The organism is Amphibacillus cookii, assembly GCF_016908375.1.
GTDB lineage: Bacteria > Bacillota > Bacilli > Bacillales > Amphibacillaceae > Amphibacillus_C > Amphibacillus_C cookii.
This window is the reverse complement of record NZ_JAFBDS010000007.1, coordinates 1-57,671: the sequence shown is the minus strand read 5'-3', so window position 1 is coordinate 57,671 and position 57,671 is coordinate 1. Positions and strand designations below refer to the sequence as shown.

The following is a 57,671-nucleotide window of genomic DNA, read 5'->3' as shown; positions in this document are numbered from 1 at the left end:
TATAGGCTAATGTTTTCTCACGGTTCGATTTAGCAAACCAAGACTGATGTCTAAACTCTAATGCAACCGGGATGTTGTCCATCCGTTGTTTACAATATTTCAAATAGAGGATATGTTCTTCTTTACAATCAAACCAAGGCGGAAATTGAAAAAGTACCATCGCCAGTTTATCTGCTTCTATGTAAGGGACGAGTGATGCCTTAAAGGCTTCAAACATTTCTGTTTTGTTTGGATAAGGCAGTTCTGTTCGTTGATGACCGGTCATCCCTTGGTATGCTTTCACAACAAAACGAAACGATTGCGGGGTTTCGTTTACCCATTTTTCAGCGTTCCGGATCGGCTGAACAGCATAAAAAGAAGCGTCAACCTCAACCGTTGGAAAATAACTACTATATTCAGCAAGTTTGTCTTTAGCCTTTAAATCAGCAGGATATAATGAATAATGATCGCCCCAGCCTGTTAGACCTATATAAATCATGAACAAACATCCTCCTACTTTTCCTATACAATCGTTTACCATAGTTTAACATATCTTTTTCCACTCGAACAGCAAACTAGTCTTTTTAACAAGTCAGGCTGCACGAATGCTTCGAACAGCTTGACTTGTTATTTAATCGCTTGATTCAATTGTTTCATTACCCGTATAAATATTCAAAATTTGGTTCAGATTTAATTGCTTTTCCTGACCATAAAGGTGGCTCGATCCAACTGGAATTGGTGCACTTTATATATCTCCAAGTTTAAACATGGACACAATAAAACAAGGATCTACAATATCCGAAATGGTTTTTAAAATCGTCTCTACTTTTGCTATTGATTGATTTAATACCTCCATTTCAGTGACAGTTACCTGTAAACTTGCTGTATCGTCTCGGTCAACTGATTAACTTGTGAAAAACCTTCCTTAACCACTTCACCTGTATGTTTTGCACTAGTTTCTATCGTTGTCGTTTTTGACTCAATATTGAAGTTTCGTTTTATCTAATATAATTGACACCCCGGATGTTGTCTAATATAATTGACATCGAATTGATCATCTAAGCTAGGAGAGAACCGTTTAATGAATCGTGTCGCCTATTATCGAAAAAAGCATGGACTAACACAAGCAAACTTGGCTAAAAGCATCGGTGTATCCAGACAAACCATTAATATGATTGAAAAAGATAAATACAATCCTTCTTTGATGTTATGTATCAACATCGCTAAAGCATTACATACCGATTTAAACACATTGTTTTGGGAGGCAGAACAAGATGAAGACAAAATTAATTAATAGAATATTAGGTTTCTCAAGTAATCGTGATGAATTTCAACATCAAGAGATTTATCAAATCCTTGGACATACAGGGATGATACTGTGGTGTATAAGTATGATCTATATGTTCGTCAGACTCTTTTTTATTAATTATCAACAGACGAGTCCATCGATTGACTACTTTTTTATTCTCATTATGAATTTAACTTATGCTGGGGTCATTACAATTAGGTTACGGGTTTCAAAAGTAGATATTGAAGAAATTTACAGCTATCAAGATTACATGATATTAAAGAAAAAAATGAAATGGCAAGCGGTATTTATGGGGATAACTTGGGGATTAGAGATGTTTGCCTTAATGGGGTTCTTTGATTTCCTATATACTGGGACGTATAATTATGGCTTCATCCATCTCACCATCTGGTTGTGTGGTGGCGCATTATTTGGCACCTCCATGTACTTTTCTGGTAAATCAAAGTTAACGATTGTTGAGTAAAACGAACCTTCAATGGGTATTTTGCAGATGGTTATTTGTAATAAAGTTAGACGTTCTCAAGAAAAAATAAATATAAGGAAGTGGAAAACGTGGCAAGACCAAAGTCAAAAGTAGAACTTCTCGAAGCAGCTGAACAGAATTATCAAGCGTTACTAACATTAATCAACACAATGACAGACGTACAACAAAACGGCATTTTCCCATTTGAAGACCGTGATCGTAATATTCGTGATGTCCTTGTTCATCTTCATGAATGGCACAACATGATGAAGCAATGGTATCAAGTTGGGATGGGTGGAGAAAAACCGATTATGCCGAGAAAAGGATACAGTTGGAAAACAATATCAGAACTAAATCATGCGATTTGGCTTGATTATCAAGATACAGATTTGCAAACAGCTAAGGCATTATTAGAGCGTTCACACCATGAAATGATCTGTTTAATTGATCGCCATAGTAATGAAGAGCTCTTTACTAAAAAATATTATCAGTGGACAAATACAACCTCTTTAGGCTCTTATCTTGTATCTGCGACATCAAGTCACTACGATTGGGCTTTAAAGAAATTAAAAAAGTATAAAAAACAATTAAGCTGAATGGGGAAATCATGCAGAACGAATCTATGACGAAGCATTTTAAAAAGATCTATGATCAAAGAGAGACGTTCAACCATCTCATAGCGAAAAATCATTGGCAAATCTGGGATCGTCCACAAATAAATAAATGGTCTATTGGCGAAACTTATTATCACCTGTATTTAATGATTAAACGTTTTAGACAACTCAATACCGTTTATTTACCATTAGCCAAGCCAATAGCATATATTTGGAAACATTCACTCTATCCAATACAGATAAACAATATCTACCAAGAATATAGTCAAAAACACAACAAAGCCATGCGAGCGCCTTCTATAATTATGCCGCCTAAACATGGTGAACAATTGATAAGCACGCGTGCTCTATTTAAAGAAATCACTCATGAAACAAAAAAATTAGAGTCGATGGTGACCAAACTAAATGAAAGAATAGCCGGACATATTCGCTACCCTGATCCAATTGCCCACTATCCTAACCTGATTCAAAGTATTGATTTAATCGGTATTCATGAGCAGCACCACTTTAATCTTTGCCAAAAATATTATAGAAACTGATATTTATTCGGAAAGTAACACATGTGAGTAAACATCCAAACACGTAAGGAGCTATTTACACAAATATGTTCGACCATTGGGCTACAATCCCTATGAAATCAGTTGATACACTACTCTTAACTTAATACCTCAACCACCTGATCGTCGACGACAATACTGATATAACTTTGTTTTGATTTATCAGGCCACGCCACAGTCATTTCGCCTTTATCAACTTCAAGATTTAATAAAATAGCTTCTTTCTTTTGGTATAGCCAATTTACCCAATAATGTTTCACGATTATATGACAACTTTTTTGATTGGCTAACTCGATTTGATTAGGAGCTATCCGCTCAATATGTAAACCGTGTTGATCTGAACGAAACAATTGTTGCACTTGGTCAATAACAAGACTTGGCATTTCAGCCAGTCGCGTGATCGATTTAATTTGAGGATTTTGCTTTGTAAATCTTATCATTAACTTTTCTTTTGTTTCCGTATTTATGTCTTGTTCAAAGGTAATCACATCATAATCACTAGCTTGATAAGTTGCTGTGATTACTTCAATTTGCTTAAGTTGATTCGTCCAACTCGCATGAAAGCCGTACTCAATGCATGCTTCTGTCAATTTTTTCAAGATACTTACTCGTTTTCCGATGTGTAGTACACGTATTATTCGTTCTGGCAACATACTCCGCCCCTTTTTTAATTAATCCAATTCTTTTCTCTGCCATAATCTAAAAGTGTTGAAAAAGGATCACTTCCTGATAAATCTAACACTTTACAAAAAGCGGCTTCTGTATGATAACCTTGCTTTTTATATGCGATCACTTTATTTCTAAATTCCGGGAATTTACTAAGTAATTTTGCTTCTATTATCATATGTGAATAAGCATTTTGTTCCATCACTGGCTTGTTTTGCCCGAAGATTTCAAAAGCTAATTTATGATAGTAGAAATTAACTTTTACTGTTGGTATATTTCGCACATTATAAAGTTTAACACGAAATCCTTCCATTTGACGATAAGCTTCTTTAACCTCATCAGTGAACACATTAAAGTCCTTGACCGTCATAATAATATCCAAATCAGAGTGATCATGATCGATAGCTAACGGGATGGTCCCACATAAAACTGGGGAGTAGTGGGAAAAGTCATTCATTATTCCTAATTGTTGTAATACCTGATACACGTACTTTTGTTTTGCATTTCCCTCTTTTAAATACGCAATCGTAAAATACATCAAGATTCCCCCTTGATTTAAATGGCTCAGATGCAGTACAACATATTATACCATGTCAGTTGATCGATGATGTAGAGGTTTGGATCGTTTAACATGGACAATCAGCAAATAACAAAGTAATAGAGCGAACATTGACATCACTGCGACACCAGATAATACAATGTAACGTAGTGAAAAAAAGGCTGTTGATAGACCAATAAGACCCGTCATCAACATAATAAATAGCGCTTCAGCCATTTGGTAAACACTACTTATTCGTCCCATCATATCGATAGGGACATGATGCTGATAGAATGTTAAAAAAGCTGTATTTGCAAATGAAGTAAAAAAGCCAATGATAAGAAAGCCAAATCCGGCAATCACAAATGTGCTTGACCATCCATAAACCCAATAGCCAATAGAAACAAGAACCGCACTCGCTCCCATCATAAAGGATTGATTATATTTGTTAACCATCCTGGTATTGAGTGATGCGCCAATCAACACCCCTATCCCAGCAAGTGTCACTAAGAAACCATATGACTGATCAGACAAAGCTAATACATCTGTAGCAAAAGCGGCTTCCAATGAATCAACTGCACTTGTCATGCCAATCATAGTGGCATTGAATAAAAAATAAATAAACATAATTAAACGAAATTGCCGACTAAAAATAAGAACCGATCGCCAGTCTTGCTTTAGTTGTTGAAACGACAATCGATTGGATGGGCTTAACGTGCCGTCTACCGCTTCAACATCTGGGATAAACAGTGTTAATATACCAGATACCAGCAAAGCAACGCTATTAAAATAAATCGCCAAAAGTGGGGTGCCCAATCCAAACAATATTCCCGCTAAGGCAGGCCCAATCAAAAAAGCGCCTGATGTAACCAGACTATGAAACGCATTAAATGACTTGCGTTGTTTTTCTTCAATTAACTTTGTCATATAAATAATTGAAGTGGGCCCAAACATGGCACTTGCTATATTAATAGCAAAGACGAGTATATAAATAACCGTTAACTGCTTTTGCAATGGTAACAGGATGATAAGGCCTGCACGAATTAAATCTAGCCACACCATTAACTGACGCTTATTTAAGCGGTCAATCACACTTCCGATCCAAAAGCTTGCAAACATGGCCGCTAATGGTTTGATTAAATATAAGCCCGTTAACGCTGCAGGAGTACCTGTTCTCTCTAAAATAATTAAATTTAGTGCAATAAAATATAACCATTCCCCTACATGTGACAAACCAATAACAAATAAAAAAATGAAGCGATAAGTTATACGCGCATTCAAATTTGACTTCATAAATCTCTCCCCCGATCACGATTCATAGTTGGCATACTGCTATTTTTATTTGGTATTTTTAACCATTCACATTATGGCTTTGCATTTGTTTAACATAGAAAAATCCCACCCCCAAGACCTAGTCTTGAGGGCGGGATTTATGATCGCGGTGCCACCTCAGTTTATTAATATATCACTATATTAACCTTATCGGGTACAGTATGATGTCCTTATACCCTAGCTCTGTAACGGGAGCTCCCGTTACACTATCACCTATACTGGATCCAGTGTAAAGCTCAGAGGTTTGGTTCAACAAAATCCAGCTTGCTCCTTTTCAGCTAACGGAGCTCTCTGCAAAGCTATCATTTATCTACTCTTCTCATCATTGCTTATTATTTTTCGATTGATTATAAAACTTTTGTTTTAGACGCGCAGGTTAGCTATGTTCCGCTTTCACTCTCCCAAGTACAAGGGAGACATCTTGGTAAACGCAGTGTCTCCCTAGCCGCGGGCGTGGCTTGAGCTAACTTTGCCCAGTCAAAAAACCACTTGGCAAAGTGGATCTCAAGCTCACGCTACACCCACAGGAGTCTACACATAGCTCACCTGCTAAATAGTAACATCTATCTTCATAATGGTTATCTTTCAAGATCTCATCAAACGCCATTTCAATCCGTGGACGTTAGATTTACACCATGTAGATCATGAAGACATCGGAATGGCGTCTCAAAATAAGAAACTTCTTAATTCTAGTCGTGTCACATCTTCTTCGCTTTATTTCGTGCGGTTGGGCTTTCGCATTCCGTATGAACCACCCGTCTAAGTGGAGATAAGCAAGGGAGGAGACTTCTGCGGGAATAGGATGAGCTGAAGATCCGCTTTAGAAGCGCTCTTAGCTTCTAAAGTTAGCTGAAGCCATCCCCGCGAAAAGCGAATCCCTTGCTTTTCGGAACGAAATAACGTTCTTAACGTATGAGAAGGTTGAATGACTATTTTCAGTGTGCGAAAGTTGAGTAATTTCGAATAGCTTAACACTTTCCATTGCTTCTGTAAAGTTTATTTTTTCACCTCTCATTTAGACAGACACATATTGTTCATCAAAGGCCAAACCTGCTAGCTTTTCTTCCATTCTGTTTGCTTCATTTAGACATGTCGTGTTCACTCTAGGAAGCTTGTTATATATTTTTCTAACACTGATGGGATAACTGTTAACCGACGCTTGCTTGCTTATCTTTATTTGAGCGGGATTAAACAAAATCGTATCGATTAATTGCCTTGCTTTATCTGAAGGAGAATGTTGTAACATAAAAATTAGATCTGCATCAGTCATACGCGCAAATTGATATTTATCAACTTTATCTATCGCTAGCCAATGTGCCTTTACTGCTTCAGCCAATAACCGATCAACCGCAACCATATAAGGTGATAAAAAAAGTTGATGATCAGCTAGAATAAGAGTCATTAATTCACATCCTGTTTCTCGATCTGTTTCAATACCTTCGGCTGTACATGTTAAGTTAGCTAAAATTGATCCAGGTAGCTTTGTTAATTGACCAGACATATATGTATCGCGAAAGAAACTATCTAAATGATCAAGCCCTAACACTTTCCCTTTTCCAGTTATCACTGTAGGCATGTCCAACAAATCAATAATCGTTTTCGATTCAATCTCTACACTCTCAAGAATATGGGTTATTTCCTGTTCTTGAATATAATTTCGGGTTAACTGATGGTGATCAAACCCCAATGGCACTTCGACAGCATGTGAAAAAGGTAAGTGACCAATATCGTGAAGAATGGCTGCTACTCGAAGATTAATAGCATCAGGGAAAAATAAACTAACCAATTTCCAGACGCCAATGGTATGCTCATACCGACTATGCACAACAGGAGATACTAATGCCCCTGCACCAAAATGAGCTAAATGCTTAAGCCGTCGTACAGGTTTACTTTTAAATAACGCTAGTTCCCATTCAAATGGTTTAATGTTCGGATATAACGGCTCTGAAATCAAATCCATTGTGCCTTTCACACGATCTCCTCCTCTTCAATCATCTATCATTCAATTTTGTCGATCACTATTATCCACTAAACACAGAGACTTTTCCACTTAAATTGTATCATCTTGAAAGGGAACGGAAAGACGCGTCCTATTTCACGGGCAGTTAATATGATCGTTCTACGCTTATGATGCTAATATCGCTGCCCGTTAAAGGACCCCTTTCACTATCAACCACCTACCAAACCATTAATGGTGATGTATGGCGTCTTCTTTTGTTCGATGGACGGTTCCAAACGGATGGTGTGGTGGTGCATAAATGGAATAAAGTTTTAATGGAACGTGACCTGTATTAATCACGTTATGCCAAGTACCCGCCGGTACCATAATTGCGTCATCTTTATTTGCATGTTGTTGAAAAGGCAAATGATCTCTTCGATTACCCATTCGTACTAGCGCTCGCCCTTGTTCAATTCTTAAAAATTGATCGGTATCACGATGAATCTCGAGTCCGATATCATCACCGACATCAATGCTCATTAATGTCACTTGCAAATGTTCTCCTGTCCATAATGCTTTACGAAAATTCCTGTTCTCCTTCGTTGCTCGATTAATATTTGTAACATAAGGATGCTTTCCATGATCTTCTTGATGCTGTTGTCTGTCAGGATAGCCACGGTGAGGTTGAGCAGGTAGATGATAATATGGGATATTTTGATAATAATACATAATCGTTTACTCCTTTATTTTATGATGTATTAATATATGCCTATTTTTTATCTAGGTGCCTTTAATCCCATCTTATATTACAAATACACACGCGAAGCGAACTGAAATGAATACAATAACTACACATAAAACTGTTTCAAAAAAGGATGCGTAAAGACATGGTGAATATTGTTTTTTTTGTTAAACCAGGTTTAGATAACTTTTTAAATCCGATTATCAATCATTTAGCTCAATCACATACCACAAAGAAAGTTTTAGTAAAAGAGAAGCAACAAATTGATGTGAACATGCAGTGGGCTGATATTTGTTGGTTTGAATGGTGTGATGATCTCATCGTTTATGGAAGTAAACTTGCCTTCGCTTATCACAAAAAAATAATTTGTCGTCTTCATAGCTATGAAGCTTTTACAAACTATATTAAACAAGTGAACTTAAACACAATTGATCGGATCATCTTTGTTGGTGAACCGATCAAAGCATATGTCAAACAGCGGTTACCTCAGTTGACTGAGCAACAAATACGCGTGATTGAAAATGGGGTTGACTTAGCCAAATACACATATAAAACGCCTCGAGACGGTTATCGGTTGACTTCACTAGGATATATCAATTATAAAAAAGGACCGATGTTGTTAATCCATGCATTTAAAGCTTTACATGAACAAGATTCGAATTATCGGTTGCATATCGCCGGGACTTTCCAAGATCAACGTTATCAACTCTATTTCAATCAAATCTTAAAAGCACTTGATCTAGAAAAATATGTGAAGTTTGATGGTTGGCAAACGGATCCGAATCACTACTTAGCCGATAAAGACTACATCATCTCGTCTAGTCTATTTGAGACACAACATATGTCGATTATGGAAGGCATGGCAAAAGGGATTAAACCGCTTGTCCACAACTTCTATGGTGCCCATTCTATTTATGAACCCTCAATGATTTGGAGTTCAATACCTGAGTTTGTCGATATGGTGATCAACCAACCCTACGACGCAAAGGGATATCGGCGCTTTATTGAAGAACACTATCATTTAACTGAAAAAACGGAAAAAATTAACAACGTCATTGAAGAATTATCACAATCCATTTCATCACCGGTCACGATAGATGCCAAGCAACAGCCAAAAGTAACGGTCGGCATTATTAACTACAATTATGCCAATTATCTTGACCGGTGCTTGCGTTCTGTTCTAGCTCAAACCTACTCAAATATTGAGATTATCATTATAGATGATCACTCCACCGATCATTCAATTGAACGCATTAAACAGTACACAAATAAATACGCTAACATATCAGTTATTGTTCATGATCACAATACAGGACTTCCTGATATCGCCATGCGTGATTTAATCGAAACAGCTTCAGGTGAATATCTGCTACCGCTCAGTTCTGATGATTATTTATTCGACCAACATGTGTTAATGAACTACGTGCACTTTTTTAATCAACATCATGATGTTGATTACGTTTATGGCAATTTAATGCTTGTTGATGACAATGAAAAGCCCATAACAACATGGCATTATCAAACTTACAATGATCAGGCCATCGTGCAAACTATTTTTGAACGGTTCGGATCGGGTGTCATACCAATGATTGGTTTGTTCAAACTGGCTTATTATCGTGACCATGATTATAACTGGATAGTCGATCCAGATAAACCGATCGCAGGCGATACATTGAATTGTCTCGTTAACGTTAAACGTGGCTGGCGCTACCATCACCTTGATCAACCTGTCCTTTGTCACCGCCGTCATGACCATAACCTGTCATTTAGTGATGAACGAATCGTATCGATGATCTATTTAATTGACTATATTGTGTCTAATTTCACTGTCGATACTTATTTACCTAACATTGACTGGACCGTTTTAAATCAAGCTGAACAACAAGCTAGCAAGCACTTTTATGTTGGAAAATTATATTGGAACACGCTCAAGCAATATCACACCACTCTTCCATTAAGACAAGAAGATTTCTTAGCTTTATCCGAGAAAATACAGGAGCATTTTAAAAAGAGTCTGCATTATGACTCCCTTTACCAAAAACAAGTTACATCCATTAAAGATCGCTTAAAACAAATGAAACCGAAGCTCGATTCAGAAAGTTGAATCGAGCTTCGGTACGTTTTATTACAGATAACCGTCCGCCTCAACATACAGAGGAGTGATCATGCGAGTTAGCCGCGCGGTAACGGACGCTAATGCGTGATTCACTCGGGCCAACAGGATGTTGGTCACACAAGCGTTTTCGCACGACGCGAAGACGTTAGCTTGTGTTCCATCAGTGGGGGGGTAAGATCTTAGACTAAGACCGCCACGTCCTGTAGCCCTCCGCCCGCTAATTGAAGCTTCGTTTTATTTAACACCTGTTAATAAATACAATTTATTTTTTTGACTAATAGAAAAAGTTGAAAGGGTTCCAATCTGTAAATGTTCTTGATAACGCGCGATAACCGCTTGCTCTGTTGGGAAGTAGCGAACATGACTTGTGCTATCAAAATTCGGAACAGATAAACAGACCTGGCTTCCTTTCTTTATGCGAGCTAACACAGCTAAATCATGTTCAAGATGCTCTAAGACTTCAAACAAAATAACAATTTGATAGTCTGAGTCCATCCATGTCGTCTGGTAGATATCATCAACAATAAAACATTCTTTATATGATGGATTACTCGCTTTAGCTTGCTTAATCGCCTCTTCACTATAATCAATTCCCATGTAATGATCAATATTGTATGTGAAGAGAAATTGAGCAAATTGCCCAACACCACAGCCTAACTCCAAAATTTTCGGTTTATCTTTCAATTCAAGCACTTCCATAGCCCGCTTCCAGATTGGAAAGTAAGGACTGTCTTGATAAGGAACCTTATACATTCGATTTTGCCCACCATCAAGATAAACTTGATTATAAAAGTCAGCGTCTTTCTCTTTCTTGTTAGCTACCATGTAAAAACACCTCCATTTCCTTAATCCATTGTTGAGCCCGTACTTGGTTCGTATGCCACTGTTGAACAAAGGCATAGCCTTTATCCGTTATTTCTTGTCGTTCTTTAGGATTTTCATGATAATAAAGGGCATTTTGATAGACATTCGTTTGATTACAAGCAACAAAATGTTCGCCATCAATGAACCCAAGTTCTTCAATATCCGGATTGCTTTCCGCCAATAACAGGGTTCGACATGCCGGCGCTTCAAAGAACTTAGATACTGGATATTGCATCACACTACCACAAGTAAAAAAGATCTCAGCACGATTTAAATGTTGGGCAAACTGTTCATTTAACAGCTGTGTTTTCTTAGTGAGATGCCCAGGATGTTTAAAAAAGACAAAACCGTCTTCGTTACCAAGCTGACTCAACACTTGTTCTCTAAAAGCGTAGCGTCCCTTTGCTGGGTAACGAAGCCCATCATAATGAACAAGTCCCATTAATAAATAAGCATATTCTTTTGATTGTTGCCAATCTTTGAATACAGTTGGATCAATTGAAAACGGCACCCAACGCCATCTCTTTTCAAATGAAGGAAATGCTTTTAAGAAAGGGTATTTTGAAACAGAAAAAATCAAATCTATTTGATTTTCATTAAAATATTGAACACGCTTTTGTTTTTTCCAATGCACATCAATTACAAAACACCCTTTTGGGATAGAGATCTCATCTAATTTTTCCACATGGGGCGCGAAGGTATAGTTCCACGCCGTATCATAATGCAAAATAAAATCAGGTGTCACACCTATTTGATTAATAATCTCTTTAATATCACCATCTTGATGCCAATAATAAACATCTGCAAACTGTTCTAAAGCTTTAATCATCTCATATTTCATCCGATGCTTTGGAAAATGCTTATCAAAGCGTTTAATCAGTATTAAGAGTTTAAGACGTGAACCCTTTAATTGCCCTGACATTCGTCTTCTCCCCCTATCATTTTCTTCTTTATCTTATGATCATAAAAGAAAAGTCGACAGAGCCAAATGTCGCTTATAGATAGAATTCTTCACTTACACCCTTTTCTCTGAATCACAGCCTTGATAACATCGTTACGTTTCTCACTGCGACGGACGCTTATCTGTGATAAATAAAAAAATATTTATTTTTAACAGGGAATAGACAATATTTGGAGAAATAAACTATATCCACTTTATAGGAGGAAAGATAATGTTAAGAAAATTGCATTCGTCTCACGTTATTATTATCATGTCGTCTCTATTCCTATTATTTTTATTCTTCCTACCACGACTTGCAACTACTGCTAGCGAGCAAACCTTGTCTATATCAGACGGTAAACAGACGTTTTATATATCACCTAGTGGGAGTGATCATGCTTCAGGAACAGAAGGCTCTCCTCTTGCAACACTTCAACATGCGGTAAATTTAGCTGAACCAGGTGATGTCTTCGTCATACGTGGGGGAACCTATTATGAACACACACGTATTGATATCAATCGAAGTGGAACTTCTGATAAGCCAATTACTATCGTTGCTTACCCTAATGAAATACCCATCTTTAATTTCTGGGCTCAAGAAGAGCTACCCGGTCGAGACGGGATTCGGTTAAATGGGGACCATTGGCATATTAGTGGGATACATGTAACAGGAGCAGGTGGAAATGGTTTTCGAATCCATGGAAGTTATAACATTATTGAACGGTGCCAAGCTTATGAAAATCGATTAACAGGGGTACATTTAGAGGACGGTTCTTATAACATCATTAAAAATAATGACAGTTATCGAAACTTTAACCTTCGAGGACGCGTCGGCAATATGTCTGATGGATTTGCGGCTAAGTATGAAGCACTTGGACCCGGTAATGTCTTCGTTGGCAATCGAGCATGGGAGAATTCAGATGATGGGTTTGATCTATGGATGGCAAGTAGTAGCATTACATTAGAAAATAACTGGTCTTTTGGCAATGGAAATCCTGCCATTTGGAACCACCCCAATTTTGAAGGAAACGGAAATGGCTTTAAGCTTGGTGGCAATCATATTGCTGGAGATCATATTGTCAAAAGGAATGTCGCCTTTGATAATCACAGCAAAGGCTTTGATCATAACAATAATACAGGTGCGTTAACACTTATCCATAACACCGGTTATAACAATGGGATTTCTCAAAACGGGCGTAATTTTGACTTTCCTAATCACCCAACTCATAGTGGGCAACATGTTTTTATTAATAATTTGAATGGTGTATCTCCAGTCAATGTCCGTATTGCTAGTGGATCGATTCAACAAGCAAACAGTTGGCAAATCGCAAACGTTTCAGAACATATGTTCTTTACGGTCGATACCTCATTAGCCAAATTACCACGACAAGCTGATGGTGCATTGCCGAATATTCGTCTATTTGAACCCCGACCTGACAGCTTTCTTGTTAATGGTGGGATAGATATAGGTGAACCTTTTACCGGTACAGCACCCGATATCGGAGCCGTTCCTTATTCAGAGTATTAATAAAGAAAGGGACATACTTTTGTGCAGTATGTCCCTGTTATACATTGTTAACCTTTATTTCTCAAAATAACGATCTAATTTTCTAAATTCCTTAGCTGCTCGATAGTCAGGATCATCATGTCGCATATTAATGTATACCATTCTACGATGACCTACAATATACCCCATCACACTTCCAACGACCGCAGAACCTCCAACTTGAAAACCAACCATTTCAATCAGCAGTACCGCAGCGGCAATAGGAACATTAGCAATGCTCGCAAGACTAGCGGCCATCCCAGAAATAATTAAGGCATTGCTCAGACCATTGCCGCCACCCACAAACACATTGCTTAAAATACTGCCACTAACGGCGCCGATAAATAGCGCTGGTATCACTAAACCAGCGCTTCCACGGAAACCTATTGTGAAAGAACTTGCTAACATCTTTGCCACAAGTATGGCGATTAAAAACCATGTTCCAAATGAAGCATCAATCAAATTTTGGATAAATGCCGTTCCGGTACCTGCCACCTCAGGAAAGAAAATTAGCATAATTCCTGTTAAAGCTCCGCCTAATACAGGAAGGTAATGACGCACGCCCTTACTTACTAACCAATCACCCCACTCTTCCGTTTTATGAAATATTTTCATAAACCATACAGAAGCATAGCCAGCTAACAAACCGGCTAAAGCGTAATATAAAATATTGGCCGGGTTCGTTTGGTAATCAGGCATTGCAAATAATGGATTCGCATCCCCCACCGTACTGTAAATAACAAATCCGACGGTAGAAGAAAGAATAGCTGGGAACATATCACTATAATGTAATGATGTCTTATATAACAGCTCTGCAGCAAATATTCCGCCACCTAAAGGTGAGCGAAAGATGGCACCAATGGCACCGGCTGCACCACAAACCGTTAATATTCTGCGATCCTCTTTATCTAACCACCGCTTAAAAAGTGGAATTTTTTCAATAAAATTACCCAGGCTTCCCCCCATCAATACCATGGGACCTTCCACCCCGCCACTACCTTGAAAACCGATCGTTGCAGAAGAAGCCAATAATTTCGTTAACCATGTTCGGCGCGTAATTTCCCCTTGATATAAATTAACACCGTCAATATACTTAGGCGTACCTGAACCTAAAACATTGGGGTCAAATCGATAAAGAATCGAAACGATGGTCCCACCAATCACCGGTGCTAACCAAAACGGTAACATCACGCCCCAATAAGAAACAAAATCAATCACTGCATTTAATGCTAAAGCAGAAATACCGCCACCAATACCAACTAATGTTGCAAAAAATAACCATTTTATCATATATCCATTAACATATTTTGTCATATTGAGCATTCCCATTCACTCCCTTCACACGAACCTTGTCACAAAGAATTGAAAATTTTTTTAAGAAATGAAATTATAACATAGAAGTTCGTCAGGTGATAGTAGCGATTTCAATTATTCGATAAAACGAACCTTCAATCAGTGAGCGAAGGCCTACAGGATGTAGGTCATGCAGACGTTGCCACAGGACGTGGCGGGCTTAGTCTGTAAACCTTCTTAAGGATGTGACGGGCTTAGTCTACGATCTTACCCAACCACTGATGGTTAGCTGAGTGAATCCAGACATTAGCGTCCGTAACCGCCCAGCTAATCAGCTCGACCACTGCTATGTATGTTTGAGGGAGGCGGTTTACGGACGATTATCTGTGATAAACGAGTCGATCAGCTTACAAATTTTAATCACTATTCAAAAGCGTTTAGAAAGGCTAACGCACAAAAAAGAACGATACAAAGTTGTTGTTAACTTTCTAAGTATCGTCCTTGAAGAAATGCAAATGGATTTAGCTAGCATTTACTCTATTATACTTGATAAAATGGCATCAATAATTTGTTCATTAGCGATCGCACCAGCATATAACCAAGCGGTATCAGCACCATATTGATAAACATTATTATTTTGCACAGCTGGTATGTTTTTCCACAGAGGGTCATCAAACAGTTCAGTACTTTCTTCATTATCGCTATTGATTAAGAAAAGGTGATCAGCATCAAGATCCGCTAACGCTTCTAAAGAGATATCAGACCAGTTAGCAGTAGCCGTGCTCGAAATCTCTTCCACAACACGAGGTGTAGTAATCGCTAAATCCTCATACAATACCGCACCACTTGAGACATTTTTACCTACGATATAAAACTGACCACCAACAAGCCAAATAGCCGCCACAGACTGATCTCCAATTGCTTGATTAATTTTATCAGCAGCTTCTGTGGCTTTTTCACTATAATCATTTAACACATCTTCCGCTTCTGACTCAAGATCGAACACTTCAGCAATTCGCCTTAAGCTTTCCCGCCAATCATCATTCGTTTGCTCACCTACAATATAAGTAGGGGCTATTCGATCATACTGTTCATATGTGCCATTATCAACAGACGCTTGGGACTCCATGATAATTAGATCCGGATTGAAGCTTGATACCGCTTCTAATGGGAGGTCATGTGGAATCGTATCTACACCCTCCAAATATTCCTGTAAATAATCTTGTACTGAAGTGCCGTCAGCAACCGACCATTGCGCAACAGGCGTTATACCAAGTGCAACCAAATGATCTTCTAAATAAGAAGCAATGACTCGTTCTGGCTGCTCCGGCACCTCTACTTGATTGCCAACAGCATCTGTTAGGATTCGTGTCGCTTCTTCTTGATCGTTCTGATTCGCCGTTTCTTTTTGATCATTAGCACAACCAACTAAAACAAATAGCATTAATATAAAAAAATTAAAAGATAGCTTTATTAAACGTTTATTCATCATTGCATCCTCCAATGTACTTAAGTCAAAATAAATGATAACAATTTTCATTCTCAATTACAAGTTTTTTTCATAAATTATCATACTTTTTAAAAATAAAAGCAGCCTCTCTTCCTTAAAATTTTATTGACCCATTTATTTTCGGCGACTATACTAAATGAGAATGAAAATCATTCAACATGACTTAAGGATGGAACACTATGAATGCTAATAAGAACAATATTCAAATAGCGAATCGGACTGCAGTAGGCTCTACCACTTTAATAGTCGGAATCATCTTACTTATATTAAGTATGACGTTCTCGATTATTCATGGTGCTGTCGATATTGAATTATCAACAATATGGGAGAGCCTCACTCAATTTAATCCTGACTTAACGACACACCAAATTATTTACGAGCTGCGTCTCCCACGTGTGCTGGCTGCAGCTTTAGTAGGTGCTTTTTTAGCTATTTCAGGGGTTATTATGCAAGGGATAACACAAAATCCACTTGCTTCCCCATCTATTATGGGGGTTTCAGCTGGGGCTGCTTTTATGATTGCCATTGCTTTTGCCTTTTTTTCAACCATCTCTCAAATGGGATTAATGATTTGGGCTTTCATTGGGGCAGGATTTGGAGCAGGGCTTGTCTTTTTAATTGGACAATTGTCAAAGACAGGCTTGTCCCCCGTTAAGCTTGCCTTAGCAGGAACAGCTATTTCTACTTTTCTACAGTCTCTATCAACAGCACTTGCCATTCATTTTGACGTTGCACGCGATATCAGTTTTTGGTTTGCTGGGGGTATAGCTGGAACAAGATGGATCAGCATTCAGATCATGATACCCGTCGCTTTAATTGGGATTAGTTTAGCACTGTTTATTTCACGTTCTCTCACGATGCTTAGTTTTGGTGAAGAATTGGCAATTGGGTTAGGTCAGCGCACAAAGCTAGTGAAAACGACAGCTATAATTGTCGTATTACTATTAACTGGATCGGCTGTGGCGGTTGCAGGCACAATTGGATTTATAGGTTTAGTCATTCCTCATATTACGCGCTTTTTAGTGGGGCTTGATTACCGTTGGATTATTCCTTGTTCCGCTATATTAGGTGCCTTGCTACTTGTGTTGGCTGATCTTGGGGCAAGAATGATCAATCCTCCTTTTGAAACACCAGTTGGGGCCATTACCGCATTAGTCGGCGTCCCTTTTTTTCTATTTTTGGCTCGGTCAGATAGGAGAGGACTATAATGAGAGGGAAAAAGCCTTATTTCGTTATGATCGTTGTCGTTCTACTTACGATTATTAGTTTTTTTATCAGTTTAAATACGGGTTATATTAAAATTGATTGGCTAGATATCTTTAAAGTATTGGTCGGGGCAGGTACTGAGCAAAATCAGCTTATATTAATTGATTTTCGCTTACCTCGAATCATTATTGCTTTATTAATAGGAGCTGGACTTGCGATTTCTGGTGCTATTTTACAAAGTATTACTCAAAACGAATTAGCTGATCCTAGCATATTAGGTATTCATTCAGGCGCTGGACTTGCCGTTGTTTTATTTATTTATTTCCTGAGAAATACCACGCTATCTTTACAACCTTATTCTATATTTATTATGCCCTTTGTAGCACTGGTCGGTGCACTTCTAGCCGCCTGTATCATTTACCTTTTAGCATGGAAAAATGGGCTAGCTCCTGCCCGCCTTTTATTAGTTGGGATTGGTATAAATGCTGCTTTTGGAGCGGCACTGATTATTTTCCAGTTACGTATGCACCCTAATGATTTTATGCAAGCGACCGTTTGGCTATCGGGGGATATCCAAGGAACCAGTTGGACATACGTTGTCTCGCTGTTACCGTGGATTGTTATTTTAATCCCCTATGTTATTTATAAAGCCCGCTTTTTAAATATTTTTTTACTAGGTGACCAAGTAGCCATTGGATTAGGAATCAACCTTGAGCAGGAAAGAACAAAGCTGTTATTTGTTTCTGTAGCTTTAGCAGGAGCTTGTGTCGCCGTTGGAGGTGGTATTGCTTTCCTAGGCCTTATCGTTCCACACCTTACTAAGGCACTTGTTGGGTCAAACCATCATGTTTCATTACCTAACATGGCACTGATTGGAGCATTGCTTCTATTAATATCAGATGCGATAGCAAGATCTATCCTTGCCCCATCAGAAATCCCTGTTGGTCTAGTGGTTTCTTGTATCGGTGCACCCTACTTTATTTATCTATTAGTACGTCAATGAGAGTAAGCTACCCATTAAATTAACCGTCTCCGGTCCAGCTCTTAACTAGAATATTGAATGCATCCATCGTTCTTAACGGTCGGAATAATAAGTTCGATCATTCTGTCATCAAAAAAGCACCTAACGTTTAAGAATAATCGGTGGATGCTCTTCCATGGTTACTTGATAAAGGGTAATCTCACCTTCGGGTGGGTTATTCTCTGCATCATAAATTTGATAACCTTCGTTTAACACTATCGTCCAAGCAGGTCCATCTTGATTGGATAAAACAATAGCCAGTGTACCAAACTGAACGACATCATTCCATTCGAACCATTCACTTTGTTGTTGATAATCAATTTGAATACCCTCTGATCCAACGTTGACGTGGGTTTCTTCACCTGCCCATTCCCCTTGAATCTGAACCCCTACTTCGTAATATGAAATACCATCACCTCGATCACCGTATGTACCAACAAACTGCTCTATCGAATCTGTCATTGTTTGATAAGTAACAGCAACAACATCCTCGGTTAACCAGTCTATCTTGTATTGGCTTTCCGCCTGTTTAGGTAAACGTTGATGCGGACGCGCAAATAGATAGTATTGTGTTCGATAATATATCGCCTCTCTTTGCTCTTGATCCTGCTTTATCACTAAAGTATTTTCTAGATTCGGTGACAAGCTAATAATATTTTGTATATGTTGTTGACTTAATTGCATCAAAGCGACATTAACGATGATGAATACTACAACTATACCGATGATCAACCCCCTTACTTTACCACTTAACCGAAGGAATAATAGTAAACTAATTAACAACAAAATGACAGCTAAGATGTTAATGAAATAGAACAAACGATTATCTACATATTCAACTTGATAACGATGATGGATCAAAAAATACCCAGCTTGGAGACAGAACAAACCCATCGCCCCAAGTAAAGCAAGCCAGCCTAAAAGCATCACTAATCTGCTATTATTGGACTTCATCACCAGCCACCTCTCCTACAAATTCCCAAGTTTGACCATGATCATCAGATGTATACTTCCCTTTTACTAACCCACCTTGATAATCCCCGTTAGGTCCTTGATTTACATGAATAATCAATTGTTCTTCATCACTAAACGGCATTTCCGCCGTAACAAAAATATCTTGGTATGCTTCTGGCGTTTGAAAAACTGCTTGATTCCATGTCTCACCACGATCATTTGTCACAAAGAGATCTGGTTGTTCCGGATTAATCGTGCCATAAGAAAGGAAACCTGTTTGCTCATCTATAAAACCTCCATCATACAGTAAGCGCGTCGTCTCAGCACTATTTACCTTCGACCAGCTTTCACCCTGATCATCCGTAACATATATCAATGTTCCTTCTGACGACATGGTACGATCACCTGTAACGATCACGTAACCAAAGCTATCATTAAGCATGTCGACCTTCCGAAAGCGTATACCTGGAAAGTCTTCTATAATTACGATCGGTTCCCATGTCTCGCCTTTGTCACGTGTTTGCATTAATCGCACGTTATGATCCGCATATAAAAATGCTAAATAGTTCTGTTCTAAAACATAGCTATTATCAATTAATTCTTGCTTACTTCCATTATAATCACCGCTAAACAGCAAATTGGTCTCAACGGGAACGGGAACCCAATCGATGCCTTGATTAAAACTTAGGTTAAGTTCGTCGTTTTCTAAGCTATATACAATGGGATCACCATGATTTACTGGATTCAGAGCACTTGCTTCTTCTTGATTAATCTCATCTTCTTGTGACTGATTGACTTGTTCAAGATACAATGGCTCTAATTGTTCGTATAAGATCAATCCAATCGTCAATCCAGATAAAATCAATAGTGATAAGCTAAGTAAGATTTTTTTCACAACATCACCTTTTCCGTTATAGATTAACAAAAACACCCCTCCATATATTAGGAGTGATAATGTTAAAACCTATTCTAAAAAATCAATCTCGCACTTTTATCAGCTAAACATTCTACTTTTCTTATTTTATACAATCTAATTAAGATTAACTATCTGCTAAAGTTATTTCAAAATCTTTTACAAAAACGGCGCTCCCAGTGATTTTTACACGATAAGATTCACCATGCTTAGTCATTTTCACGCCAACCCGACCGTCTTTTCCACTTTCATGACCTTGCTCAACGCTAAGATTTAGTGCGTTTTGAGTAGTGTTATTTATGTATTTAGCAAAATAAGCGCCCATAACACCTGAGGCTGTACCTGTTACTGCGTCTTCGATCGTACCCGAATACGGCGAAGAGAAGTGCCTCGCATGCATATCAGCATTAGGGTGATAAGTTTCAGTGCAGAATGGATGAACAGATGACTTCGGCATTTCTTGCAAAATCAAAGGGAAATCCTTATTGTTCGGTTTCATTTTAGCGAAAACATTTAAGCTTTTAATTGGAACTAATAACGTCCAAGTACCTGTACTCCCATAAAGAATAGGTAAATCATTATTGATGTCGTTTTCTGCTATTCCTAGCGCATCAGCTAAATTTCTTACTGAACCATGGAATGGTTTGAATTTTGGTCGTGCTTGGTTCATCGTTATCGATATTCCTTTTTCACGAGTAGAATCAATCGTTACAGGTAGAATTCCTGCCTTGGTTTCAATGGTTAAATCTTTTTTATCGCTTAATAAGCCTTTTGTTTTTAACGCATAAATTGTTGCCATTGTTGCATGTCCACATAAATTCATTTCATGCCCTGGCGTGAAAAAGCGTAACCTTAAATCGGCCACTTCTGATTTAACAGCAAAGGCCGTTTCATTAAAGCCCACTTTAAACGCAAGCTCTTGCATTTGAACATCTGTTAATGCATCTCCATCCAAGACAACTCCAGCAGGGTTCCCTTTATTAGGTTGTTTGCTAAAAGCATCATAATGATAAACCTTTACAGATTTCATATCTTTTCCTTCTTTTTTAAAAGCGTTAACGAGGCTTTTTGCTGTAAGTATATCACTCATCTCCCTTGGTGTAAAAAACATCAGCTATACAAAGAGTTCTAAACATTTGTCATAGAAGGATAATAGAAAATAGATTAGTTAAACATACACTTTATCAGAGTGATATTGGAAATAACACGGTAGATAATCTGCCAAAGTCGCTAGAAAACTCTGGAATTTTATGTATAATATAACTGGTGGCCATTTTACTCCTGCCTCATATCGTATGGCTGACATTTATTCAATCTTAACGCTCTTATTAATGGGTTTAAGGTATTTATGATTACCTTTGAACGGCATTAAGAATGACAGAGATATTAACGTTTGGGCTTTTACAGTTATATTATTAAATAAAAAGGAGCAAATTGAAATGAAAATTATTGCTTACAATGTCTTACCTTTTGAAGAAGAGAGTTTTTTAAAGGCTAAACAGTCTTATAATCTTGAGCAGCTAACTACGATTAATAAACCGCTAACGATGGAAAATGTTAACTTAGCTAAAGGATTCGATGCTGTCAATGTCTTAGCACACAGCGAAATTAATGCGGAAATCTTAAACACATTACATAGCTTTGGTATTGAACACTTATCAACACGCACAATTGGCTATGATCACATTGATATTGAGAGCGCTCAGTCACTAGGTATTAGCGTTAGTAATGCCCACTATCCGCCTTATAATGTAGCTGAATTTACCGTTATGATTATGCTGATGCTCATTCGCAAAATAAAAGTGTCGATCTGCCGTGCACTCGTTAATGATTTTTCTTTAGATGGCTTACAAGGAAAAGAATTAAGAAGTATGACGGTTGGAATAATTGGAACAGGAAAAATTGGACAATCGGTCATCGAGATTTTAAGCGGCTTCGGTTGCAAAATACTTGCTTATAATAAGACGGCAGTAACTGATGTTGAAACATATGCTGAGTATGTTGATTTGGATACTTTACTTAAACAAAGTGATATTATTTCACTTCATATTCCATTGACCGAAGAAAATCATCACCTCATCAATAAAGAAACCATCAAGAAAATGAAAAAAAATGTGCTACTCATTAATACATCAAGAGGCGGATTAGTCAACTCAGAAGATTTAATTGATGGTTTAGAAAGTGAGTGGATTGGAGGGGCAGGTCTTGACACGTTAGAAGAAGAAACAGGTATTTCGCATTTTGACATTGGCACACGAATTATCAATAAACGGCCACTCTTTTATTTAAAACAATTCCCAAATGTTATCTTTACCCAACATTATGCCTTTTTTACAGAAGAAGCAACCGATGCAATGGTGAGAAGTGGATTGGAAAGCTTAATACTCGGACTAAAAGGAAAAGAAAATCCATATCTCATCGTGTGAAGATTTTTTTATAAAACGAACCTTCAATCCGTTTGATTTTTCGTACTTCTTCCACTGATTGCAGGTTCGTTGAGTGAATCCGGACATTAGTGTCCGTTATCCCCCCTGAATCGATTTGCTCTACGCTCTATTTTGAGGGGGGACGGACGGCTATCTATGATAAAAGGCAGTTGCTCGCCTCTAGGCGGATGTACTTGCTAGTATTCTCAAGTGGTACTGGTTTGAGCACACCTCGTTTTAAAAGCGTTATTCTCATGTAACATATCAAACTTTTAAAGCAACAGATACGATAAGAAAAACACCTATTCACTTAATACTAAAGAAACCGAATGAAATCATCATTCGGTTTCTTTAGTATTATGTTAAGGTTGAACCACACCCACACCAGCATATTGGCTGACTAGTGCTTTCACATCTTGTACTGGTGTTAAATGATATTGATAAGGTACAGTGTAATTTGTTGTTGACCATGTCGGTTGACTACCGGTGCTATTGATATATTGGTTGTTTGATACATTCCAGTAACCGGTTTGATTACTGTACCAGAAACCTAACGGATTATTTGAGTTCTCAAACACATTGTTTTCAACAAGAACTTCCGCGCCCATCCGTGCGTTAATACCTGTATCAATCACACCTTCAAAGTAGTTATTGTAAATGTGTGCTTTTCCAAAGCGCAAGCTTGGCACGCGTGAATTTAGATTTTGGAAATGGTTATGATGAAAGGTAATATTCCGGGCTGCATGATCACTATCGGATGAGCCCATTAACATCGCTTTCCAACTGTCATGGACATAATTCCAAGAGAAAGTGATATTGTATGCATCACGTTTCACATCAAAAAGACCATCATAATAGTCTTTATGAACATTGAGACTTGCATAAAGCTCATTGTGATCAACCCAAATATTGCTTGATGGTCCTTCAATACTAATCGCATCTTTATCACCAATATTGACTTCATGAATCGTTAAGTTGCGAATAATAACGTTATTTGCACGCCAGACTTTAATACCTATTCCACTTAACACACCATTTCTACCTACTCCTACAACAGAAACATTTGACACATCTTTAATATCAATTTTATTCTCTGATGTGTTATTCGGAGTAACCGTTCCATCAACATAGATTTTTAATGGTCTATTCGGGTTTTTGTTCTTTAGAGCTCGGACTAATTCATTTCCCGTTCGAACAGTCACAACATCTCCACCTTCACCACCCGTCGTTCCACCATTAAACGTAGCAAAACCTCTCATACTAAAATCAGGTGTCCTGGCGGAAACCGATTGGAAAGAAAGCCCACACGCAAAAGCAACGATTAAACAGATCAACACGAACTTCTTTAACCCTATTCTCACCATCTTATCACGTCCTTATTTAAAATTTTATAAACTGAACGCTGATACACAGATGCGAAAAACACTGCCCTCCTTTCTACTTTAACTAATGATATCATATCACGTTAGCGCTTTCTTTAAATAATCATTTCTACATATTATAGTCATTTAATAACATATTATTGAAATTAATCAATTGCACGGTAGTTGTTATACCAGATGACTCATGACATTATATCCGTTTATCATTAACGTTTATGTACACCACGATATTTTCTCATTTCAAATAGTAAAGAAATAAAACTCTTATGATAGGGAATAAATTTGCCTTCATTCACCAAACTTATAATCTCTTGTTCTGTTGCCCACTTCACATTTTGCACTTCTTCATATTGAAGTTTTAATTGTTTAATATCTAAATCTTCTTCTAACAAATAAATATCATCAAAAGCATCATCTGCATGGATCGTTAAAGAAGGTCGACAATTGGAGAGATTGATGACGTAACCTATTTCCTCTAAAACTTCCCTTTCTGCAGCTATCTGGCTTGTATCACCTGACACCGCACTTCCCCCTACAGTAATATCCCAAAGATTTGACCATCCTTTTTTAAAAGATTGTCTTTGCTGAATCAGCATCTCACTGTTTGTATTAAAAATACAAACATGAACAACAAGATGATAGTCTTGTTGTTTGAGGCTATCTCCTCTTTCTATCGTTTCCCCGGTTAACCTTTTATCTTTATCATAGATATCCCAGATTTCCATTTTAGACCTCCTCACTAGTTAGTATAAGAGTAACACACTTATCAGTTGAGCGTTGAGCGTCATTTTTCGCTAATCATTGGATTTACTTATGCATGGATGTGCCGCATACGACCTTCTCATACGTTTAGCACGTTATGTCGTTCCGAAAAGCAAGGAATTCGCTTTTCGCGGGGATGAATTCAGCTAACTTGAGGCGCAAAGCTCACGCCTCAAGTGGATCTTCAGCTCATCCTATTCCCGCTAGAGTGTCGCATATTTCCTCTGCCATTTGGTATCATTCGTTTTAATATAATAAAGACGAATGATCCATTCACAAAACAAACGGATCATTCGCATTTGATCTTATGTCTTTTACTTTTGTCCCAACCTCTATCTTTATTTTTCGACAACCGGGAACCAGCCTGGTCTATTGATAATTGCTTGCCATAATTGATCTGGGACAACTAATCGTTCTTGGTCATTTTTGGTTAACGTCGTATCAATTTTATGTTCATTTCCCTCTTCCAGCTTCTGAACCCACTTAGGATCAACTATTAATTCGCGCCCTAATGCAATTAATGGCACACCTGTAGCTTTTGCTGATTTAACATCCTCTGCTGAATAAAGTGAACCAACACCAATAATTGGTATGCGATTTCCTATCCGCTCGTGGATTTTCAAAATACGTGATTGTTTATCATCATCGTCCCGAATCGACCCCTGCCAAAAGTCCTGCACCGAAATGTGAAGATAATCAAGCCCTTGTTGACTGAGCTTATCCGCAAATACTAAGGTGTCTTCCATTGTTATACCTGGGTTCTCTGCTTCCTCTGGAGAAAGGCGATAACCAACAATAAATGGCTTATTCGCATGTTTAGCTACAGATTTTTTAACAGCGTCTATGACAGCGATTGGAAACTTCATCCTCTTATCTAATGTTCCGCCCCACTGATCGGATCTTCTATTTGAATGAGGAGAGAAAAATTGTTGTATTAAGTAAGTATTGGCACCATGTATTTCAACCCCATCAAATCCAGCTTCAATTGCCCGGCGCGTCGCTTCAGCGAAATCCTCAATAATTGATTCAATCTCTTGTGCTGATAATTCACGCGGTACAACGGCACCTGGACGGAGTGGTGCAACAGCACTCGCACTTGTAGGTTGATTATCTGGTAATAAGTCAGGTGGTGCCATTCTCCCTGCATGGAAAATTTGTAAAATAGCCTTAGCTCCCTCGCCTTTTATTGTATTGGCTAATTGTTTTAAACTTGGAATCATTTGATCAGAAGCAGCACTAATTTCATTGATAAATCCTTTACCTCCAGGCGTTACATAGGCTACCGCTGTTATCACTGCACCGACACCGCCAGATCGCACTTTGTAATAAGCAAGCTCTTCATCAGTCACCATTCCTTTATCATCCGAAGAAAAATTAGTCATTGGTGCCATAAACAAGCGATTTTTTATATTGACGCCACTTTTAAATGTAAAGTGTTCAAACAATGATTTATACTTTTCATTCATTACAAATAACCTCCTTTAGATTTGTATACTTATCTTAGTTAATTTTGATGCTAATTTCAAAATATTTAACTGAACCATTTAAAATACTTGTTATATATAATGTGGATAATTAATCTATTATTGTTTTTTTCTTGAATGGAGGGGAGGACCGTGCGATACTATAAATATTAGATTATCATTTTATGGTGGGAGCGTACGATATATGAATAACGATACAAATGCCAAAGCAAGTATTCTTGATGCTTTTCAGTTTAGACATGCGACTAAACAATTTGACTCTAGTAAGAAAATTAGTGCTGATGATTTTGATTTTATCCTTGAAACTGCGAGACTTTCCCCTAGCTCAATTGGACTAGAGCCATGGAAATTCCTCGTCGTTGATAATAGTGATTTGAAAGACAAGTTAAAGCAGATGGCACCAGGTGCACAAGGGCAACTCGATTCCGCTAGCCATTTTGTCATTATCCTTGCTCGAAATATCAAAGATGTAAAATATGACAGCGATTATGTAAAAAATCATTATACAAATGTTAAGAACTTCCCTGTGGAATTAATCGACCAAATGCAACAAAAATATAAAGCCTTTCAAGAAGTCGATATGAATTTGGCAGAGAGTGATCGTGCCTTCTTTGATTGGTCATGTAAACAGTGCTATATTGCTTTAGCTAATATGATGACTGCCGCTGCCCAAATGGGTATTGATTCATGTCCTATTGAAGGCTTCCATTATCAAAAAGTGACGGATTTATTAGATAAAGAAGGATTGCTGGAAGATGGTCATTTAGGTGTTGCAGTCATGGTGGCTTTTGGATACCGGGTTCAAGACCCTTTACCTAAAACCAGAAAATCGATTGAAGACATCGTTCACTGGGTTAAGTGATAAAAAGGTTACGTTCAATGCGGTCACATAAGGAATAAAAATCATTTTTACATCATAAGAGATGGTTAGTAAAATTAAAAAGCGACAGTATTTTCTGTCGCTTTTTCTAGCACTTAATTACCTAAATAATCAATCGCCGCTCTTTCAATCGGTAAACCTGTTTTATAGCGTTCAATAAATTGTTCAAACCCTTTAACATCTTCAGGGTTTGGTTTAACAATGTCACCTGATTGTTCAACAAATACTCTGTTTGTTAAAAATTGATCTAAGCCTTCATTTTCCTGCTTATTGATCAGGTAAGCGGCTAAAATAGCAATGCCCCAGGCTCCACCTTCTCCGGCTGTTTCCATTACAGATACTGGAGTGTTTAATGCGGCTGCCATCATGCGCTGACCAACACCTTTGGTTTTAAATAGTCCCCCATGTCCATGCATTTCTTCTAGTTTAACCGTTTCTTGTTTAAGTAAAATATCCATCCCGATTTTCATAGCACCTAACGCAGCATACAGGTGGGTGCGCATAAAGTTAGCCAAGTTAAATCGACTATCTGCCGTACGAACAAATAGCGGACGCCCTTCTTCAAAATGGGTCATATGTTCACCTGATAAATAGCCATAAGCAAGTAAACCTCCGCCATCTACATCACCTTGTAAAGCTTTTTGATAGAGGGTTTCATATAGTTTGTTTAGGTCAACCTCTACGCCGATTGCCTCTGAATACTCGGCAAATAGACGTACCCAAGCATTTAAATCAGAGGTACAATTATTTGCATGTGCCATCGCAACTAAATGTCCGGTTGGCGTTGTGACTAGATCTATTTCAGGGTAGACTTTTGACAATTCCTGTTCCAAAACCACCATCGCAAACACAGAAGTCCCTGCTGAAACGTTACCTGTCCGCTTCGCAACACTATTGGTTGCAACCATCCCCGTGCCTGCATCACCCTCTGGCGGACAAAGCGGAATGCCTGCTTCAAGCTCACCAGTTGGATCAAGCAATTTCGCTCCTTCTTCTGTTAAGCGCCCAGCTTCCTCACCAGCAAATCGGACCTCAGGTAGGATCTCCTCAAGCTTCCAATTCAGTTGTTTATCACGGACTTGTTGATTAAACTGGTTGATCATTCTCGCATTAAAATCCTTTGTAGCAAGGTCAATCGGAAACATCCCTGACGCTTCTCCTATGCCTAAAACTTTCTCACCGGTTAATTTCCAATGCACATAGCCAGCCAGCGTCGTTTGAAAATCAATGTCAGACACATGTGCTTCGTTATTTAAAATCGCTTGATAAAGGTGGGCGATACTCCATCTTTGCGGAATATTATACTGAAATAACGATGTCAATGCCGTAGCAGCTTGCTCAGTTATATTATTTCGCCACGTTCGAAAGGGGACTAACAATTCTCCAGATTTATTAAATACCATATAGCCATGCATCATCGCACTAAAGCCAAGAGCACCAACCCGCTTTAAATCCACCCCATATCTACTTTTCACTTCAGCAGCTAACTTTTGATAACTATCTTGGAGCCCGCCCCATACTTCTTCAGTACTATAGGTCCAAATTTGATCAACGTAACTATTCTCCCAATCATGACTCCCTGATGCAATCGGTTGGTTTTCTTGATCAACAAGAACCGCTTTGATACGCGTAGATCCTAATTCAATTCCTAATACTGTTTTACCTGCTTCAATAGCAGCTTTTACCTTATCCATACGATCTCCTCCAATCCAAAACTTCTATTCTTTTTTATTTATCTCTTTACCGTTCAAAAAAGCCATTAAAGTAAAGCGCTTACTTATTTAATTATTATATATCAATAAATATATACGTACAAGTTAATATTGGATTTTTATGAGTATTAACATTAAAATAGAGATAGTGAAAGGCTACAATCTCTATTTTAACTGGACTTTTGATAAATTGCTAATTATATAGATAAACTACATGATTAATAAAGGATATAAAACGAGGGTAAAAGGTGCGTACATTTTTTTCATAAGAAAACACCAGATTACGGCATAGCATAATCTGGTGTTTTCTTAAATGAAAGTCTTATATCTCTATAGCTTGACTATATTGGCGTTCAATCGCTTTAATTTGTTGATAGAGTCTTTTATTAACTGGCGTATTTACTCGGTATTGCTTACCAAGTTCAATAACCATACCGCTAAATAAATCCACTTCCCCATAACGTTTTGCTTCAACATCTTGCCGCATCGATGGTTTACCTTCTGGGTGCAAGCTTGCTAAATTATTTAACCAATAACTTAAATCAGCTTCATTTAATGGCGCTTCCGTATACTGTGATAAGGCAATGACTTCTCGCATAGCCGCAATCATCGTATCACGCGCTTCACCCTCAACTTGAATACCACCATAGTTTGTTTGATAAACAGCTACCACTTGATTGACACCAACATTGAGCATGAATTTTCCCCATTGCCGTTTCTTCATATTGAAATCAATCTCATAAGGTAAATTCACCTGATCAAAAAAGGTAGCCACCGACTTGACTTTTTCTGTTAACTGATCCATTCTTTCTTCACCAAAACAAAGCACACCTTTATTAGCAAATGTTAACGCATTTCCTTCTTTCACAGCATCCATTCCTTGCGCTACACAATAAAGGACGTTGTCTTTCCCGTATATGCGACTGATATCTTGCTCACTCTTTATCCCATTGATAGCGGACATAATAATCGTATCTTGACCTACTTGATTGGCAATCGCTGTTAAAGCTTGAAAAAGACCATTGTATTTCACGGTGATTAATACTAAATCAGCTGGTTCCATCTGTTGATCTGGTGTAACAAATGTAAAATCACAGCGCTCACCATTACAATATAATCCTTCATCTTGATAACGTTTAATTCGATCACGATCGGCCACAATACGTAATGCATCTGCTGGAATATACTTCGAAAAATGTTCCGCATACATAATACCAAGTGCACCTAGACCAATAATCGCTACTTTTTTTATCTGCATCTTTGGTCATCCTTCCCTTCTCAGCACTGAAAACATACAAATGTTATTTTACATGATTTAGGATATAAAACAACGAATGTGTTATATTTTCTGACAAGAGAAGGCGTAAAAAAAGCAGATAGTAAAGCTTTTTTAAACTTAATTGTTTTGAGTTATTAAAAATGTGCGCTTATCATACGTAAATAATTAGCTTAATCACTGCTCTGTATGTGGAGGCAGGCGGTTATCTGTGATAAAGAACTTAAACCACAGCGAACGAAACGGCAACATTGTCTCAAGTAACCAAACATTTATTGCAGTAAATAGGGTGATAATGGGTCAGGAAGCAGAGATAGTGAGCCGCTCATTTCATCTTTTGTCATTAAACAGTGATTAAGTGACATAATGATCTCGCTTTTATTGATTTTAACGCCTATAAAAACAAGTTCAGTCATTCTATCTCCTACCTGTTGATCCCACCGTTCAAATAGTCCTGGCTCTTGATCCTTTAATTTGGCTTGTTCTCCGGGAGAATAGCTCGCTATCCAATTGCCAGCACCTTCTAACGTTAACATTGACCCCGCTTGAGATAGCATACCCGCTATATCATTTCGTGTTGCCAACCAAAAAAAACCTTTTGCGCGAATAATTTCTTTTGGCCAATGCTCAAGCCATTGATGAAATCGTCCAGGATGAAAGGGGGTACGACTTCTGTAGACAAAGGAGCTAATTCCATATTCTTCGGTTTCCGGTATATGCTCTTCATTCAATTCTTTAATCCAACCCGCCCCTTGGCTCACCTTATCAAAATTAAATTGTTTCGTATTTAATACTTGCAATGGATCAACTTGTCCAAAACGGGTCGCGATAATGTTTGCTTCTGGATTTAACCTAGAGAGTAGATTCTTTAATTCCGTTACTTTTTCACTCGAAAGCTGATCTACTTTATTTAAGACAATAACATTAGCAAATTCAATTTGATCAATCAATAAATCAACAATCCCTCTTTCATCATCATCAGAAACCTGCATTTGCCGATCAATTAACAAATCCTCTGATTGATAGTCTTCCCAAAATTGTTGACCGTTCACCACGGTTACCATGGTATCAAGCGCAAACAAAGCATTTAAGTCTATTGCTAGTTGTTCATCATAATAAGTAAAACTTTGCGCGACTGGAATCGGCTCAGATACGCCGCTTGATTCAATTAAGACATAATCAATATCAAGTCGAGCTAATTTCTCTAATTCAACGACTAAGTCTTCTCGCAATGTACAACAAATACAGCCATTGGTCATCTCAATCATATTTTCTTCTGCTCTAACAAACCCGCCCTCTTTAATCAGTTTGGCATCAACATTAATTTCACTCATGTCATTAACAATAACAGCTATTTTTAAACCTTGTTGATTACTGAGGAGATGGTTGAGCAAGGTGGTTTTGCCTGCACCTAAAAAGCCGCTTAGTACAGTGGCAGGTATTCTTTTACTCATGACTTCTCCGCCTCTCTATCCAAGTACACTCGACTCGATGTTGCTCCCTTTTGAAATAAATATTTCCCATCATAACCTCCTGTCGTTTGATCGACTTCTGCAATGACGAGTTGACAGACCCGCATACCCACGATTAATTGTACAGGAACACGGTTTGCATTAAACAACTCCAACGTAATTTGCCCTGCGAAGCCCGGATCAATCCAACCAGCGTTTTGAATAAATACACCAAGCCTACCAATTGAGCTTCTCCCTTCAACAAAAGCTGTTAACTCATTAGGTAAGCGAATTTGCTCTAATGTGGTTGCTAACATAAAGGTTTTAGGCGGAATCGTCATGACTTCACCTTCCGAAATATACATTTCATGATAGTTGGCTGACTTGCGAGATGATAATACAGGTGTAGACATCTCATCAACTATTAGAAAGTGATCGCCTAAACAGAGGTCGACCGACGCTGGTTGTATGCTTTGCTCTTTGAAAGGGGTAATTAAAATCTGGTCCCTCCTTATCATTCGCTCAATGGTTTGTCCTGATAAAATCATTTCTCCCACCCCAATTATGACACGCGCCAATGAAATGGATGTTTAAATTGCGTCCAGTCTTCATCCATTTCTGTCGCTGTTAATAAACAGTGATCCAACTCATCTGTTATCTCTTCAACATCCAAGTCCATACCAATGAAAACAAGTTTTGTATGGCGATCACCAAAGACAGGATCCCATAAATCCTTGACCTCAGGGTTATTCCTTAATAACTCCTCTTGCTGCTTGGCTGATAGCGAAGCCACCCAATAGGCTAATGGCTCAACATTTACTGAGGGGCCAGCTTGGGATAGTAATAGTGCCATATCATTATGTGTTGCACACCACATCACCCCTTTTAATCGAACAATCTCTTTCGGTAAATTATTGTACCAGCTCACTAAGCGTTCTGTATGAAAAGGGCGTCTTGACTGATAGACAAATGAACTTATTCCATATTCTTCTGTTTCAGGTGTATGATTTTCTATCCCAGCATTGAGTTCCTTCAACCAGCCTGCTGATGCACTAGCTATTTCAAAGTCAAATGTACGTGTATTTAATATTTCACTTGGCTCTATCTTACTATGTTGTGTACGTATAATTTTGGCTTCAGGCTGTAATGTACGTATCACTCGTTCTAGTTTCTGTAAATCTTCTGCTTTGACTAAATCCGTTTTATTTAAGATTAAAACCGTGCAGAATTCAATTTGATCAAGTAATAAATCAGCAATATTACGTTCATCATCCTCTGCAACAGCTTGCTGTCGTTCAAGCAAACGATCTCCTGAACCAAAGTCATGCCAGAAACGATTGGCATCAACAACAGTAACCATAGTGTCCAAACGACAATATTTTGTTAAATCTATTCCCATTTCCTCATCGATATAAGAGAATGTTTGTGCCACTGGAATGGGTTCACTAATGCCTGATGATTCAATTAAAAGATAATCAATTCCACCTTTTTTCACAAGCTTTTCCACTTCAACTAACAAGTCCTCCCGCAACGTGCAACAAATACAGCCATTAGACATTTCGACTAATTTTTCTTCTGTACGAGAAAACCCGCCTTGTGATTGAACGAGCTCACTATCAATATTAATTTCACTCATATCATTGACAATAACAGCGACTTTCAATCCCTCACGATTGTGTAAAATATGATTCAACAATGTTGTTTTACCTGCACCTAAATAACCACTTAATACTGTAACAGGGATCTTTTTCATTGGTAATTCCTCCTTCTTCATTATAGAACGTATAATACAGCAGTAAGAATAGCCGCACTACCGATACTAGTTAGCACTTGCTTTAATCCGATTGAGCAAGACGCCTTCCAACCTAGCTCTTTACCAATCGTCAATAATGTAACAAGACAAGCGGACAATGTGGAAGCTAAGTAAACGAGAATAAAAATCTGACCAATTGACATGTCAAGTAACAAATGACCTTGTCCTTCATTTAAAACCAGTAAGCCATCTTTTCTAATAAAAGAAAAAATTAATCCTGGTGCTGCCTCTATAGGTAAAGAAAAAAGGTACAACAAAGGTTTTACCAGCCAACTTAAAATCGCTAATACCCCCATCATTTCAAAGGCAGAAGAAACAAGACATATCAGCAAGAAAATCGGCATTGCTTGGAACAAAAATTGCTTAATCACACGAGATACTTTCCAGCGAAAGCTGCGCCAATCGATCCCTTGCAAATAGGGAAGAGGAGCAACCCGTGTCCGTTCACTGGTCCCGTTACTCCAAATTCTTGTATGAATAGCTCCCACAATAAATAACAAAAACAAATAGGGGATAAATAATAAAGGCACTTGTGCTACGTTAAAAATAGATAAGGTCGCTCCTATTTGATAGCTACACGCTGAACCAAAAGCGATCATCGAGACACAAGATGATCGGCTACAACTACTACAGCTTCTACTTTGCATAACGGCAACCACATTACAACCAAAACCCGTAATAACAGGAAGCAAATCTCTGCCCGTTAACCCCAGTCTACGCAACCATGGATCTAAGGCATGGGTTAAATGTTCCTGTATACCAATCTCTTCTGTAATCGTGGTGGTAATGCTGATCAGCAGCACGACAGGAAAAGCCCAAAGAAACGAATACCATCCTAAAGTAATAAGGCCATAATCTCCGACAAGCACCTCTACAAGAAAACTTGGCGCATGTTCTAGCATAGATGTAATCGGTGTTAACAAATAGTGCTCTGTAATCGGTTCAAGCCAATCAGCAAATAAATAAGCAATAAATACAGGAACAGCAAACATCAGCAAGATAACTAAACAAGCGAAAAGCGGCCCAGCTATTGGCACCTGTAAAAGTGGAATGAGCGGAGTTACATCATGAAATGCTGAGGGTAAGAAGTTAATAATACTAGTCGTAGCTCCCCAATTGTTTGCCTGATTAATTGCTGTAATGACCTTTTGTTGTTCTGCTTGATCCATTCTTCTCGTGTTCAACCAAATAACAGGAACCTGTAATAGCTCGCGGACACGATCTTGCTCCATTTTAGACGGCTGGTATTTGTCGGAATGTGTAGCAACAACAGCAACGCGTTTTCCTTTAAGCTTTAATCCGCGTTGTATTTCGATCAATTCTTGCTTTAAGTTTGTTGCTTTCACGACTAATAAAATGGTGTGTTCTCCGCCTAAATGATCGAGCGTAAGTTGTGTACTTTTACTATCAACATCAAATTGAATCCCTGGCAGATCTGTTAACTGAATATGATTAGCTAACTTGCTCGTTGCTGTTAAAGCAGAAACAGTTGACCCTTTAACATTGCTGACTAATGTCTTTTTTTCACCAGTCAAATGGCGAAACAACCCTGATTTACCTACAGATTCGCAACCGATGAGTAAGACATCGATTGGTCTAAAAGAAATAGCTTCGGCACGCTCTAACATTGACATTCCTCTCCACACATAGAAAGATCCTTCAAGTAGAAGTTCTCTCGCTTATAATCTTCTAAGATGGCTAAATCCAATTTCAACCTATTACCAATCGTTTCAGCAATCACCGCGAAACGTTGACGAAATTTATAAATATAACAAAAAATATGATCGGTGTGTCGAAGCTCTGGACCTGCTAGAAATAAACCAGAAGTAGCTATTGTTTCATCCGATTCATTAACAAGCACTTCATGGTTTAAACCACGTGTCACAAGGTTTTCTATCTGCGTTGTACTACCAGCAAATCCCGTAGCGATGATCGGTTTTTCATTGGTGAAATAAACTTGGTCGTTACTTGTATAAATGTTATAGCCAGAAGATAAGGCTTCTATTTGGACTACTGTTGTTTGTCCGACGATATTTATTAAATTTGAATCTAATAAGTGGCGTATACGACCATATGTATACGTGGATAATGCAAGACTTGGATCACTATTGTCTATTTCCCATGTATTCGTTTTAGCAATTACTGTCGTTCTTTTCCCTAAGCGTGCAAGGTGATAGGCCGCATCCATGCCACTTTCATAACCGCCTATGACCATAAAATCATTGCCTTCGATATCTTTCCAAGAGGAAATCAGGCTATTGTGAACACCAAATTCAGCGCCAGGAAATGGCTGTAAATCTGGATATTGGTACTCTCCTGCCGCCCAAACCACATACTGACTTTGGTATGTTCCTTGTGTTGTTTCAATCCGAAAGAAGTCACTTTCTTTATCTATTCGATTAACTTGTACACCCTTTTCGACGGGAAGCATAAAGTGTTCCGCAATCAGCTCTAGGTATTCTGAATAAGCTTTACCAGTTGGATGTTCCATGTCTAGCGTATAAGCTGGCGAGGTTTTGGGCACAATCGCATTTAAATCCGTCTGACCAAATCCTTGTGCTGGAAAAGAAGGAGTAATAAACCGCATTTCATCCGGCCACCGCAAAAAAGAACTACCTATTTCTTCTTTTTCAAGAATGAGGTAAGATTTACAGTTCATTTGTTTTAATAATGTTGCCACACCGATCCCTGACGGGCCAGCTCCTATTATAATGACATCATATATCTTATTCACCCCTACCACCCTCCCCAAAACATAATCATTACGATTTAAAATGAAAAAAAGTAAGCTATACAAAAACAACCCGTTGTTTCTAGCTCCTGACCAACAATCTCTCTGAGTAAATATTTAAATTTTTAATCTATTTCAAACACTAGCCAATTACCAACTTGACTTCTTAACACCTGGTATCTGTCCTTTATGCGCGTACTCTCTAAAGGCAATACGGGACATATTAAATTTTCCAATATAGCCACGCGGTCTGCCCGTTACACGACAACGATTGGTTAAACGTGTTGGCGAAGAGTCCCTTGGCAACTTGCGAAGCGCTTGATAATCCCCCTTCGCTTTTAGTTCTCTTCTCAAATCAGCATATTGCTCAACTAATTTTTTTCTTTTTTGCTCTTTTGCAATTTTTGATTTTTTGGCCACTTTAGCCATCTCCTTTCTAATTATAGTTAGCTAATCGTTATATTAAAAAATAATCAAACTGGAAGAATCTTATCTTACATAATTGACATTATAAATGAGTTTAACCATAATGTAAATAGTAATGATTACGTTTTTCATTTTTGGATTCTATACTTTGTTTAAAACATATATTTTACAAAACGTTGATGTCGCAAAAAAACGGGCAGCACCAAGACATTACATTGATGATGTCTTGGTACTGACCGCTATATTTCTAGTGTTTTCTTTTTTTCAAATTAAACGACTAATCAATTTGTTTAATGACTTTAGCAGGGTTACCAGCAACGACAACACGCGCTGGTACATCTTTTGTTACGACTGCTCCTGATGCAATAACCGCATCATCACCAATCTTAACACCTGGGTTGATAACTGCACTTCCACCAATCCAAACATTGTTCCCAATTGTTATTGGCTTTGCGTATTCCTTGCCAGAATTGCGTTCAATTGGGTCTAGTGGGTGTGTGGCCGTATATATTTGCACACCGGGCGCAAGCATACAATTATCGCCGAATCGCACTTCACAAACATCTAATATCGTACAATCAAAGTTTGCAAAGAAGTTATCACCGACATGGGTATTGTAACCATAATCAAAACGTATGTTGGGCTCGATATACACATTTTCCCCTGTTGAACCAAGTAACGTCTTTAATATATCTTGCCGCTTTTTACCTTCAGATTCTGAGGTTTGATTAAATAATCTAACTTTTTGCCTTGCTTCTGCCTGATCTTTTAATAAAACGGGATCAGCAGGATCATACATCTCTCCAGCTAACATTTTTTCTTTTTCTGTTTTCACCTTATTCTCTTGCAATGCCAACATTTGAATGATCGTTTTCATTACGCCATCTTCTTCATTAGAACGCGCAACGAAATTAGCAGCCTCTTTCACTTCCTTCACGGCGTTGCGAACAGCAAAGCTATAGGTAGCCCTACTCAGCAGTTCTAAATCGTTGTAACCATCGCCAAATGCCATGGTTTCATCTGGTGTGACATTTAAAAGCGTTTGTAACTGTTTAACCGTTGTTCCCTTATGCACATTAGTATTTGCTATATCAATCCAAGCGGCTTCAGAAGCAACAATATAAGCAGATTCAAAGAAACGCGATAATTTTTCCTTTGTCTTAAAACCATTTAAAGCAGGATCATGGATGGTAATCTTAATGAAATCATCTGATATCTCATTAAAGTCAGTAATATGTTTGACATGCGTATAGGATCGCCTTACGATTGCCTCTTCTTCAGATGCTATGTTTTCCTTTATGATCGCTCCGTTCTTTGTACATGCAATAATTGTATGGTCAAGGCTTATTTCCTCAAGTAAATGAATAATTTCCAGTCCTAATTTATTACTAAGTAAGGATTCGTAAACAAATTCACCATTATGTTTAATACGAGTAGCACTATCACCTAAAATCCATAAATCATTGGCATTTTCACCAAATAATTCTTCAACACGCTCACACTGTTTTCCCGTTACCGGTGCAAAAACAACCCCTTTTTCCGTCATTAACTGTTTCACCTGTTTGTACAGTTCTCTATTAAAATCACCATGATTATTTAAAAATGTTCCATCCATATCTGACAACACTAATTTAATCATAAAACATCCTCCGGTCTTCCATATTATTCTTTTCGACAAATTTTAAAAATAATCGTCTGGGAGTTAATCTTGACTTAAAACATACCGTCTACTTGAATAACCTCATCATTAATCCCAATATTTTTTCATAATCTTATGTGTCCATTCAGGTTGAACAATCGGTCCCTTTGGAAGAAATTCTTCCATGACTGGTTTTATATCTAAGATTGGTGTCTCATTAATACAGTCAAGCCCCGATACAAATAATCGTCTTCCTTCTCTGTTAAGCACCTTCACAGTTGTTAAACCTAATTGATTAGGTCTGTTTTTACTACGCTGACCAAAAATCCCAACTTTAGGAAGATTTTCGTCGTTTCTTGGATGTCTCGCGCCTGTGAAAATTTTCTTTTTTTCCACCTTATGAAAGTAAAAGATAATATCTAAGTGTGAAAACGATTCGATTTTACATAGCGATTCTTCAGGAAAAGAAGTGTCTAATATAATCTCAGAAATGACCTCTCCCCAATAATCATCTCTAATTTCGTCTCTCTCGTTATAAGCAAAACCTATAGGCTCCAGTGTAATCATAGCCATTCTCCTTTTCTTTGATATCAAATCTATGAATCAAAAACATACCCTAATTGAATCTACTCCTTTTTATTGATTCTAGTCTTCAATACACTGCTTTAAATGTCCACGGTTAGTATAAACATATAATATTAATAGATTGACGCGTTTCACCTTGTATTGCTAAGTTATTGTTTTAATACTCATACTTTATTATCTGTTCTCTTTAATATATTTTACCAAATCAACCATTCAAGTTCTATACTTCACGCCTCTTTACACGTATTGTAATAAATTTAATAAACATCTATTGACCGATCGGTCGGTCAGTGTTAAAATATGTATAAAACAATAAGAAGGTAGGGAAAACATGACTGAATATCAAAGCATGTTTAAAGGGAATAAAACAAAAGATCGTATACTAGCCGCATCTATGGAGATTATTGCAAAAGAAGGAATCGAAGGCTTAAGCGCAAAAAAAATAGCTGATCTTTCAGGCATTAGTAAAAGCACACTATTTCATCATTTTGGGTCAATCGATGAAGTCTTAAATATCGTTTTTGAGTATACAATTACTTATTTAATTAAACCGGTTCAATCGGACCAAAGTACAAACTTAGAAGGGTTTCTTCTTTCTTTAGGAGAGAGCATTTACACGCTAACTGAAGAAGAAAAGATAGCTTATTTGGTTTTACTTAATTTTTATATTACTTGCTTGCATAACGAAAAATATAGAAGCTACTTGTTAAAGGCTAAAAATGAAATGACTGAAGCTATTGCTAGTCAATTAACAAACTATAGTTCGCAAAACAAAGACAGGCTTTTACAAATATCAGAAATAATTATGATGACATTAGATGGTTACGCCATACATTTTTTACTCCAGCCGGGCAGGGGAGCATTTAAGGAAATTTGGGCTTTACACGTATCAGGCTGGCTAACTTTATTAAAATAAAACGAACCTTCAATCAGTGGTGGTTTCGTTCTTCGCCCACTGATTGACAATCGATTAAACTTGACCGGACAGACGGTTAGAAAGAGGGATCTATTATGATTAAAATTCCAAAGTTTTTTCATGAACTTTTAGGTGAATACCAGACAAAATCGTCCTTGGTTGTCATTGGTGTTTTTGTTCTCATTTCAAGTTTCTTAATGGCCGTGCTTGGCTATGATCAGTGGAAAGAACTTTTGTTTATAAAACAATTAGTCACTTGGCTGTTGTTCTTAGATATTTCTGGGGGTGTTCTCGCGAACTTAACGAAGGGAACTGACCTTTATTATAATGACAATCATTGGAGAAGATGGGTATTCATTGCTATCCATGTTCAACCTATTATCCTTTCATGGGCAATGGATATCTCCCTCCATTATGGCATGATCATTTACGTCTATACTTTAGTTTGTGCAATATTCTTAAATTTGATTAGAAACTACCACTTCCATAGCCTAACAGCAGGAGGATTAACAAGTTTAGGCTTACTGATCGTTGCTTATTTCGGGCAAACAGTGCCCTTCTTTGCTTTAACCTTATTCACTTTTTATGTTTTCAAGGTATTATTTAGCTTTTCTGTTTTCCATCATAGAAGTAAATCCTGTACCCATTAATACGCTTCGGTTTAAATATATAGTTGATTAAAAACAGAACCTGCCGTCTTATTGATTAATTAGTTTTGTCTGTTGAGACTAATGGTTGATCTAAATTTAATGACGATAAAACCAACCTTCAACCCGTAGACGTTTTCATTCTGCGCCCACTGATTGCAGGTTCGTTGAGTGAATCAGGACATGAGTGTCCGTTATAATCCACCTTAATCGATGTACTCTACTCTCTATTTTGAGAGGGCTGTTTTACGGATAGTTATCTGTGATAAACTCAAAAAAGCTTAGAGAACATTAATCTCTAAGCTTTTTTGTAAGAAAATGTATAATAAACTCGTACAAGCTCTCTCTCCACTTCTAACAAGAGGAATCAGGCAAAGCTTGTCTAACTTATTTCTGATTTGGTGATCCTTTTGTTAAATGTGTTTACAGAGAGATCAAAATCATCCTCAAAAAAACTAAGTACGACTATAAAAGCTGATAATAATAGAAAGAAAAGGCCCAAACCCATGTTGCCAAATGCTAAAAATAACTGACCATCACCGACGTATAACCTGACAAAATACAGCATTTCATTAATGATCGCCCCTGAAAGGCCATAGGTGAAAAGATTACTCAAGTATTGAAAGATAATTTCCTTTGGCTTTCTCTCTAAAATATGAATACCTTGTTTTTTAAGACTGCTGCGACGATGTTGAAGTCCTATACTAAGTGCGACTAAAGCACTTTGAAACATCAACAACATCCCTATGTTTTGAGGCACATGTTCTCTGATCAGTAAAAAATAAAAAATAATCATCACAAAAGAAATCAAATTAATCGTTCCAAAGATACGATAAATATTTCGTAAATACATATAAGGCGTTTCTTGCGGAACTTCCAACGCTCCATATGGGATCGCCTGAATATCTTTACTATCATGAAGTGCAGAAAGTAATTCTTTTTTCTGATAAAGTTGGTTGAGCAGCTTTTCATTTTGATTGATTTTTCGAATAATGACGTCTTGCTTAGCAGTTTCTGACTGATAAAAGCTTTTAATTTCATCAATTGAAAAACCTAGATTTCTAAGTTTCTTAATTGATTTTAATTGTTCAATATTTTCTTGGCTGTAATCCTTATACCCATTGTTTTTTCTAACCGTTCTTAATAATCCACAATCTTCATAATAGCGAATTGCTTTTTTAGTCAACTGTGTTTCTTCTAATACAGCTTTTAACTGCAAAATATCAGCTCCTTTTACTATGCAACATACCATGTGCCCTAAGGGATCGGTCAAGTTTTTTCTGAATTTAGCTTGGATAATAAGATACTGGCCAATTTTTAGTCCCCTATTTTTCAAAAGAACTCCCTCTGGTACTAAACAACTTTCAAGGGCATTTGTTAATAAAAAGCACAGCACAGTACCCAACACCCAAACGTGATGAGCGCTTCCATACGTTTGTCTGTTTTACAAATTAAAAACAAGCGATACGCGGCAAGTGAATTTTCATCGAGGTCACTTGATGCTGACAGCTAGGTTTCGTGAGCTGTTTTTACGAGAACACTAATTTAATCATATTATGCGTTTTCTTTATGCTTTCTTATGTTTTTTCATCAAATATTCTTCCATGCTTTTATCCATATCAGCAATAATTTTTATTAAATCATCCATTGGATATGACAGATTAGATTCTATCCATTTGTTGATGATGGACAAGCATCCCTGTATATGATACCCCACATGATATTTCAATTCTTCGTTAACATCAGAAAGCTTCCATTCCTTACGCCACGTTTCCAAGCACTTCTGCTCAAATAATACATTCAATCGCACCATAAAGCTACTCTCCTTTTTAGTACCGAACAGCATTTGGCATAATTGCTTATTTTTTATAATGTATTCGACAATTAAACGATAAAATGCATGGGGAGGCTGCGTGTAGTTTTGCATAATTATATCATTTAACTCTTGAACCACTGCATCTTCCACCTGCTGATAAAGATCATAGATATCTTTATAATGAGCGTAAAATGTCGCTCTGTGAATATCCACTTTATCCGTCAACTCTCTAACCGTTATATTTCGTAGCTCCTTATTTACCATCAATTCTACAAGTCCATTTCGTAATGCTCTTTTTGTTTTTCTTACGCGTCTGTCTTCACTACTAGTCGTATTCATAAACAATTTATTAAACCCCCGACATTTTATTATAAATGTGTCGCTTAACAGACAACCACGCACACAATTGAATATAGATAATCGACACTCGTTAAATTATAATACACTTGTAAGCATAGAACAACTTGTGTTGTGTTTCTGTGTTACAACTCAAATTAAAAATAGGGTGACCGGAAATTGTCTGAAACATTTCATCAAAGATTTTTAAAGGAGGGTGAGTAGCAGATGTAAGTGCTATGAGGCTAACAAATTAGAGGTATGAAGGTGGAGTCAACATCATAATTTCGGATAAATTTAAGGGGGAAAAATGATGATTCAATATAGAAGACCAGAAAAGAATGAATTAAAAGATATCGCTAAAATGAGTGCTGTAACATTTAGCGATTATCCCATGTTTCATGAAATCCGGGATGAATTTAGCGACATGGATAGTTTTATTGATTTAATGAGTGAAATCCAACATGTTTTTTTAAAAGCTTACTATAAAAATGCTGATTTTTTCGTAGGAGAAGAAAATGAAGAGATTAAAAGTTTTGCTGTTATAATACCTCCACATAGCTCCAAAGTTAATATTTTTGATTATTTCCTTTCTGGAGCGTTTAAACTATTGGGGAAAACTAGCTTTAGAAAGCTTCTGAAGCTTTTAAATATTGTTGAAGAAGGGCACAGTCCGATTAGTGAGATAAAAGAACATTCGTGGATATTAGAATTTCTAGCCGTTGATAAATCTTGTAGAGGGCAGAGATTAGGGACCAGAATGCTCAATGACTGTATTATACCGTATATTGCAAAGCAAAGCTCCAGCACTAAGCCCGAGACATTTGTTACTTTTACTAATACAGAGGGAAATCAAAAGTTTTATCTTAAAAATGGATTTACAGAATTTGATTATACACAGATCCAAAGAAATGGTAAGACGTTTGGAAATTGGAGCTTTCGAATGACGATAGATCCTGCGCAATCGGCAACCCATTAAAATAATTGAGTTAAAGAAGCATTCACAGACCAGCGGGTTTAGAGTAATAATCAAACCCGCTATTTTAAATATTTCTTCTGCTGAATACCAATCATTCATTCTTTCAATTTCTTCTGGATAACTATTTGAAATACCTTTAATTTTTTTAATGATGAAATGTTAAATTTACTCAATGGCACTAGATCAGTTAGTCTAAACAGTAAGTGATCGGTGTCGTGGATGTTCAGCAAGAATTGAATCTCTCATTCGTTTAACAGCGGGATGTTTCGATTCGAAAAATTGAGCTTTTGAATCGTAACATTCAATTAATTCTCCTTTTTCTAGCACGCCAAGATGATCAGAAATAGAAAAGGCAGCTTTAATATCATGGGTAATAAAAAGATACGATAGGCCGAAGTCAGCTTTTAATTCATTTAATAATTCTAAAATTAAGCTTTGGGTAACCCTATCTAGACTGCTAACCGATTCATCTAGAACGATTAACATTGGTTTAAGGGCGATTGCCCTAGCAATATTAATCCTTTGCAATTGTCCACCACTAAATTGGTGTGGGTATTTTTTTAAATCCTTCTCACTTAATCCTACACGTTCCAATAGAAAAATAACCGCTTTTCTTTTTTCTGTTAACGTTAGTTTTTCATAATTCTCTAATGGCTCACTTATAATACTTTCAGCCGTCATTCGAGGATTAACAGAAGAATATGAATCTTGGAAAACAGCTTGCAGGTTCCGACGCCATTTTCGTTTGGTCATTTTATCCGCGTTATAAATATCATGTCCTTGAAACAAAACCTGTCCTTGTTGCGGGCGTTGGATGCCAAGAATCACTTTACCTAAAGTGCTTTTTCCCGCTCCACTTGTACCTAGCAACCCTAAACATGATCCTTCCTCAATAGAAAAAGAAATATCTTGAAGTACATTTTCGGATCGATTCTTTGATTTAAGTGGCATCTTAAAATTATAGCTATAGCTTACTTCTGTTACTTGTAATAGACTCATTCGTTTCACGCCTTCGCAAGATCGAGCATTGGTTGTTGTTTAGGATGTAAAGTAGGTCTTATTCTTAACAATTTTTTTGTATATTCATGTTTGGGATGATCAAATAAATCAAATACATTGGCGGATTCAACAATTCTTCCTTGTTTCATCACGATAACATCATCTGCCATTTCTGCGATTACGCCAAGATCATGTGAAATGAGCAGGATTGATGTTCCATACTGCGAGCGAATTTTATTTAAAAGTCGAAGCACTAATAATTGATTATGAAGATCAAGTGCTGTCGTTGGTTCATCCGCAATAATAATAGAGGGTTGTAAGCATGCAGCCATGGCGATCATTACGCGTTGAAGCATCCCTCCACTTAATTGAAAAGGGTAATTTTTTAGTAATTTATCGGGATTGGGTAAATTTACACTTTCCATCATATCAATTGCAAGCGCCTTTGCCTGCTTTTTCTTTAATGGGGTATGTGATTTAATCGTTTCAACAAATTGATGTCCAATTGTAAAAACAGGCGTAAAAGCATTCATTGGATTTTGCATAATAAAAGCAATATCCTTCCCACGAATTTCTCTCATTTCTTTGTTTTTCAAACGACTTAATTCGCGCCCATTTAGTGTAATGCTCCCTTGCACGTCCATTTTATTTTGATCAAACAGCTGTAAGATAGACATACTTGTTACTGTTTTACCACTTCCACTTTCCCCAACAAGCCCTGTCACACGCCCTTTTTTAACGCCAAAATTAATGTCTTGAACAAGTGTCGACAAACCTTCTTTTGTTTTCACTTTCACATGTAAATCTTTAACCCTTAAAATATATTGCTCTTTTGTTTCCATTATTTTATCCGTCCTTCTTTATTATCGATGTTTAAACCAAAACGTTCCGATAGCGTTTCACCTAATAAATTAAAGGTAACGACAACAAGCATAATCATTAAACCAGGATAAACCATTAATAATGGATTTGTTCTAATATATGATTTCCCTTCATGTATCATAGCTCCCCACTCAGGTATAGGGGGTTGCACGCCTAAACCTAAAAAGGACATGGAAGATAAATGCATGATAGCCCAACCTATTTCTAATGTTCCCATTATTGCTAGTGGTGGAAGGACATTCGGAATAATATGTTTCATCATAATCTTCCATTGAGAAGATCCACTTATTTTGGCTGCGGTAATATAGCTCTGTTCTTTCAGGCTTAAAACGACTCCGCGGATGACCCTTGCATAATAGACCCATTGTACAAAGATTAAGGCAATTAAAACTTGTTTAAGTCCAGCTCCCCATATCCCGACTAATCCAAGAACGAGCAAAAGGTCTGGAAATGCCATCACACCATCTGCGAATCGCATTAATACTTGATCCACCCAGCCCCCTTTATAGCCTGCAATAAGACCGATGATCAAACCAATACTTAAAGATGACATAAAAATCAATGTAGCAGACCCCAGGGAAGTACGAGCGCCGTAAAGCATGCGAGATAACGTACACCTTCCTAAGTGATCTGTTCCTAATGGATACGCTAAGGAAGACCCTTGAAGTTTAGCCGTTACATTAACTAAAGTAGGATCATGAGGTGCAATCCACGGAGCAAAGATAGTGATAAGAAGTAACAAACCTAATATGACAGAGCAAAAGACCATTACTTTTTGACTTCTTACCATAACACCTAAACGTTCAATCATTGAAACTGCCTTCCTTCTCTTGAGATACGGGGGTCAATATACATTTGAATAATATCAACGATCAAGTTGCTTATAAGAAACAAACCTGCAGCCAACAAAACATAACATTGAATAACAGGAACATCCCTGTTAAAAATAGCCTCGATAAAATACCTTCCAAACCCTGGCCATGAAAATACTGCCTCTACAATAATAGCACCCGTCATCAGCTTTCCCAAATTCATACCAAGTCCCGTAATCATAGGAGATATAGCACTTCTCAATACATGTTTGGCCATTATGTTTTTTTCATGTATTCCTCTTGTTCGTGCAAAAAGCACATAGGGCTCTTGCAGGTTCTCAAGAACGCTTGCACGTAATAATCGAGTATATAAAGCGATTAAGGGTAAAGCCAAAGTTATAGCGGGTAAAACAAGATGCTTCCAAGTGCCTATACCTTCTACCGGAAACAGATCAAGTTTTACAGAAAAGAAAAAGATCAACAAATAGCCAAACCAAAAGGAAGGTATCGATGCCCCAAAAAAGGAAAGAAACCGACTAAAATGGTCGATTCCTTTATTCTTCCTAACCCCTGCTAAAAAGCCCAGTGGGATACTTACCACGATGGCAATAACAAGACTCGCTAATGTTAATTCAATGGTCGCGGGAAGCCGCGAAGAAACCTCTTCCCATACGGGCTTATTAGTGACATAAGATACCCCAAAGTCAAACTTAGAGATTTGAATTACCGCGTTTACATATTGGACAAGAAGGGGTTGGTCTAAGCCAAATTCCTGCCTTTTTTGAGCCAACATTTCTGCTGTTGGCTGTATATTTGCAGCAGCTAAATATGCTTCAGCAGGGTCGACTGGCGATAGATGAATCATTCCAAATGTTATCAATATAGCTATAAGAAAAATTGGAATGATGGTCATCATTCGCTTTATGATATATGTGCCCATAAGAAAATCTCCTGTCGCTTACTCTCCGATATTAATACCTGTAAAAGGATGCGCGTCCCGATTAGCAGGGAATGAAAAATTAGAAACATCTTTTTGATAGATTGCAATTTGTCTAATATAAGAAATCGGTACAATTGCACCTTGCTCTTGTAATGAACTCAAAATGGATGTGTATAGCTCCTGACGTTCATTCTCATCAGTTGTTTGTTGAACTGTAGCAATCTGGCTCAAAAGCTCATCCTTGTTAGGATAAGATGATATAGCCTCTCTAAATCCAAATCCTTCTGTGGCAACTATGTTGATGAAATAATGTGGATCATATGGCGCACCCGAAGTACTATAAAAATTCATTTCAAATTCATTATTACTAAATCTCTCGACTTGAGTCGGAAGTTCAACGCCATCAATGTTTAATTTTACACCAATTTTCGCCCACTCGGATTGTAATGCTTCTGCCATAATTTTTTGAATCGACTCAGCAGAATTATACATTAACTCAATTTCAAGTGGTTTACCGTCTTTTTCACGAATATCTTTTCCTTCTGGCATCTTCCACCCTGCATCATCTAATAATTGCTCAGCTTTATTAACATCATAATCAATCGTTGTCGCCTCAACATTTGAAGCGTAAGGGAAATTGGGTGATAAAATATTGTCAGCCTTCTCTTCCAAATTAGATGTTACGCTCTCAACAATTTCTTGCTTATTAAATGCATAATGTAAAGCTTGACGAACCTCGATATCTGAGAGGGTCTCCTCATTCGTATTCATGACTAATATTCTAGTTGCAACAGGCTCAGAAATACTGGTTTCATAAGACCCTGTCGATTTTAATTGATTAAAAGCATCTATATTAATAACACCTTCACCAAATATAACGTCTAATTCACCTTTCTCAAAAGCTAGTACGCGGGTTTCCGCATCAGGAATAACATTGACTTTAATTTGCTCTACACTTGGGTGTTCACCCCAATAATTCTCATTACGTTTAAAAGTAGCATATTGATCGGCTTTATGTTCTTCTAAAACCCACGGACCTGTACCGATTGGTTGTTCTACACCTTCTGATGTGTCTCCATCTTCAGGGAATCCTGCCTCACCTAAGAAACGTACTGGGCGAACGTTAGCTAACTCCTGAATCGTAGGATAATAGGGTTCATTCAATGTAAATTTAAATGTATATTCATCTACGACCTCTGTTTGATCAATTAACGGAATAACCCCTAACCAACTATGTCTGTCTCCGTTGTCTAAAATAGTATCAAAATTCTTTTTCACAATCTCAGCATTAAAGCTTGAGCCATCAGAAAATTTCACATCTTGACGTAAATGGAAGATATACGCTTTCCCATCATCAGAAACCTCCCAAGATTCAGCGAGATGTGGCTTTAGCTCTCCACCTTCTTCATAACTTACTAAAGGCTCATAAACCATAGATTGTGCAAACATTTGAGATGGATTATATGCATGAGGATTCATTTCTCCTACATCCCTCGGCCATGAGAAAGTAATCATATCGCTACTTTCAGTTGCAGCATCTGCTTCCGACTTTTCTACTGATTCACTTGTACAACCGATTAAAACAGTTGATACAGTAAGAAATATTATAAATATAAGTAAAACTAATTTTTTATTTTTTGTATGTAACATATGAACTTGCTCTCCTCTACAATTGATAATGATAATTGTTATCAATTGTAGAGTTTATGTACCTATTTGTCAATATCATTTAGCTAATTAACTGTTACAACGCGCCTGCAATCTCATTTGTATGAGTTAAATTTTTTCCTTAATCGTTTCTTCTACGTAAATAAGAAGATTACTGTACGGGGAGTCCCCTTTTAAAAATTGAGATACCAAATGCAAAGATAATATCACTTTATCCTTCTTTTTAGAATAAAGAACACCTTGAATTTTGCTATTACCAAACGCACCATTAAGATTGGACGAATAATGATGTACCGAATCAGACTTATACCAATAAAAGTCTTGTTTAATGTTGTTTTTAATAACCTCACCAATATACGCACCTATACGCTCCGCTAAATTATCAAAATGTATACTTAACAGTCCATTACCAAACTCCGTATCCATTAATCTTTTGACATAGATATCAATATAACGAACGCTTTCAATAGTAAAGTCTAAATTTCTTTTAGTAAGATTTTCTTTATCCCATGGATCACTTGATACATCCAGATACAATAATTGGGCAATGTCTTTTAAATCATATTTTTTTAACTTTGTTTTTTTAAAAAAATTAATCATATAATGAAATATCTCCTTTATCAATTGACTGCATATACAGCAATAATAATTATACCTCTTATTTCACTATCCTGTTCGTTACTTTAACAACAGTAGGACTCCCAAAACGAACCTTCAATCAGTGGGACTTTCGTTCTTCGCCCGCTGATTGAAGGTTCGTTGAGTAAATGAGGACATTATCGTCTGTAAAACGTCGCCTAAGTAGATGAGCTCTACTCTCTATTTTGAGGCAAGTGTTTTACGGCTAGTTATCTGTGATCAATTTGATGTCCTCTGATTATTTTTTCGTCATCTAAATAATCCTTTATGAATTTCTTTATTCTCCTTGTAAGCTGTATACATTTAAATGCAACTGCTTTTTCCATTAAAGAACCGTAAAAACATGTTTTCTACTAAAAAATAATCAAACATGCTTGGATGCAAGAATATCTCGTTAATAATGATTGATAGCATTTATTTGGCACTAAGTGAGGGAGGATCGCTTTTGTTACTCGCATCAAACCAAAAACATTGACGTCAAAACTGCCTTTGGGTTTGTTCTTCTGTGGCAGCTTCAAATATTCCAAATACGTGGTATCACGCGTTGTTTACAATGCCATCAATTTTACCGAATTTCTTAATCCCTTGCTCAATCGCTTTGTCACGCTTTTGTTAGCTGGTTTATTAGGATTGAGAAATCCCTCTTCCACCAGCTGCTGCTCCCTTAGGTGAAATGTTTTCAATTTCCTGATAATCCTCCTGCGTTAGTTGAACTTGCAAAGCACCTAGGTTCTCTCTTATCCTCTCTGCTTTTCTTGTGCCAGGGATTGGTACAATATGATCCCCTTGACCAAGCAACCATGCCAAAGCAAGTTGAGCAGGGGTACATTTTTTGTCACTCGCTAATTGTTGAATTTTAGTGACCACTTCGACGTTTTTAATAAAATTATCACCTTGAAATCGCTCATACTGACGCCGATAGTCGTCCTCCGGTAAATCTTCAAATTTTTTAATCTGACCAGTTAAAAATCCTCTCCCTAAAGGACTATATGGAACGAGACCTATTCCTAAATCCTTTAATAAAGGCAGAACCTCATCTTCAACTTCTCGACTCCATAAAGAATATTCCGTCTCTACAGCTGATATTGGATGAACCTTGTGCGCACGTTGAATAATATCGACAGGCGCTTCAGATAATCCAATATAACGAATTTTCCCTTCCTTAACTAGCTCAGATAAAGTATCCACAGTTTCCTCAATGGCTGTATTGGGATCTAAACGGTGCTGATAATAAAGATCTATATAATCTAATCCAAGGTTATACAAACTCGCATCCACTGATTTCTTAATGTATGCCCGATCACCTTTATACCCTTGAGTATGCGTGATACCAAACTTTGTAGCGATGATTGCTTTCTCACGCCTATCCTTTAACGCACGCCCAACTAATTTTTCGTTAACACCAAATCGTTGCTCTGCATAATCACCATAAAGATCTGCTGTGTCAAACATGGTTACCCCCATATCCAACGCCTCGTGAATGGCACGTACGGATTCGTCGTTATTTGGCATCAGCATCGTACCAAGACCAAGTGCAGATACCTCTAATCCTTGTTTTCCAAGACTTCTTTTGGCAATGTTTGAATATGCCATTCTCTCAACCTCCATAAAATTATTGTATCTCTCTTGACTTATCGCTTTGCCATTAAAGCAGGGATTTATATATCTGCAAGGCGAGTCACTCGTTCCCCTATAATTGCAGTGAATTTTCGTGGCATAAATCGACTAGCTTGAGCGATCCAGTAATTCTTTTTACCATCTATAATATAGATTCTGTTTTTATCAATTCCTTTGAAAGCAGCTTTCACGACCGATTCAGGTGTTCCATTAACCCCACCGGGCATCTTTTCTTCACCTATGGTATTAAAAAAGGCGGTTTTGGTTGTTCCAGGGCACAAAGCCAAGACCTTCACGCCAAGGTGTCGATTCTCTGCAAAAAGGGATTCGGTGAATGATAGAACAAATGCTTTTGTAGCCGCATAGGTAGCCATGTAGGGAATTGGTTGAAATGAACTTAGCGAAGCAACATTAACAATGATTCCCATCTTTTGTTTCTGCATATGTGGTAAGAACTGATGAGTCATACTAACAAGCGTAGATATATTAAGGTTTATCATCTCCTGTTCCTGACCGTCTAAGATCGTTTCAAAACGCCCATGCGTGCCAAATCCAGCATTGTTAATTAAAATATCAACGTTTATGTTGAAATCTGCAATTTGTTGTGCCAACAATGCTACTGCATCTGCTTTCGATAAATCTGTTGGTAAGACATATGTCCGAACGCGATAAGCATTGGATAACGCCAGTGCCAGTTCTTCTAACTTATCTTTTGAGCGTGCCACTAAAATGACATCACTCCCTTTAGACGCTAATTCCTTTGCATATTGTTTTCCAATTCCGCTTGAGGCACCCGTTACTAAAGCCACTTTTCCTTGGTAATCAAACAAATGAAAACCTCCTTTAAAAGTAAAGTTAAATAAATAAATATTAGAATGTTCATTCTAATAAAGCATATGGTGTTTTTGGTAATAATGCAAGAAAAAAACTTAAAATATCGTAAATAAGTGTTTTCCAACGCAAACACCCCTGGTTTCTGGAATAAAAATTCCGAGATTGACTAATGTTATGTATATGATAAACTACGGAATATATATTCTAATAAGAGGTGTAACATGGGAAAACGAGAAGACATATTAACTGCAACATTAGATTTAATAACAGAAGAGGGTTTGCAATCGGTAACATTTTCAAAAATCTTCACGAAAGCAAATGTGGGTTCAAGTACATTCTATCATTACTTTAGTAATAAGGAGGACGTAGTGAGTGAGGTGTTTGTTAACGCACGAGCGCATATGGGCGAATTCATTCTCAAGGAATATGATGATACTTTAACAACATACGAAAAAATGAAGGCAATATTATTTAATATGGCGGAATTTGGATTTAGTCACCCTCATGAAATGTTGTTGATAGATAATTATTGTGATTCTCCTTTTATACCAGAAGAGATAAGAAAACAGCCGGTTCCAGCTGATGAAATTATATTAAAAATTATCATAGAAGGTCAAAAGCACGGTATCGTACGTGACATGGATCCAATTTTTAGTTGTCACATTGTCATTGGAATTATCACATCGGTAATAAAAGGAGACTTAACGGGGAAATTTCTCCTGGATGAAAATAAAATTAAACAAACGGTTGAGATCTGCTGGAAGGCAATTAAGGTTTAAGCTATATACCTGACTTTATCGTGGATGATTTCGCTTATGATAAAGAAAAAGAGGGGACTAGTAGAAGTGCTGTGTCCTTGATGGAAAAATGCGAATTATGAAATTAGCCTAGAAGATGACTAAGTACGATATCATCTAATTCTAAAAGTGCTTAAGGGAAGTATCCCTTAAGCACTTTTTTTTAAGCTTATAAAGTTACATTATGGATCATTCGCAAAACCCACTTTTTCAGAAAGGAGCTTTTTATTGTGAATACGAGTAAAGGAATTCTGAGGAACAGAAAACCTATATGTATAGATAAATTGACTTTAGGTACACTCTTCACGCTAAGTCAACACCATTTAGATGTCGCCTTTCCAACATAGAAGAAATTACAATCGTCTAGCTTTCGCGGCGCACTTTGCATAATTCGATTTTTTGGATGGACGTTATTGCTCAAAGAAAAAATTATAAATCACTTATGAAGTTTTCCGATTCCTCAGCTATACGTTCATATTTAATATTATGGATATAGTGAGAGCTGTCTAATTTAATTAGTTTACCATTCCCTTGAACATTGGCAAAATCCTTTTGAAATCCTATCCACGTTTGTTTATCCCAACTTGTTCCTTGACCATTTGATGAAAACAAAATAACAGGAATATTTGGTAGTTCTTCTTCGCCAACCTTTTTTGCATTTTCTTTAATGTGCTTCACTTCATTCAACATATTTTTAGTTGCTATCCTGCGAAAAAAAATCACTTTATATAACTCTTTCTCTTCATCTGTCAAAGTTCCATATTTTATTGCATCGCTTTCTACTACATTCGGAATCAACCTCGTTAAGCCAGTATTTGCAGCAAATTGAACTAACCGAATAAGAGGCATATTTATATCCATATTTTCATATGCAGTCGGAACAGCCATATCCAAACCAATGATTGCTTTTACTTCATTCGGATAACTCTGTGCCCAATACAATGCTTCAATACCTGACATCGAATGAGGGAATAAAATATATGGTCCTTCAACTTCTGCTTGTAAAAGAGCTTCCCTTGTTTCAGATAGGATTGTATCAATATCCCGTTTAGAATCTGTAACCTCACTAAATCCATAACCTGCCTTTTCAATTTCTTCTAGCTGCGCGAAAAGTAGTAATTTTAAGAATGACTCTGTCGTTAATTTTTTCGTATAGTAATCTAATTTCATGGTTTTCACTTGTTCTTCAAGTAATTGAATATTTATTGGTTAAAACCATTGCCCAAATGAAGTTTTTCGTGTAATCTTGTTCATGCATGAGTCCTTTTTTAGTGGATTTGAACGGGTTACCACCTGACTTATCCATTATAAAGGACTTTTTACTTGTATAAAACAAAAAAATGAATATTTCGAGTATTTTTAATAGTGAAATTTAATAAATGCAACGCTAGTGATAAATAATATCTATTTCACAATCTATTAAATTCCTCCCCGTTAGTTTAACAGGTTTTTTAGCTAATGGTGCTTTTTTTATGCGCTGACCTCCACTAGCACTGGAGGAAGCACCACCACATTCATTATAGAGCCATTTTTTATTATAATTAGATAGTTATCTCTCTAATTTTTTTATTTCCTATAAAATCATAAATATTCCAAAATTTTCACTTATAGAACTAAACAAATTCACTTTACATCCGATAAATATATCATGAGGAAAATATATACATATGAGGAGGGGAGAGGTCACAGTAAAGATGGAACAATAAAAAATTTGGAAGTGATTACAATGTTTAGTACTAATAATAAGATTAAATTAATATTAAACATTTCTATTTTATTACTAACCTTTTCTTTTACAAGTACTATTTTTGCTCAAGAATTAGATTTAGATAATGAATTTCAGGCAGTAGACACAATACCTAACCTCAAAGAAATGCCTACAAACACAATCAAATCCCTTAAAAAAAAATAACAACACAGAAATAGAAGATCAAAAGTCTCTTGAAGACAAATTTGAAATTGAGCAATTAAAACAAGAAAACGAATTAACACTCCCTCAAACTGCCCAAACACAGAATTTTAATAATGGTTTTTATAGTTATGTGACTGATTATTTAACAGTAGAAGGTGAAGAAAAATACGTATATCCATTAGCTGTTGAACCAGGAGAGGTTCTTCATGCCCAACTAGATTTACCTAACTCTGAAGAATTAGACTATGATTTATATCTTTTTGAAGTAGACCCCGATACTTTAGATATGACTCTAGTAGATTTATCACAGAATAGAACATTTTTAAATGGAACTGAAGGTACTGCTCCTGAAAGCGTGGGAATATTTAATAGAGAAGATACAATAAAGGAATATGCAGTATTTGTAGTATCTGAAGTAGGTTCTAGTATAAGTCAACCTTTTACCCTTCATATAGGAATAAATGCTAATACAGATAATTATGAAGCAGATGAAAATGTAAATTGGGCAATTAATTTTACTCTAAAGCCAATTGGACCAACGGAAATAAATATGAGAAGTATGGACACTTTAGTTGATAACGATTGGTATAGTTTTACAATTCCTGGTTCTAAGAATTACGACACAATAAATTTTACATTAGATGAAGATTCGAGAAATGCAAACTATAAAATTGAATTATATCAACTTGAAAATAATCAATTAAAAAAGGTAAATATCTCATCGAATGGAAAAGCTGAAATTGATTCAGGTCAGTATTATCTTAGGGTTACCGCAATAGAGAGCACTTACCTAACTGGTTCAACATATAGTTTAAATGTATTACCTGATTATCAAGCTGATGAAATTTACATTACCAGTTTTGAAGGAGGAAATGGCTATGCAACTTACCAGTTTGGAACGTACTATAGAATTAAAGGAAGAGATACTTTAACAGTAAACGGAATTGCTGGTTATAAGGGTTATTTATTACCGGATGCTGACGTTTCCGTAACAGTAATTAACGAACACTGGAATCCAGATGATTTAAGATATAGAACTGCAACCACGAGATCTGATTCAAACGGAAGTTTTGCTGTAGACATACAAACATCTAGTTCAACAGCCTATCATAGTTACTTCATATCTGGTCCAATGAGTTTTACACATTATTTTGATTATGGATATGTAAGCGTAAATTCAGGAACTGCTGTAGCTGTTGAGCCAATATACTTTTTTGCATATAGTATTGGAAATTAAAAATTTTGGAAAGGATGAATAGCTTGATTAAAATCTCTCATGTTCAACAAACGCCCATCTATTCTTTTAAGCCCGTTGTCGATAAGAATATTCCAGATAAAAATAAGGTTAACACTCAGATAGCGACGGTAGCAATAAGTGAGGAATCTCATAATAAATATATTCAATCACTAAAGTTTAAAGAAACGAATAAAGATGATGTACTGGGACAACAATTCAAAGAATTCTATGAAGAGTATCATAGTGCTGAAGCAATTGAAAAAAGAAGACTTGAACGATTAGAAAAAGAACAAGCCAACAACCGTTTAGTAGATGAATTTCCAGATAACACACTCCATCATGTAATTAAAGAAGCTTTGGAAGGGAAGGTTATAAACGCGTCGCTTTATGCTAAAGAATTAGCTTCGACTATTCGTAGCTCCGTTTCAATGCCTGATAAAAGTGTTGAAGAACGCGCAGCTTATCGAGAAATGGGATTAAAACAAGCTGAATATATTGCTGAACATTACTTTGATGACGAACTAGAAGCTGCATCTTTCATGAATGAAATAAATAAATATTATGAAAACGATGTGTTACGAGAAAAAGGATATGTTGTCTTTGACAATAGTGACCTAGAGCCACTTAAAAGTTATAGTAGCCGTATGTCAAACGACGATGATATAAGTTTTTATACGCTCGCCAAAAGGTATATGGATAAGGACTATTTTGAACGGTTCATTAAGGGAGAAGGAACTCCAAAAGAATCAGCACGGTTTCTCATGGAAATCAAAAATAATAAAGAAAAATATAGGGAAGAAATTATAGAAGAGTTAGAATTAAACGAACAGCAAGTTGAAAAGCAAATCACAGCAACAAAATCAATTTTTGATTCATTTGTATGGGAAAATGGACTTGTTACTGAAACAATGGAAGAACAACCAACTTATTTAGTTGAAATATTAAAGTGGAATAAAGACATGTTGAATTTATTGAATTAAGCACATGAAAATTACCGTCAGTGGGTGTGTTAACTAAACTGTATAGGTGAAGATACGTCCGATTTAGTGGTTCCCCATAAAAGTTAGCGTTTTTATGATGCAAGTGCCTGAATTGAGTTCAGTATTCGACTGGACTCAATTCTCCTTTTTTCTTATTCGCCCCAATATCTGCTTACACCCCTTGATACAAGATATAGAGGTTTTCCTTCGAAAATAAAAAAGAAGAATGAACTCAGTTACATTAGCAGAAAGACCATAAAAAGCTAGGGCTTATGAAACAATTTAAAAAATCTGCCCAACTAAGTGTAGCCTCTCCAGAAAAAGATTCTGAAGATCTTTAGCGAAAACCGTAAAGTATATGGGACGCGTAAAATAAAAAGAGAACTTTTAAAGGCAGGTCACACTGTTTCCAGACGTCGTATAGGAAGGTTGATGAGAAGGATTGGCATACAATCGAAGTATGCACAACCTTCCTACAAACCAATGAAATCGCAGTCTAATGAGGAATCCGTTCGCAACGTATTAGACCAGGAGTTTCGAGTATCTGAAAAGATGTCTGTATTAGTCAGTGATCTAACGTACGTGAAAGTA

Annotated in this window: 52 protein-coding genes, 3 pseudogenes and 1 other annotated feature (1 of these 56 running past the window's edge); of the genes and pseudogenes, 17 read left to right on the top strand and 38 right to left on the bottom strand. The window is 37.0% G+C overall.

Going from position 1 to position 57,671, the window contains the following annotated elements:
* Positions 1–478, bottom strand: partial view of a DUF72 domain-containing protein gene (locus JOE23_RS11070; protein ID WP_204438413.1) — the 5' portion only. 374 nt of this gene lie to the left of the window's left edge; the window shows 478 of its 852 coding nt (coding positions 1–478); it begins with the start codon at positions 476–478; its stop codon lies off the left edge, out of view.
* Between the two features lie 582 nt (positions 479–1,060).
* Here JOE23_RS11070 and JOE23_RS11065 point away from each other — a divergent pair.
* The 4 genes from JOE23_RS11065 to JOE23_RS11050 all read left to right on the top strand — a co-directional run bounded on the left by JOE23_RS11065 (position 1,061) and on the right by JOE23_RS11050 (position 2,904).
* The gene (locus tag JOE23_RS11065; protein ID WP_204438412.1) at positions 1,061–1,273 is read left to right on the top strand and encodes a helix-turn-helix transcriptional regulator; all 213 of its coding nucleotides are present in this window, start codon (positions 1,061–1,063) and stop codon (positions 1,271–1,273) included.
* Entirely contained in the window at positions 1,254–1,751 is a 498-nt protein-coding gene (locus JOE23_RS11060) for a DUF3278 domain-containing protein (protein ID WP_204438411.1), read from the top strand. The genes JOE23_RS11065 and JOE23_RS11060 overlap by 20 nt, the downstream gene beginning before the upstream one ends.
* Before the next feature lie 89 nt (positions 1,752–1,840).
* Positions 1,841–2,347, top strand: coding sequence for a ClbS/DfsB family four-helix bundle protein (locus tag JOE23_RS11055; protein ID WP_204438410.1), 507 nt, complete (start codon positions 1,841–1,843; stop codon positions 2,345–2,347).
* Between the two features lie 11 nt (positions 2,348–2,358).
* Positions 2,359–2,904, top strand: a complete 546-nt coding sequence (locus JOE23_RS11050; RefSeq protein WP_239585387.1) for a DinB family protein — start codon at positions 2,359–2,361, stop codon at positions 2,902–2,904.
* Positions 2,905–3,020: 116 nt separating this feature from the next.
* Here JOE23_RS11050 and JOE23_RS11045 read toward each other — a convergent pair whose 3' ends face one another.
* The 5 genes from JOE23_RS11045 to JOE23_RS11025 all read right to left on the bottom strand — a co-directional run bounded on the left by JOE23_RS11045 (position 3,021) and on the right by JOE23_RS11025 (position 8,126).
* Entirely contained in the window at positions 3,021–3,572 is a 552-nt protein-coding gene (locus JOE23_RS11045) for a hypothetical protein (protein WP_204438409.1), read from the bottom strand.
* Between the two features lie 17 nt (positions 3,573–3,589).
* Positions 3,590–4,126 (bottom strand): DUF4269 domain-containing protein, encoded by a 537-nt coding sequence (locus JOE23_RS11040; RefSeq protein WP_204438408.1) that lies wholly within the window; start codon positions 4,124–4,126, stop codon positions 3,590–3,592.
* 45 nt (positions 4,127–4,171) lie between these two features.
* A complete protein-coding gene (locus tag JOE23_RS11035; RefSeq protein ID WP_204438406.1) occupies positions 4,172–5,419 on the bottom strand; it encodes an MFS transporter in 1,248 nt (415 codons plus the stop codon).
* A 123-nt stretch (positions 5,420–5,542) separates the two neighbouring features.
* Positions 5,543–5,793, bottom strand: a binding site (T-box leader).
* Positions 5,794–6,473: 680 nt separating this feature from the next.
* The gene (locus tag JOE23_RS11030; protein WP_204438403.1) at positions 6,474–7,430 is read right to left on the bottom strand and encodes an HD domain-containing protein; all 957 of its coding nucleotides are present in this window, start codon (positions 7,428–7,430) and stop codon (positions 6,474–6,476) included.
* Between the two features lie 216 nt (positions 7,431–7,646).
* Positions 7,647–8,126 (bottom strand): cupin domain-containing protein, encoded by a 480-nt coding sequence (locus tag JOE23_RS11025; RefSeq protein WP_204438401.1) that lies wholly within the window; start codon positions 8,124–8,126, stop codon positions 7,647–7,649.
* A 158-nt stretch (positions 8,127–8,284) separates the two neighbouring features.
* On the opposite strand from JOE23_RS11025, the gene JOE23_RS11020 reads away from it, so the two are divergent.
* Complete coding sequence (locus tag JOE23_RS11020) at positions 8,285–10,243, top strand: glycosyltransferase (RefSeq protein WP_204438399.1); 1,959 nt, start codon at positions 8,285–8,287, stop codon at positions 10,241–10,243.
* Positions 10,244–10,489: 246 nt separating this feature from the next.
* On the opposite strand, the gene JOE23_RS11015 is transcribed toward JOE23_RS11020, so the two are convergent.
* Together JOE23_RS11015 and JOE23_RS11010 are read right to left on the bottom strand one after the other, a co-directional pair.
* Entirely contained in the window at positions 10,490–11,080 is a 591-nt protein-coding gene (locus JOE23_RS11015) for a class I SAM-dependent methyltransferase (protein ID WP_204438397.1), read from the bottom strand.
* Positions 11,070–12,041, bottom strand: a complete 972-nt coding sequence (locus JOE23_RS11010; RefSeq protein WP_204438396.1) for a glycosyltransferase — start codon at positions 12,039–12,041, stop codon at positions 11,070–11,072. Before JOE23_RS11010 ends, JOE23_RS11015 begins: the two co-directional genes overlap by 11 nt.
* Positions 12,042–12,291: 250 nt before the next feature.
* On the opposite strand from JOE23_RS11010, the gene JOE23_RS11005 reads away from it, so the two are divergent.
* The gene (locus JOE23_RS11005) at positions 12,292–13,587 is read left to right on the top strand and encodes a right-handed parallel beta-helix repeat-containing protein (protein WP_204438395.1); all 1,296 of its coding nucleotides are present in this window, start codon (positions 12,292–12,294) and stop codon (positions 13,585–13,587) included.
* 54 nt (positions 13,588–13,641) lie between these two features.
* Here the strand turns inward: JOE23_RS11005 and JOE23_RS11000 are convergent, their stop codons facing one another.
* Positions 13,642–14,928, bottom strand: a complete 1,287-nt coding sequence (locus JOE23_RS11000) for a chloride channel protein (protein WP_204438394.1) — start codon at positions 14,926–14,928, stop codon at positions 13,642–13,644.
* A gap of 502 nt (positions 14,929–15,430) precedes the next feature.
* Complete coding sequence (locus tag JOE23_RS10995; RefSeq protein ID WP_239585386.1) at positions 15,431–16,387, bottom strand: ABC transporter substrate-binding protein; 957 nt, start codon at positions 16,385–16,387, stop codon at positions 15,431–15,433.
* A gap of 200 nt (positions 16,388–16,587) precedes the next feature.
* Here JOE23_RS10995 and JOE23_RS10990 point away from each other — a divergent pair, with 200 nt between their 5' ends.
* The gene (locus JOE23_RS10990; RefSeq protein ID WP_204438392.1) at positions 16,588–17,616 is read left to right on the top strand and encodes a FecCD family ABC transporter permease; all 1,029 of its coding nucleotides are present in this window, start codon (positions 16,588–16,590) and stop codon (positions 17,614–17,616) included.
* Positions 17,616–18,617: a FecCD family ABC transporter permease gene (locus JOE23_RS10985; RefSeq protein ID WP_204438391.1), complete on the top strand. Its 1,002-nt coding sequence runs from the start codon at positions 17,616–17,618 to the stop codon at positions 18,615–18,617. Before JOE23_RS10990 ends, JOE23_RS10985 begins: the two co-directional genes overlap by 1 nt.
* A 120-nt stretch (positions 18,618–18,737) precedes the next feature.
* On the opposite strand, the gene JOE23_RS10980 is transcribed toward JOE23_RS10985, so the two are convergent.
* From JOE23_RS10980 to JOE23_RS10970, 3 genes are all read right to left on the bottom strand, one after another.
* Positions 18,738–19,589, bottom strand: a complete 852-nt coding sequence (locus JOE23_RS10980; protein WP_204438390.1) for a hypothetical protein — start codon at positions 19,587–19,589, stop codon at positions 18,738–18,740.
* A complete protein-coding gene (locus JOE23_RS10975) occupies positions 19,576–20,514 on the bottom strand; it encodes a WD40/YVTN/BNR-like repeat-containing protein (protein ID WP_239585385.1) in 939 nt (312 codons plus the stop codon). Before JOE23_RS10975 ends, JOE23_RS10980 begins: the two co-directional genes overlap by 14 nt.
* A 115-nt stretch (positions 20,515–20,629) precedes the next feature.
* Positions 20,630–21,532, bottom strand: coding sequence for a PhzF family phenazine biosynthesis isomerase (locus JOE23_RS10970; RefSeq protein ID WP_204438389.1), 903 nt, complete (start codon positions 21,530–21,532; stop codon positions 20,630–20,632).
* 409 nt (positions 21,533–21,941) lie between these two features.
* On the opposite strand from JOE23_RS10970, the gene JOE23_RS10965 reads away from it, so the two are divergent.
* Positions 21,942–22,928 (top strand): D-isomer specific 2-hydroxyacid dehydrogenase family protein, encoded by a 987-nt coding sequence (locus tag JOE23_RS10965; RefSeq protein ID WP_204438388.1) that lies wholly within the window; start codon positions 21,942–21,944, stop codon positions 22,926–22,928.
* Between the two features lie 362 nt (positions 22,929–23,290).
* On the opposite strand, the gene JOE23_RS10960 is transcribed toward JOE23_RS10965, so the two are convergent.
* The 3 genes from JOE23_RS10960 to JOE23_RS10950 all read right to left on the bottom strand — a co-directional run bounded on the left by JOE23_RS10960 (position 23,291) and on the right by JOE23_RS10950 (position 26,538).
* On the bottom strand, positions 23,291–24,292 hold the full coding sequence (locus JOE23_RS10960) for a pectate lyase family protein (protein WP_204438387.1): 1,002 nt from the start codon (positions 24,290–24,292) through the stop codon (positions 23,291–23,293).
* Positions 24,293–24,516: 224 nt separating this feature from the next.
* Positions 24,517–25,035 carry an NUDIX hydrolase gene (locus JOE23_RS10955; protein ID WP_204438384.1) on the bottom strand — a complete coding sequence of 173 codons (519 nt, stop codon included), beginning with the start codon at positions 25,033–25,035 and terminating at the stop codon, positions 24,517–24,519.
* Positions 25,036–25,410: 375 nt separating this feature from the next.
* Positions 25,411–26,538: an NADH-dependent flavin oxidoreductase gene (locus JOE23_RS10950; protein WP_204438383.1), complete on the bottom strand. Its 1,128-nt coding sequence runs from the start codon at positions 26,536–26,538 to the stop codon at positions 25,411–25,413.
* Positions 26,539–26,740: 202 nt separating this feature from the next.
* Between JOE23_RS10950 and JOE23_RS10945 the strand changes: the two genes are divergently transcribed.
* On the top strand, positions 26,741–27,418 hold the full coding sequence (locus JOE23_RS10945) for an NAD(P)H-dependent oxidoreductase (protein ID WP_204438382.1): 678 nt from the start codon (positions 26,741–26,743) through the stop codon (positions 27,416–27,418).
* Between the two features lie 113 nt (positions 27,419–27,531).
* Here the strand turns inward: JOE23_RS10945 and JOE23_RS10940 are convergent, their stop codons facing one another.
* From JOE23_RS10940 to JOE23_RS10895, 11 genes and pseudogenes are all read right to left on the bottom strand, one after another.
* Positions 27,532–29,130: a xylulokinase gene (locus JOE23_RS10940; RefSeq protein WP_204438381.1), complete on the bottom strand. Its 1,599-nt coding sequence runs from the start codon at positions 29,128–29,130 to the stop codon at positions 27,532–27,534.
* Between the two features lie 340 nt (positions 29,131–29,470).
* A complete protein-coding gene (locus tag JOE23_RS10935) occupies positions 29,471–30,406 on the bottom strand; it encodes a ketopantoate reductase family protein (protein ID WP_204438380.1) in 936 nt (311 codons plus the stop codon).
* A 290-nt stretch (positions 30,407–30,696) separates the two neighbouring features.
* Positions 30,697–31,878 (bottom strand): GTP-binding protein, encoded by a 1,182-nt coding sequence (locus tag JOE23_RS10930; protein ID WP_204438379.1) that lies wholly within the window; start codon positions 31,876–31,878, stop codon positions 30,697–30,699.
* Positions 31,875–32,423, bottom strand: a complete 549-nt coding sequence (gene dcd, locus JOE23_RS10925; RefSeq protein WP_204438377.1) for a dCTP deaminase — start codon at positions 32,421–32,423, stop codon at positions 31,875–31,877. Before dcd ends, JOE23_RS10930 begins: the two co-directional genes overlap by 4 nt.
* A gap of 14 nt (positions 32,424–32,437) precedes the next feature.
* Positions 32,438–33,628 carry a GTP-binding protein gene (locus JOE23_RS10920; RefSeq protein WP_204438375.1) on the bottom strand — a complete coding sequence of 397 codons (1,191 nt, stop codon included), beginning with the start codon at positions 33,626–33,628 and terminating at the stop codon, positions 32,438–32,440.
* Positions 33,629–33,648: 20 nt separating this feature from the next.
* Positions 33,649–35,316, bottom strand: coding sequence for a nucleoside recognition domain-containing protein (locus tag JOE23_RS10915; protein ID WP_204438373.1), 1,668 nt, complete (start codon positions 35,314–35,316; stop codon positions 33,649–33,651).
* On the bottom strand, positions 35,310–36,422 hold the full coding sequence (locus JOE23_RS10910; protein WP_204438372.1) for an NAD(P)-binding domain-containing protein: 1,113 nt from the start codon (positions 36,420–36,422) through the stop codon (positions 35,310–35,312). The genes JOE23_RS10915 and JOE23_RS10910 overlap by 7 nt, the downstream gene beginning before the upstream one ends.
* A gap of 147 nt (positions 36,423–36,569) precedes the next feature.
* Positions 36,570–36,839 carry a 30S ribosomal protein S14 gene (gene rpsN, locus JOE23_RS10905; protein ID WP_204438371.1) on the bottom strand — a complete coding sequence of 90 codons (270 nt, stop codon included), beginning with the start codon at positions 36,837–36,839 and terminating at the stop codon, positions 36,570–36,572.
* 283 nt (positions 36,840–37,122) lie between these two features.
* Entirely contained in the window at positions 37,123–37,680 is a 558-nt protein-coding gene (locus tag JOE23_RS17925) for a sugar O-acetyltransferase (RefSeq protein ID WP_338021913.1), read from the bottom strand.
* Between the two features lie 6 nt (positions 37,681–37,686).
* Positions 37,687–38,484: pseudogene (locus JOE23_RS17920) on the bottom strand (HAD family hydrolase); the annotation flags it as partial.
* Positions 38,485–38,592: 108 nt separating this feature from the next.
* A complete protein-coding gene (locus JOE23_RS10895) occupies positions 38,593–39,051 on the bottom strand; it encodes an SAM-dependent methyltransferase (protein WP_204438368.1) in 459 nt (152 codons plus the stop codon).
* A 349-nt stretch (positions 39,052–39,400) separates the two neighbouring features.
* Between JOE23_RS10895 and JOE23_RS10890 the strand changes: the two genes are divergently transcribed.
* Together JOE23_RS10890 and JOE23_RS10885 are read left to right on the top strand one after the other, a co-directional pair.
* Entirely contained in the window at positions 39,401–39,985 is a 585-nt protein-coding gene (locus JOE23_RS10890; RefSeq protein WP_204438367.1) for a TetR/AcrR family transcriptional regulator, read from the top strand.
* Between the two features lie 95 nt (positions 39,986–40,080).
* Positions 40,081–40,635: a hypothetical protein gene (locus JOE23_RS10885; RefSeq protein ID WP_204438366.1), complete on the top strand. Its 555-nt coding sequence runs from the start codon at positions 40,081–40,083 to the stop codon at positions 40,633–40,635.
* Between the two features lie 379 nt (positions 40,636–41,014).
* Here JOE23_RS10885 and JOE23_RS10880 read toward each other — a convergent pair whose 3' ends face one another.
* Positions 41,015–41,851, bottom strand: a complete 837-nt coding sequence (locus tag JOE23_RS10880; protein WP_204438364.1) for a MerR family transcriptional regulator — start codon at positions 41,849–41,851, stop codon at positions 41,015–41,017.
* A gap of 348 nt (positions 41,852–42,199) precedes the next feature.
* Entirely contained in the window at positions 42,200–42,787 is a 588-nt protein-coding gene (locus JOE23_RS10875) for a TetR/AcrR family transcriptional regulator (RefSeq protein WP_239585397.1), read from the bottom strand.
* A gap of 310 nt (positions 42,788–43,097) precedes the next feature.
* On the opposite strand from JOE23_RS10875, the gene JOE23_RS10870 reads away from it, so the two are divergent.
* A complete protein-coding gene (locus tag JOE23_RS10870) occupies positions 43,098–43,763 on the top strand; it encodes a GNAT family N-acetyltransferase (protein ID WP_204438360.1) in 666 nt (221 codons plus the stop codon).
* A 192-nt stretch (positions 43,764–43,955) separates the two neighbouring features.
* Here the strand turns inward: JOE23_RS10870 and nikE are convergent, their stop codons facing one another.
* The 8 genes from nikE to JOE23_RS10830 all read right to left on the bottom strand — a co-directional run bounded on the left by nikE (position 43,956) and on the right by JOE23_RS10830 (position 52,150).
* Positions 43,956–44,762, bottom strand: a complete 807-nt coding sequence (gene nikE / locus JOE23_RS10865; RefSeq protein ID WP_204438359.1) for a nickel import ATP-binding protein NikE — start codon at positions 44,760–44,762, stop codon at positions 43,956–43,958.
* 5 nt (positions 44,763–44,767) lie between these two features.
* A complete protein-coding gene (gene nikD / locus JOE23_RS10860; RefSeq protein WP_204438358.1) occupies positions 44,768–45,604 on the bottom strand; it encodes a nickel import ATP-binding protein NikD in 837 nt (278 codons plus the stop codon).
* Positions 45,604–46,455 (bottom strand): nickel ABC transporter permease subunit NikC, encoded by an 852-nt coding sequence (gene nikC, locus JOE23_RS10855; RefSeq protein ID WP_204438357.1) that lies wholly within the window; start codon positions 46,453–46,455, stop codon positions 45,604–45,606. The genes nikD and nikC overlap by 1 nt, the downstream gene beginning before the upstream one ends.
* Positions 46,452–47,396, bottom strand: a complete 945-nt coding sequence (nikB, locus tag JOE23_RS10850) for a nickel ABC transporter permease subunit NikB (protein WP_204438356.1) — start codon at positions 47,394–47,396, stop codon at positions 46,452–46,454. Before nikB ends, nikC begins: the two co-directional genes overlap by 4 nt.
* A gap of 18 nt (positions 47,397–47,414) precedes the next feature.
* Positions 47,415–49,046 (bottom strand): nickel ABC transporter substrate-binding protein, encoded by a 1,632-nt coding sequence (gene nikA / locus JOE23_RS10845; protein ID WP_204438355.1) that lies wholly within the window; start codon positions 49,044–49,046, stop codon positions 47,415–47,417.
* 126 nt (positions 49,047–49,172) lie between these two features.
* Positions 49,173–49,664, bottom strand: coding sequence for a hypothetical protein (locus JOE23_RS10840; RefSeq protein ID WP_204438352.1), 492 nt, complete (start codon positions 49,662–49,664; stop codon positions 49,173–49,175).
* Positions 49,665–50,327: 663 nt separating this feature from the next.
* Positions 50,328–51,296, bottom strand: a complete 969-nt coding sequence (locus tag JOE23_RS10835; protein ID WP_239585383.1) for an aldo/keto reductase — start codon at positions 51,294–51,296, stop codon at positions 50,328–50,330.
* Between the two features lie 65 nt (positions 51,297–51,361).
* Positions 51,362–52,150, bottom strand: coding sequence for an SDR family NAD(P)-dependent oxidoreductase (locus JOE23_RS10830; protein ID WP_204438350.1), 789 nt, complete (start codon positions 52,148–52,150; stop codon positions 51,362–51,364).
* Positions 52,151–52,375: 225 nt separating this feature from the next.
* On the opposite strand from JOE23_RS10830, the gene JOE23_RS10825 reads away from it, so the two are divergent.
* On the top strand, positions 52,376–52,933 hold the full coding sequence (locus JOE23_RS10825; protein WP_204438349.1) for a TetR/AcrR family transcriptional regulator: 558 nt from the start codon (positions 52,376–52,378) through the stop codon (positions 52,931–52,933).
* A gap of 1,104 nt (positions 52,934–54,037) precedes the next feature.
* Here JOE23_RS10825 and JOE23_RS10820 read toward each other — a convergent pair.
* Positions 54,038–54,157, bottom strand: a pseudogene (locus tag JOE23_RS10820) (IS4 family transposase); the annotation flags it as partial.
* 836 nt (positions 54,158–54,993) lie between these two features.
* Between JOE23_RS10820 and JOE23_RS10815 the strand changes: the two are divergent.
* The 3 genes and pseudogenes from JOE23_RS10815 to JOE23_RS18290 form a co-directional block, all read left to right on the top strand.
* The gene (locus tag JOE23_RS10815; RefSeq protein ID WP_204438348.1) at positions 54,994–56,100 is read left to right on the top strand and encodes a hypothetical protein; all 1,107 of its coding nucleotides are present in this window, start codon (positions 54,994–54,996) and stop codon (positions 56,098–56,100) included.
* Between the two features lie 23 nt (positions 56,101–56,123).
* Entirely contained in the window at positions 56,124–57,080 is a 957-nt protein-coding gene (locus JOE23_RS10810; RefSeq protein WP_204438347.1) for a hypothetical protein, read from the top strand.
* A gap of 348 nt (positions 57,081–57,428) precedes the next feature.
* Positions 57,429–57,516, top strand: a pseudogene (locus tag JOE23_RS18290) (IS3 family transposase); the annotation flags it as partial.
* Positions 57,517–57,671: the final 155 nt, after the last annotated feature.

Excerpts from the sequence above, each read along its gene's own strand:
- JOE23_RS11065 (WP_204438412.1), top strand. The coding sequence starts at position 1,061 with ATGAATCGTGTCGCCTATTATCGAAAAAAGCATGGACTAACACAAGCA.
- JOE23_RS11060 (WP_204438411.1), top strand. The coding sequence starts at position 1,254 with ATGAAGACAAAATTAATTAATAGAATATTAGGTTTCTCAAGTAATCGT.
- JOE23_RS11050 (WP_239585387.1), top strand. The coding sequence starts at position 2,359 with ATGCAGAACGAATCTATGACGAAGCATTTTAAAAAGATCTATGATCAA.
- JOE23_RS11040 (WP_204438408.1), bottom strand. The coding sequence starts at position 4,126 with ATGTATTTTACGATTGCGTATTTAAAAGAGGGAAATGCAAAACAAAAG.
- JOE23_RS11035 (WP_204438406.1), bottom strand. The coding sequence starts at position 5,419 with ATGAAGTCAAATTTGAATGCGCGTATAACTTATCGCTTCATTTTTTTA.
- JOE23_RS11025 (WP_204438401.1), bottom strand. The coding sequence starts at position 8,126 with ATGTATTATTATCAAAATATCCCATATTATCATCTACCTGCTCAACCT.
- JOE23_RS11020 (WP_204438399.1), top strand. The coding sequence starts at position 8,285 with ATGGTGAATATTGTTTTTTTTGTTAAACCAGGTTTAGATAACTTTTTA.
- JOE23_RS11015 (WP_204438397.1), bottom strand. The coding sequence starts at position 11,080 with ATGGTAGCTAACAAGAAAGAGAAAGACGCTGACTTTTATAATCAAGTT.
- JOE23_RS11010 (WP_204438396.1), bottom strand. The coding sequence starts at position 12,041 with ATGTCAGGGCAATTAAAGGGTTCACGTCTTAAACTCTTAATACTGATT.
- JOE23_RS11005 (WP_204438395.1), top strand. The coding sequence starts at position 12,292 with ATGTTAAGAAAATTGCATTCGTCTCACGTTATTATTATCATGTCGTCT.
- JOE23_RS11000 (WP_204438394.1), bottom strand. The coding sequence starts at position 14,928 with ATGCTCAATATGACAAAATATGTTAATGGATATATGATAAAATGGTTA.
- JOE23_RS10995 (WP_239585386.1), bottom strand. The coding sequence starts at position 16,387 with ATGAATAAACGTTTAATAAAGCTATCTTTTAATTTTTTTATATTAATG.
- JOE23_RS10990 (WP_204438392.1), top strand. The coding sequence starts at position 16,588 with ATGAATGCTAATAAGAACAATATTCAAATAGCGAATCGGACTGCAGTA.
- JOE23_RS10985 (WP_204438391.1), top strand. The coding sequence starts at position 17,616 with ATGAGAGGGAAAAAGCCTTATTTCGTTATGATCGTTGTCGTTCTACTT.
- JOE23_RS10980 (WP_204438390.1), bottom strand. The coding sequence starts at position 19,589 with ATGAAGTCCAATAATAGCAGATTAGTGATGCTTTTAGGCTGGCTTGCT.
- JOE23_RS10970 (WP_204438389.1), bottom strand. The coding sequence starts at position 21,532 with ATGAAATCTGTAAAGGTTTATCATTATGATGCTTTTAGCAAACAACCT.
- JOE23_RS10965 (WP_204438388.1), top strand. The coding sequence starts at position 21,942 with ATGAAAATTATTGCTTACAATGTCTTACCTTTTGAAGAAGAGAGTTTT.
- JOE23_RS10960 (WP_204438387.1), bottom strand. The coding sequence starts at position 24,292 with ATGGTGAGAATAGGGTTAAAGAAGTTCGTGTTGATCTGTTTAATCGTT.
- JOE23_RS10955 (WP_204438384.1), bottom strand. The coding sequence starts at position 25,035 with ATGGAAATCTGGGATATCTATGATAAAGATAAAAGGTTAACCGGGGAA.
- JOE23_RS10950 (WP_204438383.1), bottom strand. The coding sequence starts at position 26,538 with ATGAATGAAAAGTATAAATCATTGTTTGAACACTTTACATTTAAAAGT.
- JOE23_RS10945 (WP_204438382.1), top strand. The coding sequence starts at position 26,741 with ATGAATAACGATACAAATGCCAAAGCAAGTATTCTTGATGCTTTTCAG.
- JOE23_RS10940 (WP_204438381.1), bottom strand. The coding sequence starts at position 29,130 with ATGGATAAGGTAAAAGCTGCTATTGAAGCAGGTAAAACAGTATTAGGA.
- JOE23_RS10935 (WP_204438380.1), bottom strand. The coding sequence starts at position 30,406 with ATGCAGATAAAAAAAGTAGCGATTATTGGTCTAGGTGCACTTGGTATT.
- JOE23_RS10930 (WP_204438379.1), bottom strand. The coding sequence starts at position 31,878 with ATGAGTAAAAGAATACCTGCCACTGTACTAAGCGGCTTTTTAGGTGCA.
- dcd (WP_204438377.1), bottom strand. The coding sequence starts at position 32,423 with ATGATTTTATCAGGACAAACCATTGAGCGAATGATAAGGAGGGACCAG.
- JOE23_RS10920 (WP_204438375.1), bottom strand. The coding sequence starts at position 33,628 with ATGAAAAAGATCCCTGTTACAGTATTAAGTGGTTATTTAGGTGCAGGT.
- JOE23_RS10915 (WP_204438373.1), bottom strand. The coding sequence starts at position 35,316 with ATGTTAGAGCGTGCCGAAGCTATTTCTTTTAGACCAATCGATGTCTTA.
- JOE23_RS10895 (WP_204438368.1), bottom strand. The coding sequence starts at position 39,051 with ATGATTACACTGGAGCCTATAGGTTTTGCTTATAACGAGAGAGACGAA.
- JOE23_RS10890 (WP_204438367.1), top strand. The coding sequence starts at position 39,401 with ATGACTGAATATCAAAGCATGTTTAAAGGGAATAAAACAAAAGATCGT.
- JOE23_RS10885 (WP_204438366.1), top strand. The coding sequence starts at position 40,081 with ATGATTAAAATTCCAAAGTTTTTTCATGAACTTTTAGGTGAATACCAG.
- JOE23_RS10875 (WP_239585397.1), bottom strand. The coding sequence starts at position 42,787 with ATGAATACGACTAGTAGTGAAGACAGACGCGTAAGAAAAACAAAAAGA.
- JOE23_RS10870 (WP_204438360.1), top strand. The coding sequence starts at position 43,098 with ATGATTCAATATAGAAGACCAGAAAAGAATGAATTAAAAGATATCGCT.
- nikE (WP_204438359.1), bottom strand. The coding sequence starts at position 44,762 with ATGAGTCTATTACAAGTAACAGAAGTAAGCTATAGCTATAATTTTAAG.
- nikD (WP_204438358.1), bottom strand. The coding sequence starts at position 45,604 with ATGGAAACAAAAGAGCAATATATTTTAAGGGTTAAAGATTTACATGTG.
- nikC (WP_204438357.1), bottom strand. The coding sequence starts at position 46,455 with ATGATTGAACGTTTAGGTGTTATGGTAAGAAGTCAAAAAGTAATGGTC.
- nikB (WP_204438356.1), bottom strand. The coding sequence starts at position 47,396 with ATGGGCACATATATCATAAAGCGAATGATGACCATCATTCCAATTTTT.
- nikA (WP_204438355.1), bottom strand. The coding sequence starts at position 49,046 with ATGTTACATACAAAAAATAAAAAATTAGTTTTACTTATATTTATAATA.
- JOE23_RS10840 (WP_204438352.1), bottom strand. The coding sequence starts at position 49,664 with ATGATTAATTTTTTTAAAAAAACAAAGTTAAAAAAATATGATTTAAAA.
- JOE23_RS10835 (WP_239585383.1), bottom strand. The coding sequence starts at position 51,296 with ATGGCATATTCAAACATTGCCAAAAGAAGTCTTGGAAAACAAGGATTA.
- JOE23_RS10825 (WP_204438349.1), top strand. The coding sequence starts at position 52,376 with ATGGGAAAACGAGAAGACATATTAACTGCAACATTAGATTTAATAACA.